Here is a 53,657-nt window from a genome sequence, read left to right as displayed (position 1 = left end):
CGGTGCAACCGGGTCAGGTGCTGGCAGAAATGGACCCGGTGGACCTGGACCAGCGGCTGGCGGCACTGGACGCCTCGCTGGCCCGTGCGCAGAGCGTGCAGCGAGCCGCCGATGCGCAGCTTGGCGATGCGCAGGCGCGGCGCACGCTGGCGATGGCGAACCTGAAGCGCAACGAGGAACTGGCGCGGCAAGCCTTCATCAGCCCCGGGGCGCTGGAGGCACGCACACAAGAGGTGGCGTCGGCCCATGCGGGCGTGGCCGCCGCACAGGCCAACCTCGGTGGCAGCACACAGGACATCGCGCGGCTGCGCGCCGAGCGCGCAGCCCTGGCACAGCAGCGCAGCAACCTGAGGCTGCTGGCCCCCGGTGCGGCGGTGGTCACGGCGCGCGAGGCCGAAGCCGGCACCACAGTCGTGGCGGGCCAGGCCGTGCTGCGGCTGATGGACCCGGCCAGCCTGTGGGTGAAGCTGCGGGTGGATCAGGGCCGAAGCGCCGGACTGGCGCCAGGACTGGTGGCGAGCATCGCCCTGCGCTCGCGCCCGGGCGAGACACTGATCGGCAAAGTGGCCCGGGTGGAGTCGCTGGCCGATGCCGTGACGGAGGAACGGCTGGCGATGGTGGCATTTGACAGCCTGCCCGCCGGCGTGTCGGTGGGCGAGATGGCGGAAGTGACGGTGCAGCTGCCCGCTGCCCCCGAGCGCCTGCTGCTGCCCAATGCGGCCGTGGTGCAGCACGAGGGAAAAACCGGGGTGTGGCGGCTCACGGATGGCGTTCCCGCCTTCTCGCCGGTGGTGCTGGGGGCGCAGGGTCTGGACGGCCAGGTGCAGGTGCTCGGAGGCCTGAACGAAGGCGACACGGTGGTGCTGTACAGCCAGAGCGCCCTGAAGCCGGGGGCACGCATCGCAGTGGTGGACAGGCTGGTTCCGTCGGGAGCAGCAAGGTGATCAGCCTGGCGGGCCGCGACATCCTGCACGGCTGGAGCAAGTACGTGCTGACCGGGCTGGGCCTGGGGCTGCTGATCGGCGTGACGCTGACGATGGCGGGCGTGTACCGAGGCATGGTGGACGACGCACACGCGCTGCTGGCCAACAGCCGCGCCGACCTCTGGGTGGTGCAGAAGGACACGCAGGGCCCGTACGCGGAATCGTCGAGCATCAAGGACGACGTGGTGCGCAGCATGCGCGGCATGCCGGGGGTGGCCGTGGCGGCCAATGTGGCCTATCTGACGATGCAGGTGCAGAGGAATGGCCGAGACCAGCGCGTGATGGTGGTGGGCATGGAGCCGGGCATGCCCGGCGCGCCGGGCTACCTGGTGGCGGGACGGCACATCACGCGCAACCACTACGAGGCGGTGGCCGATGTGAAGACAGGGTTCGCGCTGGGCGATGTGGTGCGCATCCGCCGCCACGACTACACCGTGGTGGGACTGACGCGGCGCATGGTGTCCTCGGGCGGCGACCCGATGCTGTTCGTGCCGATGAAGGACGCGCAGGAAACGCAGTTCCTGAAAGACAACGACGCCATCGTCAACGACCGCGCGCGCACCGCCGCCAATCCGGCCTTCAACCGCCCGGGCAGCCCCGGCCTGCTGGAGGCGGTGCAAAGCCTGCAGACCAGCAGCCGCAGCGTGAACGCGGTGCTCGTGCAGATCGCTCCGGGCTTCACACCCGAGCAAGTGGCCGGGCCGATCCGGCGCTGGAAGCACCTGAGCGTGCACACCCGCGACCAGATGGAAGACATCCTGATCGTCAAGCTGATCGCCAATTCGGCCAAACAGATCGGCATGTTCCTGGTGATCCTGGCCATCGTGAGCGCCGCCATCGTGGCCTTCATCATCTACACCATGACCATGGGCAAGCTGCGCGAGATCGCGGTGCTCAAGCTCATCGGTACACGCGACCGCACCATCGCCGGCATGATCCTGCAGCAGGCCCTGGGCCTTGGCCTGATCGGCTTCGCCGTGGGCAAGGTGGCGGCCACGGTGTGGGGACCCGCGTTCCCGAAATACGTGCTGCTGCTGCCGGGCGACGCGGTGGCCGGCCTGGTGGCCACGCTGCTGATGTGCGCGCTGGCCAGCACGCTGGCGATTCGCGTGGCGCTCAAGGTCGACCCCGGCGCAGCGATCGGATGAAGCCATGAACGACACCCCCCTGGGCGGCATCCGTATCGAAGGCCTGCGCAAGGTCTATGGTCACGGCGACACGGCCGTGGAAGCGCTGAGGCACGTGAACATGCAGGTAGCGCCCGGCGAGGTGGTGGGCCTGGTCGGCCCCTCGGGTTCGGGCAAGAGCACACTGCTCAAATGCCTGGGCGCCATCATCGAACCCACCAGCGGCAGGATGACGCTGGGCAACGAAGTCATCTACGACAACGGCTGGAAAGTCAAAGACCTGCGCGCGCTGCGGCGCGACCGCATCGGCTTCGTGTTCCAGGCGCCGTATCTGATTCCGTTCCTGGACGTGACCGACAACGTGGCGCTGCTGCCGATGCTGGCGGGCCTGTCCAATGCGAATGCGCGCAAACGCGCGCTGGAACTGCTGACCGCGCTGGACGTGCAGCACCGCGCCAGCGCCGAGACATCGCAGCTCTCCGGTGGTGAGCAGCAGCGCGTGTCCATCGCCCGCGCGCTGGCCAACAAGCCTCCGGTCATATTGGCCGACGAACCCACCGCGCCCCTGGACAGCGAGCGCGCGCTGGGTGTGATGCGCATCCTCAACCAGATGGCGCGGCGGGCCCACACCGCGATCATCGTCGTCACACACGACGAAAAGATCATCCCGACTTTCAAACGGATCTACCACATCCGCGACGGCCAGACAGTGGAAGAAGCCGGCGAAGGCCTCGCCCTGGATGACCACGGGAACGACACCCCCTCTTGAACGGGAGAACCGCCATGACTTCCCACCGCCCCCTGAAAGTTCTCGCCGCCGTGGCCGTGGTGTTCGGCGCGCTCACGGTGTTCAGCGGCGGGCAGGGCCTGTTCGGCCCGGCCCACACCCGCGCGGCCCTGGGCCACACGGTGGGCTTCGTGCTGTGGTTCAACTTCCTGGCCGGCTTCGTCTATGTGGTGGCCGGGCTGGGCCTGTGGCTCGGCCGGCGCTGGGGCCTTTGGCTGGCCACCGCGCTGGCGCTGGGCACGGCGCTGGTGGCGGTGGCCTTCGGTCTTCATGTGCTGGACGGCGGCGCCTACGAAATGCGCACTGTGGGGGCGCTGGCACTGCGCCTGGGCTTCTGGGCCGTGGTGGCGGCCGTGGGCTGGCGCCGGGCCGCCGGGGCCTGAAGCTCAGGCCAGGCCCTGGCTGGTCGCGAACACCGCCGCCTGCACGCGCGAGCTCAGGCCGAGCTTGCGCAGGATGTGCTGCACGTGGATCTTCACCGTGGTCTCGGCGATGTCCAGTTCGCGCGCGATCAGCTTGTTGGAATCGCCACGCGCGATCAGCAGCAGGATCTCGCGCTCGCGCGGCGACAGCAGGTCGGCGCCGGAGGCGGCCTCGCGCGGCGCCTCCAGCGGCACCGGCGCACTGACTGGAGCCGCCGCGGGCGGGGCGGCGTTTGCGACCGACGGCCGCGAGCGGAACACCGCCACCAGCTTGGTCATCATCTCGGGGCTGATGACCGACTCGCCGTCCATGACCTTGATGATGGTCTCGCAGAGCTGGTCGGACTCCACCGTCTTGAGCAGGTAGCCGTCGGCCCCCGCCTGCAGCGCGGCGGCCAGGTCGTTCTCGTTCTCGCTCACGGTGAGCATCAGCACGCGCGCCCCGGGCGCGGCCTCCTTGAGCGCGGGGATGGCGTCCACCCCGCGCACCCCGGGCAGGTGGTTGTCCAGCAGGATCACCTGCGGCGGCCGGCGCTGCAGGCAGCGCAGGGCCTCGCCCACGTCGCCGGCCTCGGCGGTGACGGTGAAGCGCTCGTCCTGCTCCAGCAGCGCCTTGAGGCCGCGGCGGAACAGGGTGTGGTCGTCGACCAGCAGCAGCTCGATGGAAGGGGTCATGGGGTGGTCAGTACGGATTCGGAGAGGTCCAGGCCCGCCGTGCCCGTCCCGACGGCGGTCACCGGGTTCCTGGGCAGCGTGAGCGTGACGGAGGTGCCCTGGCCGCTGCGGGATTCGATCTGCACGGTGGCGCCGATGCGGTCGGCCCGCTCGCGCATGATTTTCGTGCCGACATGGGTCTCGCCGCGCTGCTGCGCGGTGTCGAAACCGCTGCCGTTGTCGCGCACCACGAAGCGCCACTGTTCGCCCTTGTGCACGTCCAGGCTCACGTGGCTGGCGCCGGCGTGCTTGCGCACGTTGGACAGCGCTTCCTGCACCACGTGCAGCACCTGCACCTGCACGTCGGCCGGCAGCGGCAGGCCCTCGCCGTCGAGATGCAGCCGCGTGGGCAGGCCGGTCTGGTGCTGGAACTTCTGCAGCGTCTCTTGCAGCGCGGCCTCGATGTCCCCGGTGTTGGTGCGGGTGCGGAAGTGCACCAGCAGCTCGCGCACGTCGCTGATGCTTTCCTTGAGACCGGTGTCGAGCTCGTCCAGCGTGGACCGCACCTTCTCGGGCTGCTGCTTCTGCACTGCGCTGCGCAGCAGCTGCGCCTGGATCTTGAGGAAGGCCAGCGACTGGGCAATGGAGTCGTGCAGCTCGCGCGCCAGCAGCGCACGCTCCTCGCCCACCGCGGCCTCGCGCTCCAGCGCCGCCGCGCGCAGGCCTTCGAGCGCGCTGGCCAGGTGGCTGGCCAGTGCGTCGAGCAGCTCGGTCTCGTCGGCATTGAGTGCCACTTCGCTGCGGAAGAACAGGTCGATCTCGCCGATCACCCGCTGCTGCAGGCGCACCGGCACGCTCACCAGGTTCTGGTAGCCCACGCGCGCGCAGTGGCGCATGGGCGCGGCCTCGTGGCTGTGGATGGGGATGACGCGGATGCGCGCATCGGGCTGCAGGTTGCCGCAGGCGCACGCGCCCGCGATCAGGCTGCGCTCCTCGGCCTGCATTTCCTGCGGAAAGCAGTCGGAGGCGAGCATCAGGTAGCGCTGGTTGGCCTCGTCGGACCAGCGCACCGCCACGGCATCGGCCTTCATGACCGCGCGCACGCGCTGCGAGAAGCCCCTGGACAGTTCCTCGATGGTGTTGGCCTTGGCCAGAAAGGCGCTGACCTCGTAGAGCGCTTCCAGCCGCGCGCGCTGCGCCTCGATGCGCTGCGTCTTGGCCTGCACCTTGGCCTCCAGTCCCTGGTAGAGCGACTGCAGCGTGGCGGCCATGCGGTTGAAGCCCGCCGCCACCTGCCCGAACTCGTCCTGCGTGTCCACGTCGATGCGGGCACCGAACTGACCGCCCTCCACCTGCGCCAGACCCCGCCGCAGGTGTGCCAGCGGGTTGATCACATAGAGATAGCCGGTGTAGAGCATGACCACCGCCCCGGCGATGGCCAGCGCCATCATGGCGAACTGGAACAGGTTGAGCAGCGCGGTGAAACCCGCGAGCTGGTGCTCGATGGACAACACCAGCCGGTCGATGGCCATGACAAATTCGTCGGCCGAGCGCAGCAGCACCGGGTCGCCCGGCTGCAGCGGCGAGGTCCAGAGGGCGCGCTGGGCCTGCCAGAGCTGTTCCACCGCGGCGAACTCGCGCGCCACGTCCGGGTCCCAGGGCACGAACAGGGGGCGCGACGGATCGCCCTCGCGCAGCACTCCCAGGCTCTGGTCGAACTGCTGCACCAGCGCCTGCACCTCCGCCGCCGGCCGCTGGGCCTGCACCGCGCTGGTCAGGCGCCAGGTCTGCATGCGCATGCGGCCGGCCTCGTTGACCGCGGCCGCACCGCCCTCCAGCTGCCAGGTCACCCACAGCGTGAGCCCGATGGACGCGAGCGCCAGCACCAGCAGCGCCGCCCCGATGCGGATCAGTTTGGTGGAGAGCGAGGCACTGGGGCGCATGGAACGGCACTGTACCCGTTCGATCAGCGGGAGCAACAGGGTCTTTGCACGGCAGACATTAAGATTCATGTACTCTGCATCTTTTAGGTGGCACCGGCCATTCCCATGAGCATCCCTTCCCCCGCCGCGAATGCGCAGCCCGGCGGCTCGCTGTACGAGAGCCGCATCAAGATCTACCCACGTTCGGTCACCGGCGTGTTCGCGCGCTGGCGCTGGGTCATGGTCTGGGTGACGCAGCTGTTCTTCTACGGCATGCCCTGGCTGCAGTGGAACGGGCGCCAGGCCCTGCTGTTCGATCTGGAGCAGCGCCGCTTCTACGTGCTGGGCCTGGTGCTGCAGCCACAGGACTTCATCTACCTCGCCGCCCTGCTGGTGATCAGCGCGCTGGCGCTGTTCTTCTTCACCGCCATCGCCGGGCGCCTGTGGTGCGGCTACAGCTGCCCGCAGACGGTCTACACCGAGATGTTCCTGTGGATCGAGCGCAAGACCGAGGGCGATCGCTCGGCGCGCATGCGCCTGGACGCCCAGCCCTGGTCGCTGAACAAGCTCTCGCGCAAGGGCGCCAAGCAGGCCGGCTGGATCTCTCTGGCGCTGCTCACCGGCTTCACCTTCGTCGGCTACTTCCACCCCATCCGCGAACTGGCCCCGGCCCTGCTGAACCCGGCGCAGTCGCCCTGGCTGTGGTTCTGGGTGCTGTTCTACGCCGCGGCGACCTACGGCAACGCCGGCTACCTGCGCGAGCAGATGTGCAAGTACATGTGCCCGTACGCCCGCTTCCAGAGCGCGCTGATCGACATGGACTCGCTGGTCATCGCCTACGACAGCGCGCGCGGTGAAAACCGCGGTCCGCGCTCGCGCAAGGCCGAGGAGCGCCCCGCCGGCCTGGGCGACTGTGTGGACTGCACGCTGTGCGTGCAGGTCTGCCCCACCGGCATCGACATCCGCAACGGACTGCAGAACGAGTGCATCGCCTGCGCCGCCTGCATCGACGTCTGCGACGACGTGATGGACAAGATGGGCTACCCCCAGGGCCTGATCCGCTACACCACCGGCAATGCCGTGGCGAAGGGCTGGAGCGCGCGCCAGATGCTGCGCCGGGTCTGGCGCCCGCGCGTGCTGATCTACGGCACCCTGCTCGCCGGCCTCACCGGTGCCTGGCTCTGGAGCCTGGGACACCGCAGCGACGTCGATGCCGTGCTGATCAAGGACCGCGGGGCGCTGGCGCGCATGGTCGACCGCGGTGCGATCGAGAACACCTACCGGCTGCAGGTGACCAACAGCCAGGAGACGGCGCGCCGCTTCCGCCTGGCGGTGGACGGCGTGCCCGGCCTGCGCATCGACTCGGCCACCACACTGTCGGTGGAGGCCGCCGGCAGCGCCTCGGTGCCCCTGCGCCTGGTGCTGCCGGCCGAGGCGGCCCAGCCACACGCCGGCCAGACCCTGCGCGCCACGGTGTCGGTGACCCCCGAGGGGGCGGAGGACGGGAACGAACGGGCGGTGCGCATCGACGCCGCCTTCATCGTTCCCCGCTGAGGCCTGCGCCGGGCTCGTTCTTCCGGAAGCCCGGACTCGTCCAAAGGAAATATGCATCTTCGATGCGTTTTATGGCTCAATACATGCATCAGAGATGAATATTTAAAGGACGCCCATGAACACCCCCACCACCGAACGCCCCATCGAGCAGCAGGCCATCGGCCAGATCGCCGTCGACCTGCCCGGCGCCACCGCCATCTTCCGGCGCCTCAAGCTGGACTTCTGCTGCGGCGGCCAGGTCAGCCTGGGCGAGGCCTGCGAACGCAAGGGGCTGGACACCGCCCGCGTGGTGGCCGAACTGGCCGCGCTGCGCCGCGACGACGCCGCGCCGGAAACGCCGGACGCCAACGCGCTGATCGACCACATCCTCACCCGCTACCACGCGGTGCACCGCGAGCAGTTGCCCGAGCTGGTGCGCATGGCGCGCCGTGTCGAGGCGGTGCACAGCGACCACCCGGACGCACCGCACGGCCTGGCCGAGCACCTGGAGATCATGGAGGTCGAGTTGCTGGAGCACATGGAGAAGGAAGAGCAGGTGCTGTTCCCGGCCATCGAAGGCGGCAGCTCCGGTCTGGCGGGCCCGATCACCGTGATGCGCGACGAGCACATCGGCCACGGTGAACATCTGGAGCGGCTGGCGGCGCTGACCCACGACCACACCCCGCCGCAGGGCGCCTGCAACACCTGGCGCGCGCTCTATGCCGGCACGGCGCAGCTGACCAACGACCTGATCAGCCACATCCACCTGGAGAACAACGTGCTGTTCGCGCGCTTCGGCGCCTGAGGTCCGGCACCGCCGGAAAGAAAAAGGCCGTTGGGGCCACTGCGCGCTTCAGAGCGCCCGTCTCTCCATCCGCCCCGGGCGCGGTGAATAGCGCGTCAGCGCATCCAGGGCTTCTACGTCGACCTGCGCGCGCCGGCTGCCGTAGACCTCGGCCTTGAGCCAGACCAGCTCTTCGGCCAGCGCCGCTTCGCTGCCCAGGCTGCAGAACCAGACCTTGGCGTCGCCATCCCAGCGGTAGCCGCGGGCCTTGAGCTGGTCCTTGCTCTCGAAGGGCGAGCCGGTGGCGCGCAGCTTGTAGCTGGGCTGGGCGGCCGCGGCCATCAGGCGGGCCAGGCCCGTGGTGCCGCCATCGGCCTGCGGGCTGGCGAGCACCTGCAGCAGCGCATGGCAGTCGACCTGTGCCCGGTGCGCGTCGTAGAACCAGCCCTGGTCCTGCGCCAGAGCGCCGAGCTTGGCCGACTCGGCGCCCTGCGCTTTCCAGTCGATGTCGGCGAACGAGCAGGCCCAGCGCTTGTGGGCAAAGCCGGGAAACCGGGCCTCGACAAAGGGCCGGTCGAATCCGGCGTTGTGCGCCACCACCAGATCGGCGCGATCGATCAGGGCCTGCACGCGCGCATCGTCCAGCCGCTGACCGCGAACCATATCGTCGTCGATGCCCGTGACCTGTTTCGCCACCTCCGGAATGGGCATGCCCGGATCTTCAAAACCTTCGAAGGTGTCGACCGGGCCGAAAGGCCGGCCCGTGACCGGGTCCACCTGCACCAGCAGCAGGGCCAGCTCGATGATGCGGTCGCTGGCATGGGACAGGCCGGTGGTTTCGGTGTCGAGGATGAGCACGCGCACAGCGGCCTGCGGCTGGCCGTCGGTGCCCACTGGAACCAGCGGTCCGTAGTCCAGCACCGGCACCAGACGGCGCAGCACCTTGAAGTCGGGGTGCTGATCCAGCAGCCGGGCCATGTCTTCGGGTGTGAGCGGCTGGGCGGCGTCGGCCACAGCGGGCGGGGCGTTGCGCCCCTGCGGCGGCTCGAATTCGAAGCTGAGTTGGCTCATGAAGAAAGGCCACTCATCGGGCCGCGGGCCATGAAAAACCCACGCAAGTCATTGAGGTGGCGCGGCTGGCGGGGATCGAACCCACGACCCTTGGCTTCGGAGGCCAATACTCTATCCACTGAGCTACAGCCGCGCATGCTTGGAAAGCCCGCCATTGTCTCACATGCGCCCGGCGGCACCGGCTCACCGCCTCCGCGCCGCGCCACCGGCACAAGACCCGCATGCGAGGCCCGATTGCCTGTATTTTTTGTATCTTTATTACTGTGCAAACCATTGCACCAGTCGGGTTTTCCCGAGGCGGATATTTGTTGTTTTTAAGCAGTTACGTAACAGTTACGGGGCATTTCTTCAGGGTTTCTACCGAATGCAACCGTTTGCATCAATGGTCGAATTCGGTGGCTTTCCCGACCGGTGTTGTACGTTCAAACATGAAACATCGGTACAGGAGAGAGTGGTTCACAACATTCACACTCCGGAGTACCTCATGCAACAGAGCTTCAAACTTGCGGCCGCCGCCGCCCTTTGCGCCACCGCTTTCGCCGCCCATGCCGACATGACCATGGACGCCAACCTGGAACTGGACACCACCTACCAGAACAAGGTGGAAGACGCTTCCAACGCCCGCGACAGCGACCTGAACATGGGCGGCCGCGTGGAGTTCAACGTGGGCGGCAAGGCCACCAACGGCGACGCCTTCGTGCAAGCCCGTGCCAGCCTGCTGATCAAGAAGGACGGCGACACCGCCACCGATGACATGTGGGTCCAGTTCGGCAACGCCGCCGGCGACGTGAAGATGGGCCGCTTCGAAGCCATGGACCTGTTCCCCCTGGGCAAGGACACCCTGGTCGAGAACAGCGGCTACGGCGGCTACCGCGCCAACCGCCTGCGCGGCCGTTTCGGCAAGGACACGGTGCACATCGCCCCCGGCTTCAACGCCGGCCCGGCACGCATCGAAGTCGGCCTGGTCTACAGCAAGGAAGCCGGTGAGGCCCGCGGTGTCCGCCCGGCCGTGAGCTTCGGCTCCGGCCCGGTGACCGTGCGTGTGGGTGTCGAGTCCGTCAAGGTGGTCGGCGGCACCGAGAGCACCAACGGCGCCGGCGTGTCCCTGGGCTACGCCCTGTCTTCGGACAGCAGCATGAACGTGAACTTCGCCAAGATGGAAGACGACAAGTCCGTCGGCCTGAACGGCACCTTCGGTCCGGCCGGTTTCGGCCTGATCCTGGACAAGGGCGCCAACGGCGCGAAGAACAACACCTTCTACGCCGCCTATTCGCTGCCGCTGTTCGGCGTCAAGGGCGCGACCATCACGCCGGCCCTGAGCTTTGCCAAGGGCGGCTCCGGCACCAAGGGCCAGACCGCGGCCCGCGTACGCATCAATTACGCGTTTTGATCGGGGGTTCCCGATCTTTCCGGGGTGAGAGATCCTGAAAGGGTGATCGATCCCATTTCCTCTCGGCAATCAGAGTTGGCCCGGGCGTCGCAAGGCTCCCGGGCTTTTTTTCCGCTTCACCCGCCCGATCGTTATCGGGTGAAATAATCTGCCGATGCCTCGCAAGCCAGCCGCCCCCGCCCCCGACGATTCCGCGCCCTCTGCACAGGCACCCGCCCGGGGCCGCAAGCGCATGCAGATGGCCGACATCGCCCGCCTGGCCGGTGTGTCGGCGTCCACCGTCTCGCGAGCCCTCAGCGGCAGCCCGCTGATTCCGCAGGCCACCCGCGAGCGCATCACCGAACTGGCCAATTCCCTGGGCTACCGCGTCAACGTCGGCGCGGCCAACCTGCGCAAGCGCGGGGTACAGACCATCGGCGTCGTCATCCTGGGCGACAGCATGCAGATGATCTCGGACCCGTTCCTGCTGAGCATCCTCGGCTCGGTGGCCGACACCCTGGACGAACGGGGCATGAGCCTGCTGCTGACGCGCCTGAAGGCCGACCGGCAGCACGTGCTGTCGGACCTGGTCGAGAGCGGCCAGGTCGGCGGCCTGATCGTCATCGGCCAGCTGACGCTGCACGACTACCTCAACGAACTGACGCGCAACGGCTTCCCGATGGTGGTCTGGGGCGCGCCCCTGCCCGATGCGCTGTACCCGGTGGTCGGCGGCGACAACGCCATGGGCGGCTACCTGGCCACGCGCCACCTGATCGAAAAGGGTTGCCGCCGGATCGCCTTCTTCGGCGACATCACCCACCCCGAGGCCGGCCAGCGGTACCTGGGTTACACCCGCGCACTGGACGAGGCCGGCATCGCCATGGACCCCCGCCTGCTGCAGTCCTTCCTGTTCGGTGACTCGCGCATCCGCGAGGTGATCGACGGCTGGCTCAACCAGGCCACACCCTTCGACGCCATCTTTGCCTCCAGCGACGTCACGGCCATCTCGCTCATGGGATCGCTCAACGAGCGCGGCATCACCGTGCCGGCCGACGTCAAGCTCGTCGGGTACGACGACATCGCGCTGGCCGAGCATGTGCACCCGACCCTGACCACCATCCGCCAGCCCACCGGACAGGCCGGCCGCGCGCTGGTGGACCTGCTGTTCGAGGCCCTGGCCGGCCAGCCTCGGCGTTCCATCGTCCTGCCCGCCTCGCTCATCGTGCGCGAAAGCAGCGCCTGAAGAGGTGTATGGCCCCCACGCTCCGCCGCTGACGCGGGTCGCTGCCCCCCGAGGGGGCTGATCCGGCTGGGGACGGCCCGGCGCCGGATCGCTCGTGCACCCACGCTCCGCCGCTGCGCGGCTGTTTTCGTAACCCACTTGTTCCTGGGACATAGGGCAAACCCCATAATGCAATCGATTGCATTGATGATGTAATTTTGTGACGGTCAGGCGTGCTGACCGGTTCCGGCCCGTCGCTTCATGACGGCCGATACGAAAGGTTTCTACCCATGGCGCAGTCCGGCTTGCGTTTGCGAGGCATCAAAAAAAGTTACGGGCGCGTGGACGTCATCCACGGTGTCGACCTGGACATCCAGCCCGGGGAATTCGCGGTATTCGTCGGCCCTTCGGGCTGTGGCAAGACCACGCTGCTGCGCATGATCGCCGGCCTGGAGGACATCTCCGGCGGGGAGCTGTCCATCGGCGAGCAGGTCGTCAACGACCTGCCGCCCAGCGAACGCGGTGTCGCGATGGTGTTCCAGAGTTACGCGCTCTACCCCCACAAGACGGTCTACGACAACATGGCCTTCGGCCTGAAGATCGCCAGGCTGCCCAAGGGCGAGATCGACCGCCGGGTGCGCGAGGCGGCCGGCATCCTGCAGCTCACCGACTACCTGCAGCGCCTGCCCAAGGCGCTCTCGGGCGGCCAGCGCCAGCGCGTGGCCATCGGCCGCGCCATCGTGCGCAATCCCAAGGTGTTCCTGTTCGACGAACCGCTGTCCAACCTGGACGCCGCCCTGCGCACCAAGATGCGCGTGGAACTGGCCACCCTGCACCGCCGCCTGGGCGCGACCATGGTCTACGTGACGCACGATCAGGTCGAGGCCATGACCCTGGCCGACAAGATCGTGGTGCTCAACAAGGGCCGCATCGAACAGGTGGGCGCGCCGCTGGAGCTCTACCACCGCCCGGCCACGCGCTTCGTGGCCGGCTTCATCGGCTCGCCGCAGATGAACTTCATCGAAGGCGCCTACGCCCAGGCGCAGGGCGCGCACTGCGTGGGCGTGCGGCCTGAGCACCTGCACCTGGCGGCCGACGGCCCCATCGAAGGCACGCTGCGCCACGCCGAGCAGCTGGGCAACGAGACCTTCGCCTACATCGACGCCGGTGCGCTGGGCGAGCTCACGGCGCGCGTCGACGGCTCGGTGGCGGTGCGGCCGGGCGAGACGCTGCGCCTGGGCCACCGCAGCGAGCACCTGTACCGCTTCGACGCCGCCGGCCTGCGGCTCTGACCTCACCCCCGTTTTCACCCCGCTTTGCGGATGGGCCGCGAAGCTTCACTCTGGAGACAAGCACGATGTTCAAAACCACCACGATCGCCGGTGCCGCCGCGCTGGCGCTGGGCACACTGGGCGCCACCGCCCAGGCCGCCGACTACAAGGGCCCCGACCTCAAGGGCGAGACGATCACCGTCACCTGCCCCTGGACGGGCGCGGAGGAAGGCTTCTTCAAGAAGGTGGTCGCGAACTTCGAGAAGGCCACCGGTGCGACGGTGAAGCACTCGTGCTCGCAGAGCTCCGAGCAGCAGATCGTGATCGACATCAAGGCCGGTTCGCCGTCCAACATCTCGGTGTTCCCGCAGCCGGGCCTGGCCGCCAACATGGCCGCCATCGGTGGCCTGGTGCCGCTGGGCGACAAGGCGCGCGACTGGGTCAAGACCAACTACGCCGCGGGCAGCTCCTGGGCCGACCTGGGCACCTACAAGGGCAAGGACGGCAAGAGCAACTTCTACGGCCTGTTCTTCAACGTCAACGTCAAGAGCCTGGTCTGGTACATCCCCGAGAACTTCAAGGAGAAGGGCTACAAGGTGCCCAAGTCCATGGAGGAGCTGCAGGACCTGACCAAGAAGATCGCCGCCGACGGTGGCAAGCCCTGGTGCATCGGCCTGGGTTCGGACGCCGCCACCGGCTGGCCCGCCACCGACTGGGTCGAGGACATGATGCTGCGCACCCAGAGCCCGCAGGTCTACGACGACTGGACCAGCAACAAGATGAAGTTCAACGACAAGCGCGTCGTCGAGGCCATCGAAGCCTACGGCTGGTTCGCCCGCAACGACGCCTACGTGGACGGCGGCGCCAAGGCCGTGGCCACGGTGAGCTTCAAGGACAGCCCCAAGGGCATGTTCGGCTCGCCGCCCAAGTGCTACATGCACCGCCAGGCCTCGTTCATCCCGGCCTTCTTCCCCGAGGGCAAGGCGGCCGACGCCGACTTCTTCTACTTCCCGGCCTACAAGTCCAAAAACCTGGGCAACCCGGTGCTGGGCGGCGGCACGATCATGACGATCACCAAGGACAGCAAGGGCGCCCGCGCCTTCATGGAGTACCTGCAGCACCCCCAGGCCCACGAGATCTGGATGGCCGAGGACGGCTTCCTGACCCCGCACAAGGGCACGGACCTGGCCAAGTACAAGACCAAGGCGCAGCGCAAGCAGGGCGAGATCCTGCTGAACGCGACCACCTTCCGCTTTGACGGCTCCGACCTGATGCCCGGCGCCGTCGGTGCCGGCAGCTTCTGGAAGGGCATGGTCGACTACTCGGGCGGCAAGTCGGCCCAGGCCGTGGCCGACGACATCCAGAAGAGCTGGGACGCGTTGAAGTGACCCCCTGAGCAGAACAGACACGGACGGACCACCATGACCGACTCCATCTTCCAGACCTTGTTGGCCGTGACGGTCAGCGTCGGTGTCTGCCTGCTGTACTTCGCGGGCAGCAACTGGCTGCTCGACAACGTGCTGGCGCGGCCGTCCATGCCGCGCCAGCGCCGCGAACGGCTGCGCGCGGGCGTGCGGCCCTGGCTGTTCATCGCGCCGGCCTTGCTGCTGCTGGGCGTGTACCTGGTCTACCCGTTCTTCGAGACCCTGCGCCTGAGCTTCATGGACGCCACCGGCGAGGGCTTCGTCGGCCTGTCCAACTACGCCTGGGTGTTCACCGACGAGAACTTCCTCATCACCATCCGCAACAACTTCCTGTGGCTGCTGGTGGTGCCGGCCGCGGCCACCGCGCTGGGCCTGATCGTCGCCGTGCTGGCCGACCGCGTCTGGTGGGGCAACGCGGCCAAGACCCTGGTCTTCATGCCGATGGCGATCAGCTTCGTCGGCGCCAGCGTGATCTGGAAATTCGTCTACGACTTCCGCGGCCCCGAGAACGACCAGATCGGCATCCTGAACGCCATCGTGCAGGGCATGGGCCTGGAACCCCAGGCCTGGGTGACGCTGCCGTTCTGGAACAACTTCTTCCTGATGGCGATCCTGATCTGGATCCAGACCGGCTTCGCCATGGTGATCCTCTCCGCCGCACTGCGCGGTGTGCCCAATGACACCATCGAGGCCGCGCGCATCGATGGCGCCACCGAGCTGCAGATCTTCTTTGAAATCATGATTCCGCAGGTGATGTCCACCATCCTGGTGGTCTGGACCACCATCACCATCACCGTGCTCAAGGTGTTCGACATCGTCATGGCCATGACCGGTGGCCAATGGGACACCTCGGTGCTGGCCAACCTGATGTACGACTGGATGTTCCGCGGCGGCGGTGACTACGGCCGCAGCTCCACCCTGGCCATGGTGCTGATGCTCGCCGTGATCCCGGTGATGGCCTTCAACATCCGCCGCTTCCGTGCCGAGGAGGCCCAGCGATGAAACTCAAACTCTCTCCCACCGCGCTGGCGGCCCACGCGCTGCTGCTGGTCATCGTGCTGGCCTGGGTGCTGCCCACCTTCGGCCTGCTGGTCTCCAGCTTCCGCGACCGCGAACAGATCGTCAGCAGCGGCTGGTGGACCGCGCTGTCCACCCAGACCCGCCCCGACATGCGGCGCACCGCCGGCGAGCAGAGCGTGGTGAAGGACGGCGACAAATTTGTCATCGCCGGGCGCCTGTTCCCCGAAGGCAACGCCACGCGGCTGCAGCGTTTCTCGATGAAGTCGTCCAACCCGGGCGAACACCCGGTGGGCCAGACCATCGAGCTGGGCGACGCGCAGATCTTCGACGAGGAAGACGGACAACCCGACGGCACGGTCACCGTGGCCGCCGACGGCCAGTACAAACTGGTGCTCAACCAGCCGTATGAGAGCGAGCGCGGCGTGCGCATCTTCTACGTGGCCGAGATGCCGCCGAGCTTCACCGCCACCAACTACCAGAAGGTGGTCGACTCCGAGGGCGTGGGCAACGCCTTCCTCAACACCTTCAAGGTCACGATTCCCGCCACCTTCATCCCGATCCTGATCGCGGCCTTCGCGGCCTACGCCTTCAGCTGGATGGAGTTCCCCGGCCGGCGCTGGCTGTTCGTGGTGGTGGTGGGCCTGCTGGTGGTGCCGCTGCAGATGTCGCTGATCCCGCTGCTGCGGCTCTACAACGATGTGGGCGAGAGCATGGGTGTGGCGTCCAAGTCCTACCTGGGCGTGTGGCTGGCGCACTCGGCCTTCGGCCTGCCGCTGGCGATCTACCTGCTGCGCAACTACATCGCCTCGCTGCCGCGCGACATCATCGAGAGCGCACGCATGGACGGCGCCACGCACTTCCAGATCTTCACCAGCATCGTGCTGCCGCTGTCGGTGCCGGCGCTGGCGAGCTTCGCGATCTTCCAGTTCCTCTGGGTCTGGAACGACTTCCTCGTGGCCCTGGTGTTCCTGGGCAAGTCGCCCGACCAGGTGGTGCTGACCATCAAGCTCAACGACCTGCTGGGTTCGCGCGGCGAGAGCTGGGAAATCCTGACCGCCAGTGCCTTCGTCTCCATCGCGGTGCCCGTGGCCGTGTTCTTCTCGCTGCAACGCTTCTTCGTGCGCGGCCTGCTCTCAGGCTCCGTCAAATAACCCATGACCGATTTCCCCATCTTTCCCCCTTCGTTCGAATGGGGCTGTGCCACCGCTGCCTTCCAGATCGAGGGAGGCGCCCTCGAAGGCGGCAAGCTCCCCAGCATCTGGGACGACTTCTGCGCCCAGACCGGCCGCATCAAGGATGCCAGCGACGGCCTGGTGGCCTGCGATCACTTCCACCGTTTCCGCGAGGACGTGGCGCTGATGGCCGATCTCGGGTTCCGGCACTACCGCTTCTCCATCGCCTGGACCCGCGTGGTGCGCGAGGACGGCAGCGCCAACCCCGAGGGGCTGGACTTCTACCGCCGCCTGCTCGACGCGCTGCACGACAAGGGCATCACGCCCAACGCCACACTGTTCCACTGGGATCTGCCGGCGCAGCTGCAGCGCGCGCACGGCGGCTGGCTGCACCGCGACACCGCCCAGCGTTTCGCCGACTACGCGCAGCTGGTCGCGCGCGAACTGGGCGACCAACTGCCGCGCGTGGCCACGCTCAACGAACCCTGGTGCAGCGCCTTCCTGGGCCACGACATCGGCGTGTTCGCGCCCGGCGTGCAGGACCGGTCCTCGTCGCTGCTGGTGGCGCACCACCTCATGCTGGCGCACGGCCTGGGCCTGCAGGCCTGGCGCAGCGTGCGCAGCGACACGCAGCTGGGCATCGTGCTCAACCCCGAGCTGTGCGACCCGGCCAGCGATGCACCTGCCGATGTGGCCGCAGCGCGGCTGGCGGAGCTGGAGCGCAACGACGTATTCCTCAACCCGCTGTTCGGCCGCGAATGGCCGGCCGAGATGATCGAACAGATCGGCGCATTCGCCGAGCAGCGCCGTCCCGGCGACCTGGCCATCTGCGCCCAGCCGCTGGACTTCATCGGCCTGAACTACTACACGCGCTCCATCGCGCAGGCGCCGCAAAGCGCCGCCGAGCAGCGCCGCGGCTACCGCTTCGTGCCGCCCGACCCGCAGCGCCCCGACCTCACCCACATCGGCTGGGAGATCTACCCGCAGGGGCTGGAACGGGTGACGCGCAATCTGCTCGCAAAGTGGCCGCTGCCTCCTATCTGGATCACCGAAAACGGCGCGGCCGACAACACGCCGGTGGAGGCCGGCGGTTGCGACGACCGCCTGCGCCTGAGCTACCTGCAATCGCACCTGACCCAGCTCGCGCAGATGGTGGCCAGCGGCCTGGACATCCGCGGTTACTACGTCTGGAGCCTGCTCGACAACTTCGAGTGGGCGCACGGCTACACCCAGCGCTTCGGCGTCGTACACGTCGACTACTCCACCCAGCAGCGCACGGCCAAGGCCAGCGCGCGCTGGCTCCAGCAACTGATTTCTTCTCCGCAAACATGAGCAACAAGGCACCCAACAACGGCTGGTGGCGCGGCGGCGTCATCTACCAGATCTACCCGCGCAGCTTCCAGGACTCCAACGGCGACGGCATCGGCGACCTGCCGGGCATCACGCAGCGGCTGGACCACATCGCGGCGCTGGGCGCCGACGGCATCTGGATCTCGCCCTTCTTCAAGAGCCCGATGAAGGACTTCGGCTACGACGTCAGCGACTACAACGACGTCGACCCGATGTTCGGCACGCTGGACGACTTCCGCGCCCTGGTGGCACGCGCCCACGTGCTCGGCCTGAAGGTCATGATCGACCAGGTGCTCTCGCACTGCAGCGACCAGCACCCCTGGTTCGTGGAAAGCCGCAGCAGCCGCGACAACCCCAAGGCCGACTGGTTCGTCTGGGCCGACCCCAGGGACGACGGCAACCCGCCCAACAACTGGCTCTCGATCTTCGGCGGCAGCGCCTGGCAGTGGGACACGCGCCGCTGCCAGTACTACCTGCACAACTTCCTGACCAGCCAGCCCGACCTGAACTTCCACCACCCCGCCGTGCAGGACGCGCTGCTGGACACAGTGAAGTTCTGGCTCGACCTGGGCGTGGATGGCTACCGGCTGGACACGGTCAACTTCTTCTTCCACGACGCCCAGCTGCGCGACAACCCCGGCCGCGGCGCACCGGACCGCAGCAACCCCGACCCGGCGGTCAACCCCTTCAACCCCTACGGCTGGCAGCGCCACGTCTACGACAAGAGCCGGCCGGAGAACCTGCCCTTCCTGCAGCGCCTGCGCGCCCTGCTCGACCAGTACCCCGACACCACCATGGTGGGCGAGATCGGCGACGACGACGGCCTGGCCCGCGTGGCCGAGTACACCGCCGGCGGCGACAAGCTGCACATGGCCTACTGCTTCGACCTGCTGGGCGAGGCGCACGACGCGCCCTTCCTGCACGGCTTCCTGACCCGCTTCAACACCATCGTGGGCGACGGCTGGCCCTGCTGGGCGCTGTCCAACCACGACGTGGTGCGCTCGGCCACGCGCTGGGGCGGACCGAACCCCGACCCGCGCCTGCTGCGCCTGGCCGCCGCCTTCCAGGCCAGCCTGCGCGGCACGGTCTGCCTCTACCAGGGTGAAGAGTTGGGCCTGCCAGAGGCCGAGCTGCGCTACGAGGACCTGCAGGACCCCTACGGCATCACCATGTGGCCCGAGTTCAAGGGCCGCGACGGCTGCCGCACGCCCATGCCGTGGTCCGGCGACGCGCCGCATGCCGGCTTCACCACCGGCGACAGGCCCTGGCTGCCCGTGGCCGAGGCGCATCGCGCGCTGGCGGTGGACCGCCAGGCCGGCGCGCCGGACTCGATGCTCTCGTTCTTCACCCACCTGCTGCACTGGCGCCGCCAGCAGGTCGCCCTGCGCGAAGGCCGCCTCACCCTGCTGCCCGCGCATCCGCAGGTGCTGGCCTTCATCCGCGAGCACGAGCAGCAGACGCTGCTGTGCGTCTTCAACTTCAGCGATCAGGTGGCCGAGCTGGCGCTGCCCGAGGACTGGCGCAACGCCACGGTGCTCGACGGCAGCGGCCTGCCGGGCGCCCGGCTGGAAGGCGACTGCGTGCACTGCGAACCCTACGGGGGCCTGTTCCTGCACCGCACCTGACCCGCGGGACAGGCTCCCGAGTTGGGCGACACTGGCGGCTGTGGCCGGCCATCACCGGCCGGAACGCCATTGCCATCCCCTCAGGAGCCCCCATGAGCATCCAGACTGTCGCCACCACCCCGTTTGCCGGCCAGCTGCCGGGCACCTCCGGCCTGCGCAAGAAGGTCACCGTGTTCCAGCAGCCGCACTACCTGGAGAACTTCGTCCAGGCCCTGTTCGACGTGCTGCACGGCGACGCGCCGGCCGCAGGGCAGACGCTGGTGCTCGGCGGCGACGGGCGTTTCCACAACCGCGCCGCGGTGCAGACCATCCTGAAGATGGCCGCTGCGCGCGGCTACGGCCGGGTGCTGGTCGGCCAGGGCGGCATCCTGTCCACGCCCGCCACCAGCGCCGTCATCCGCCGCCGGGGCGCCAGCGGCGGCATCATCCTCTCGGCCAGCCACAACCCCGGCGGCCCCGACGGCGACTTCGGCATCAAATACAACGCCACCAACGGCGGCCCAGCGCCCGAGAAGCTGACCCAGGCGATCTACGAACGCACGCAGACGCTCGGCCAGTACCGCCTGAGCGACGCCCCCGACATCCCGCTCGACGCCCTGGGCACGCACATGATGGAAGGCATGGCGATCGAGGTGATCGACCCCGTCGCCGACTACGCCGCGGTGCAGCGCGAGCTGTTCGACTTCGCCGCCATTCGCCGCCTGTTCGCCAGCGGTTTCCGCCTGCGCTACGACGCCATGTGGGCGGTCGGCGGGCCGTATGCCAAGGCCATCATCGAGGGCGAGCTCGGCGCCCCGGCCGGCACCGTGGTCAACGCCGAACCGAAGGAGGATTTCGGCGGTCTGCACCCCGACCCCAACCCGGCCTACGCCGACGACCTGATCGCCCACCTGATGGCGCCCGACGCGCCCGACATGGGGGCGGCCTCCGACGGCGACGCCGACCGCAACATGATCCTCGGGCGCGGCTTCATCGTCTCGCCTTCCGACAGCCTGGCCGTGCTCACCGCGCACGCCACCAAGGTGCCGGGCTACGCGAGCGGCCTGGCCGGCGTGGCACGCTCCATGCCCACCTCCACCGCCGCCGACCGCGTGGCGAAGGCGCTGGGCATCGCCTGCTACGAAACGCCCACGGGCTGGAAGTTCTTCGGCAACCTGCTGGACGCCGACAAGATCACGCTTTGCGGCGAAGAGAGCTACGGCACCGGCTCCAACCACGTGCGCGAGAAGGACGGCCTCTGGGCCGTGCTGTTCTGGCTCAACCTGGTGGCGACCACCGGCCAGTCGGTCGAGCAGCTGGTGCGCGGGCTGTGGACCGAACACGGCCGCTGCGTCTACTCGCGGCACGACTACGACGGCATCCCCACCGAACAGGCCAACGCTCTGATGGCCGAACTGCGCGCGCAGCTGCCGACGCTGGCCGGCCAGACCTTCGATGGGCATCGTCTGTCGCCGGGCCGCCCCAAGACAGACGGCGCCCCCTCGGGGGGCAGCGAACCTCGCGAAGCGGAGAGCGTGGGGGTGACCATTTCGTGGGCCGACGACTTCGCCTACACCGACCCGGTGGACGGCTCGGTCAGCCAGAAACAGGGCGTGCGCGTGGTGCTGGAAGACTCCTCGCGCGTCGTGTTCCGCCTCTCGGGCACCGGCACCGAAGGCGCGACGCTGCGCGTCTACCTGGAACGCCACGAACCCGACGCCTCGCGCCACGACGTGCCCGCGCAGGAGGCGCTGGCGCCGCTGGTCGCACTCGCCCGCACCCTGGCCCGCATCGAACACCACACCGGCATGGCGCAACCCACCGTCATGACCTGATCCCCTGCCCCAGCGGGGCCGCCAGGCAGCGGGCCGTCAGGGTCGGCTGGCTATAATTCGCGGCTATTTGCCCTGTGCAGGGGCCCCACCCCCAACAGACCGACTCGCCATCCGAGGAACCCATGAGCGACCACGCGCACGACTCCCACACCGGCCCGATCAAAACCCCCGCCCAGTTGCTCTGGACGTCGTTCTTTTTCTTCGTGGCACCCGTTTTCGTCATCATCGGCCTGGTGTACTACGTCACCTCGGACACCAAGCCGGCCGCCGGCGCGGTCGACCCCGAGCTGGCCACGGCCATGCGCATCCAGAAGATCGGCTCGGTCGAGCTGCGCGACGCCAACCGTCCGCTGGCCACTGGCGAAGCGGTCTACACCGCCCAGTGCTCGGCCTGCCATGCCACCGGCGCCGCCGGTGCTCCCAAGTTCGGCGACGCCGCCGCCTGGGCCCCCCGCATCGCCACCGGTTATGAGGCCCTGCTGAACTCGGCCCTCAAGGGCAAGAACGCCATGGGGGCCCAGGGTGGTGGCGCGTTCAGCGACGTCGAGATCGGTCGCGCCGTGGTCCACCTGGCGAATGCCGCCGGCGGCAAGTTCGCCGAGCCGCAGGCCCCGGCAGCAGCCGACGCCGCGGCTGCTCCGGCCGCTGAAGCCGCTCCCACGGCTGCGCCCGCTGCCGCCCCGGTGGCCGCCGCGCCCGCTGCTGCGGCCGTGCCCGTCGCCGGCGCTGGTGAGGCTCTGTACAAGCAGGCTTGCTCGGTCTGCCACGCCGCCGGTGTGGCCGGTGCGCCCAAGTTCGGCGACAAGGCCGCCTGGTCGGCGCGCGTCGGCCTGGGTCTGGACGGCCTGACCGCCAGCGCCATCAAGGGCAAGAACGCCATGCCGCCCAAGGGCGGTTCCACCGCCTCCGACGCCGACATCAAGGCCGCCGTCGAGTACATGCTGACCGCTGTCAAGTAAGGCGCAGCGCCCCACTAAAAAGCCGGTCACTTGACCGGCTTTTTTTGTTGCCCGCGCCGGGCTCAGGCCCAGGGGCCCGGCCCCAGGGCGCGCTGAGGGCTCCGCACGAACGCCCAGCGCTGCGGCAGGCTGTCCGCCGCCACCGGCTCGGGCTGCCAGGCGCCCTGCTCCACCTGGTCGGCCGCCTGCGCCATGTCGCTGGTGTGCACCAGCCCCAGGCCCAAAGCGGTCACGAGGTACAGGCGCCCGGCCTCGTCCAGCAGGGCGCGCTCCACGGCGCCGGCCGGCGCACCGGTGTGGGCCAGCACCGAGCCGTCGGGCTGCAGGCGCCAGATCCAGGGTGTGGCTTCGAGTTCCACATAGACCCGCTGCGGTCCGTTCTGGAAAAACCACCGGCCCTGTTCGTCGGGCATGTAGTTGCGGCCGATGAAGGCGATCAGCTTGTCGTGCAGCAGGCGCGAGCCCTTGACCGGCGCCACGCCTTCGCTTGGTTCAGCGGCGAAGGGGCCGGAGCGCTGGCAGCGGTCGTCGCGCATGTACCAGTCACCACGCGCGTCCAGCCCCAGCCAGCCATGGCAGTCGGGCACGTTGGGCCATTTGGCGAGCGCGGCCTTGACGATGTCGTCCACGGGGTGTCCTCAGCGGTGGGCCAGCAGCCAGTGACCGACCGCCGCCGGCATGGCCATCACGTGGCCGGGCAGGCCCAGGGGCGGCAGGGACACGGGAAATCCCACGTGCCCGCCCTGCGCCGGCTGCCAGAGCGTGACCTGGGGACCGGCCTGGCGCGGTGTGGGCAGAGAGTCGGCGGGTACAAAGGGGTCATTGAGCGCATTGAGCGCCAGCGCCGGCACGCGGATGTCGCTGAGCACCGGCTTGGCCGACGCGCGGGCCCAGTAGTCGTCGGTGTCGCGAAAGCCGTGCAGCGGCGCAGTGAAGAGGTTGTCGAACTGGTAGAGGTCGTTCGCGGCCAGCAGCGCCTCGCGGTCGAACAGGCCCGGGTGCTGCTCCAGCTTCTTCAGCGCCTTGGGCACCATGGTGGAGAGGAACATGCGGGTGTAGACCAGCCGGTTGAAGCCGCGCCCGATGGCGTGACCGCCCGCGGCCAGATCCAGCGGCGAACAGACGGCGGCCACCGCCCGCACCGTGCGCCCGGCCTCGGTGCCCATCTCGCCGGCCCAGCGCAGCAGAGCGTTGCCCCCCAGGGACACCCCGGCCGCCAGCAGCGGGCGCCCCGGGTGTGTGGTGGCGAAGCGGCGGAGCATCCAGTCGATTTCCTGGAAATCGCCCGAGTGGTAGGCGCGCGGTGCCAGGTTCAGCTCGCCCGAGCAGCCCCGGAAGTGCGGCACGGCCAGCACCAGGCCTTCGCGGGCTGCGAAGTCGGCAAAGGCCACCGCGTACTGGCTGGCCGAGGAGCCCTCCAGCCCGTGGAACAGCACCAGCAGAGGCGCATCCGGCGACGCCGCGTGGGTGGTGGTGTCCACGTCGACGAAGTCTCCGTCGGGGGTCTGCCAGCGTTCCCGCCGCCATTGCGGGGCGGCACCCGCATGGCGCCGCGCAAACAGCGCTGCCCACAGGGTCTGGGCGTTGCCACCCGGCAGCCACCAGGGAGCCGTGTAGTCGAAAGCTGGGGCCGCCATGTTCAGTGCAGCACCGGCGGCGTGCTCAGCGCATCCGCCGGCTCGTTGCGGCTGCCCGGGCTCGCGTGGTGGGCCACCATGCGCCAGCCGTGCACGGTCTTGGCATACACGTTGGTGGCCAGCACCCAGGCGTGGGCCGGTCCGTCGTCGCTCATCACCTCGATGCGTTCGATCACGCTGTGCACGCTGCAGCCACCGGCGTCGATGCGGCGCGCCCGCTCGGGTTGCACGCGCACGCCGCCATTGGCCAGCAGGGCCTCGAACGCGGCCCGGACGGCAGAGTGGCCGACCAGGCGCTGTCCGCCCGGGTGCACGCAGACGATGTCCTCTTCATCGGCCCAGCAGGCCATCAGGCGCTCCAAGTCGCCCTGGTGCAGGGCCTCGTAGAAAGCGGCTTCGGTGTCGTCCGCGGTGCCGGGGGAGAACTTGGGGCGGGGCATGGAGGGTGCAGGGACGTGGTCAGAGACTCAAATGCGGGCACTATGATAGGTCTTTGCCCCGCAGGAGTGACCATGAAGCGCCGTCTGTCCCTCGCCTCCCTCGTGCTCGCCGGCACCCTCGCACTGTCTGGCTGTGGCTACAACGAATTCCAGAGCCTGGACGAACAGAGCAAGTCGGCCTGGGCCGAGGTGCTCAACCAGTACCAGCGCCGCGCCGATCTCATTCCCAACATCGTCGCCACCGTCAAGGGCGAAGCGAACTTCGAGCAGGAAACACTGTCCAAGGTGGTCGAGGCGCGCGCCAAGGCCACGTCGATCCAGGTCACGCCCGAGATGCTCAGCGACCCCGAGGCCATGGCGAAGTTCCAGGCCGCGCAGGGCGAGCTGGGCAGCGCACTCAGCCGTCTGATGGTAGTGGTCGAGCAGTACCCCAACCTCAAGGCCAACCAGGGCTTCTCCGACCTGCGCGTGCAGCTCGAAGGCACGGAGAACCGCATCACCGTGGCCCGCAACCGCTACATCGAAGCGGTCCAGTCCTACAACGTGCTGACGCGCAGCTTCCCGACCAACCTCACCGCCATGGTCTTTGGCTACAAGACCAAGGAGGGCTTCCAGGTCGAGAACGAGGCCGCCATCAGCGCGCCGCCCAAGGTGGATTTCAGTAAGCCATGACGCCGCGCCGGGTCCGCGCGCTCGGCGTGGGCATGCTCTGGTTGGTGTGGGTGGCGCTGGCCTGGGCACAGGCCGTGCTGCCCGTGCCGGAGCTGCGCAGCCGCGTGATCGACCAGACCGGTACGCTGGACCCCGCCCAGCAGACCGCGCTTGAGTCCCGGCTGGCCACTTTCGAGACCCAGCGCGGCACCCAGATCGTGGTGGTGCTGGTGCCCACCACGCAGCCCGAAGACATCGCCGACTACACCCAGCGGCTGGGCGATGCCTGGAAGCTCGGGCGACAGGACGTGGGCGGCGGCGTACTGTTCGTGGTGGCCAAGAACGACCGGCGGGTGCGCATCGCCACCAGCAAGACGCTGGAGGGGGCGATTCCCGACCTGGTGGCCCGCCGCATCATCGACCAGGCGGTCACGCCGGCCTTCCGCCGCAACGACTTCGCGGGCGGCATCGAAGCCGGCATCGACCAGATCATGGCCCGCGTGTCCGGCGAGAACCTGCCCCTGCCCGAGGCCGGGGGTGGCGCTGAAGAGGCGGGCTTCGCGCCCATGGACCTGCTGATTTTCCTGGTCTTTGCAGTGCCGATGTTCTCGGCTGTGCTGCGCAGCCTGTTCGGCAACAAGCTGGGCACCCTGCTGACCGGCGCGAGTGCGGGCGCGATCGCCTGGGTGCTCACCGCGGTGGTCTGGATCGCTGTGGGCGCCGGCCTGCTCGCCATGATCGCCGCGCTGTTCCTCCAGATGCTTCCGTCGATGCCATCGTCCGGGCGCGGGCGCCGCGGCGGCGACTGGGGCGGCGGCGGTTTCGGTGGTGGCAGTGGTGGCGGATGGAGCGGCGGCGGTGGCTTCAGCTCGGGCGGTGGTGGCAACTTCGGCGGCGGCGGCGCCTCCGGAAGCTGGTGACACCCATGAACAAGCTGTTTCGGATCCTCCGGCACCGCTGGCTGGACAGCCGCGATTCGCGCCGACTGATTCCCGACGACATGGCGCATCGGCTGTCCCGACGCATCACCGCCAGCGAGGCGCGCCACAGTGGCGAGATCCGCCTGTGCGTCGAGGCCGCCCTGCCGCTGTCCTACCTCTGGCGGCTCGGGAACGAGACCTCCGTCCGCGTGCTGGCGCGGGAACGGGCCGTGAGCTGGTTCGGCCGGCTGGGCGTCTGGGACACGCAGGACAACAACGGCGTGCTGATCTACCTGCTGCTGGCCGAACGGTCGATCGAACTGGTGGCCGACCGCGGTCTGAGTGCACGGGTCGACCAGGTGCGCTGGCAGGCCATGGTGGACCGGCTGGCCGGTCGGCTGCACCAGGGGGCCTTCGAAGACGGCCTGACCCAGGCCCTGGAGGAAGTGTCCGCGCTGCTGGTGGAGTTTTTTCCGGCCCAGGCCGGCGGGCCCAACCCCAACGAACTGCCCGATCTGGTGGTTCGGGCCTGAGACTCAGCCTTCCCCGGAACTGCGGCCGCCGCGGCCGGTGCGGCTGTTCATCACCACCTGCAGCTCCTGCTGCAGGGCCTTGTTCATCTGAGCGAAGGTGCGCAGCTTGCGCGTGGTCTCGCGCAGGCGGTCGGCCATGCGTTTGGAGATCGCGAGCAAGAGGCGGGCCCCGACCGCCGGGTCGGCCTTGAGCAGGCGCCGCAATGCAGCCCGGGACAGCACGGCGGCCGCCACATCGGTGATGGCTGCGCAGGTGGCCGACCGCGGCGAGCCGTCCAGCACCCCCATTTCACCGATCAGATGCCCCGGACCGATCACGTTGACCACCATGCTGCCATCGGCGCCGGGCATCTCGCTCTCGACCGAAATATCGCCTTCCAGGATCAGCATCATGTAGTCGTTGCCGCGCAGCTCCCCCTCGTGGATGAAGACCGTACCCGCGGAAATCAGCTGCGGTTTCATGTAACCCACCACCCGCTTTGCATCGGCCAGCTTCAGGTCATCCAGGGCCGAAGGCGTGACGAGCAGGCGGGCGGCCACCTCTTGAGGCGGCAGGTCCGGTCGTTCGGAAATCGAGGGCATGGGCATGGGTGTCCGGAGGTCAGAGTGGAGATGATTTCACCAGCATCCCCGACAGGCCACAGGGCGGCAAAAAAAAACCGGCTGATGCCGGTTTTCTTCATGAGGCGTCCGCGGGGCAGATCACTTTTTCTGACGGTACTTGCGCAGCGCCGCGATCTGCGCCGCCATGACCGCCAGCTCCGAGGTGGCTTTGGCCAGATCAATGTCGCTCTTGGCGTTCTTGACAGCCTCTTCGGCGGCCTTGCGGGCCTCGCTCGCCTTGGCCTCGTCCAGGTCGTGGCCGCGGATGGCGGTGTCCGACAGCACGGTCACGCAGTTGGGCTGAACTTCCAGAATGCCGCCGGCCACGAACACGAACTCTTCGCCGCCGTCGGCTTTTTCGATGCGCACGGCACCGGGCTTGATGCGCGTGATCAGCGGAATGTGGCCGGGCAGGATGCCCAGTTCACCCGCCTCACCCGGCAGGGCCACGAACTTGGCCTCGCCGGAGAAGATGGACTCTTCGGCGCTGACCACATCGACGTGGATGGTGCTCATATTGACTCCTGTGAAAAGGGAAAAGGTGGCTCGGTGGACGGGCGCCGGCGAACGGCGCCCTGCTCCATCAGGCGACCTTCTTCGCCTTCTCGAAGGCCTCGTCGATGGTGCCGACCATGTAGAAGGCCTGCTCGGGCAGGTGGTCGCACTCACCGGCGGTGATCATCTTGAAGCCGCGGATGGTTTCGGACAGCGGCACGTACTTGCCGGGCGAGCCGGTGAACACCTCAGCGACGTGGAACGGCTGCGACAGGAAACGCTGGATCTTGCGGGCGCGGGCCACGGCCAGCTTGTCTTCCGGCGCCAGTTCGTCCATGCCCAGAATGGCGATGATGTCGCGCAGTTCCTTGTAGCGCTGCAGCGTGCCCTGCACGGCGCGGGCGGTTTCATAGTGGTCCTGACCCACGACCAGCGGGTCCAGCTGACGGCTGGTGGAGTCCAGCGGGTCCACGGCGGGGTAGATACCCAGCGCAGCGATGTCACGGGACAGCACCACAGTGGAATCCAGGTGGGCGAAGGTCGTGGCGGGCGACGGGTCGGTCAAGTCATCGGCCGGCACGTACACGGCCTGGATGGAGGTGATCGAGCCGACCTTGGTGGAAGTGATCCGCTCTTGCAGGCGGCCCATTTCTTCGGCCAGCGTCGGCTGGTAGCCCACGGCGGACGGCATGCGACCCAGCAGGGCGGACACTTCGGTACCGGCCAGGGTGTAGCGGTAGATGTTGTCCACGAAGAACAGCACGTCACGGCCTTCGTCACGGAAGGACTCGGCGATGGTCAGACCGGTCAGGGCCACGCGCAGACGGTTGCCCGGGGGCTCGTTCATCTGGCCGTAGACCATGGCCACTTTCGATTCAGCCAGGTTCTCGAGGTTCACGACGCCGGAGTCGGCCATCTCGTGATAGAAGTCGTTGCCCTCACGGGTGCGCTCACCCACGCCAGCGAACACGGACAGACCGCTGTGCGCCTTGGCGATGTTGTTGATGAGCTCCATCATGTTCACGGTCTTGCCCACACCGGCACCACCGAACAGACCCACCTTGCCACCCTTGGCGAACGGGCAGACCAAGTCGATCACCTTGATGCCGGTTTCCAGCAGCTCTTGCGAGGGGGACAGTTCGTCGTAGGCCGGGGCCTTGCGGTGGATGGGGGCGGTCAGGCTCTGGTCGACCGGGCCACGCTCGTCGATGGGCTGGCCCAGCACGTCCATGATGCGGCCCAGGGTGGCCTTGCCCACCGGCACGGTGATGTTGGCGTTGGTGTTGGTGACCACCATGCCGCGGCGCAGGCCGTCGGACGAACCCAGTGCAATCGTGCGGACCACGCCGTCACCGAGCTGCTGCTGGACTTCCAGCGTCAGTGCGGAACCTTCCATCTTCAGGGCGTCGTAAACGCGCGGCATCTGGTCGCGGGGGAATTCCACGTCCACGACGGCGCCGATGCACTGAACAATCTTGCCTTGTGCTTGAGACATGATGTGTACCTTTGAGTTTCTCTAGATTTCAGTTGAGCGCCGGGGTCAGACCGCCGCAGCGCCGGCCACGATTTCCGACAGCTCTTTCGTGATGCCGGCCTGGCGGGTCTTGTTGTAGACCAGCTTGAGTTCGCTGATGACGTTACCGGCGTTGTCAGTGGCAGCCTTCATGGCCACCATGCGGGCCGACTGCTCGGACGCCATGTTTTCCGCCACAGCCTGGTAGACTTGGGCTTCGATGTAGCGCAACAGCAGCTCGTCGATGACGGTGGCCGCGTCGGGTTCGTAGACGTAGTCCCAGTCACGACCCTTGTTGCCTTCCTGCAGGTCAGCGGCCGACAGAGGCAGCAGCTGCTCGATCACGGCTTCCTGCTTCATCGTGTTGATGAAGCGGGTGTAGCACACGTGAACCGAGTTGATGCGACCTTCGGTGTACGCGTCCAGCAGCACCTTCACCGGGCCGATCAGCTTGTCCAGGTGGGGGGTATCGCCCAGGCCGACGGCGCTGGAGACCACTTTCGCACCGATGCGGTTGAGGAAACCCAGGCCCTTGTTGCCGATGGCCACGGCTTCCGCGCCAACGCCCCGACCCTGGAAGTCCTTGAGCTGGTTGGTCAGCGCGCGAAGCACGTTGGTGTTCATGCCACCGCACAGGCCCTTGTCGGTGGTCACGACGACAAAACCGGCGGTCTTGGCGTCGTTGGTCTCCATGAAGGGGTGCGTGTACTCGGGGTTGGCCTTGCTCAGGTTGCCAGCGATCTGGCGCACCTTTTCGGCGTAAGGCCGGGCCGCACGCATGCGGTCCTGCGCCTTGCGCATCTTGGAAGCGGCCACCATTTCCATGGCTTTGGTGATCTTCTTGGTGTTTTCCACCGATTTGATCTTGCCGCGAATTTCCTTGCCTGCTGCCATTGCTGCTCCTTAGCTCGTCAATGGACGGTTCAGTAGGTACCGGTCTTCTTGAAATCGGCGATGGCGGCGAGCAGCTGGGCTTCAGCGTCCTTGTCCATGGCCTTGTCGTTGTCGAGCTTGGCCACCAGCGCAGCGTGCTTGTCTTTCAGGAAAGCGTGCAGACCGCCTTCGAAGGCCAGCACCTTCTTGACATCGATGTCGTCCATGAAGCCCTTGTTCACCGCGAACAGCGAAGCGGCCATCAGGCTGATGGGCAGCGGGCTGTACTGGGCCTGCTTGAGCAGTTCGGTCACGCGGGCGCCGCGGTCCAGCTGCTTGCGGGTGGCTTCGTCCAGGTCGGAAGCGAACTGCGCAAACGCAGCCAGCTCGCGGTACTGGGCCAGGTCGGTACGGATACCGCCGGACAGCGACTTGATCAGCTTGGTCTGGGCTGCACCACCGACGCGCGACACCGAGATACCGGCGTTGATGGCGGGACGGATACCGGCGTTGAACAGGTTGGTTTCCAGGAAGATCTGGCCGTCGGTGATCGAGATCACGTTGGTCGGCACGAAAGCGGACACGTCGCCGGCCTGCGTTTCGATGATCGGCAGTGCGGTCAGCGAACCCGTCTTGCCCTTGACTTCACCCTTGGTGAAAGCTTCGACGTAGTCGGCGTTCACGCGGGCGGCGCGCTCCAGCAGGCGGCTGTGCAGGTAGAACACGTCGCCGGGGTAGGCTTCGCGGCCCGGCGGACGGCGCAGCAGCAGCGAGACCTGGCGATAGGCCACGGCCTGCTTGGACAGGTCGTCGTACACGATCAGGGCGTCCTGGCCGCGGTCGCGGAAGTACTCGCCCATGGTGCAGCCGGAGTAGGCCGACAGGTACTGCATGGCGGCGGACTCGGAAGCCGAGGCGGCGACCACGATGGTGTACTCCATGGCGCCGGCCTGTTCCAGGGCGCGCACCACGTTCTTGATGGACGACGCCTTCTGGCCGATGGCGACGTACACACAGGTCATGTTCTGACCTTTTTGGTTGATGATCGCATCGATCGCCACAGCGGTCTTGCCGGTCTGGCGGTCGCCAATGATCAGCTCGCGCTGGCCACGGCCGACGGGCACCATCGAGTCGATCGACTTCAGACCGGTCTGCACCGGCTGGTCCACCGACTTACGGGCGATCACGCCAGGAGCGACCTTCTCGATCACGTCCGTCATCTTGGCGTTGATCGGGCCCTTGCCGTCGATCGGCTGACCCAGGGCGTTGACCACGCGACCCACCAGCTCGGGACCGACCGGCACTTCCAGAATGCGGCCCGTGCACTTGACGGTGTCGCCTTCGGAGATGTGCTCGTACTCACCCAGAATCACGGCGCCGACGGAGTCGCGCTCGAGGTTCAGGGCCAGACCGAAGGAAGGTACGCCGTCCTTGTTGGCCGGGAATTCCAGCATTTCGCCCTGCATCACGTCCGACAGGCCGTGGATGCGAACGATACCGTCGGTGACGGACACCACGGTGCCCTGGTTGCGCACATCGCTGGACGCGCCCAGACCCTGGATGCGGGATTTGATCAGTTCAGAAATTTCGGCGGGATTGAGCTGCATGACTCTTTCCTTCTTTCGTTAATTGGGATGAGGTCGCGTCCGAGCGGCGGGGCAGACGGCTTCAAGCCGTCAGCGCTACTTTCATTTGTTCCAGGCGGGCCTTGATGGAGGTGTCCAGCACTTCGTCACCCACCACCACACGCACGCCACCGATGAGCTCGGGCTGCAATTGGACTTGCAGGTTGAGCTGGCGCCCGAAGCGCTTCTCCAGCACACCCGACAACTCGGCCAGAGCAGACGGTTCGATGTCGAAGGCGCTGTAGACCACGGCATCAAAGCGGCCCTGCTGGGCGTTCTTGAGCACGCGGAACTGGGCAGCGATTTCAGGCAGCGCCGCGACGCGACCATTCTCGATCACCGTGCGCAGGAAGTTCTGGCCCATCTCCGGCAGCGCGTTCTTGAGCACGCCGGTGATGACGTCGAACACCTGGGTCGGCGAAGACTGAGGCGCTTCGGCGAACTGGCGCAGCTGCTCGTTACCAGCAACAGCAGCCAACTCGTCGAGCCAAGAGGCAACGCCCGCAGCATCGGCGCCAGCGGCCTTGAACAGGGCGTCAGCGTAGGGACGGGCAATGGTGGCGATTTCGGCCATGTTCTACCTTCGTATGCCGGGGTTCAATCGGAACGTGGGCCTGGGGTCAGAGCTCGGTCTTCAGGCGACCCAGCAACTCGGCGTGAACACCGGCGTTGACTTCGCGCTTGAGAATCTGCTCGGCACCCTTGACGGCCAGCGCGGCGACTTCCTCGCGCAGGGCTTCACGGGCCTTGACGACCTGCTGCTCGGCTTCCTGACGGGCGGCGGCGACGATCTTGGCAGCCTCTTCCGTCGCACGGGCCTTGGCTTCCTCGATCACAGTCTGTGCACGGCGCTCGGCGTCGGCCAGACGGGTGGCTGCCTCGTTGCGGGACTGGCTCAACTCAGCCTCGACACGCTTGTTGGCCACGGCCAGTTCGGACTTGGCCTTCTCGGAAGCGGCCAGACCTTCGGAAATCTTCAACGCACGCTCATCGAGAGCCTTGGCAATCGGGGGCCACACGAACTTCATCGTGAACCACACCAGGATCGCAAAGACGATGGCCTGCGCAAAGAGGGTTGCATTGATGTTCATCGCAACGCCTTTCTGTGTGTGAACGGGAGTGGAGACGCAATTGCTGCGGCACCGACGACATCCGGAAGGAGGGGACGATGTTCATCGCCCCACCGCATGCCGCCGCGCACGGCAGCAAGACCCATTAAGCAGCCAGCTGGAAGGGGTTGGCGAAGGCGAACAGCAGAGCGATGGCCACGCCGATCAGGAAGGCGGCGTCGATCAGACCGGCCAGAATGAACATCTTGGTCTGCAGGTCGTTCATCAGCTCGGGTTGGCGAGCGGAGGATTCCAGGAACTTGCCACCCATCAGGGCGATACCGATAGAGGCGCCAATGGCACCCAGGCCGACGATGAGACCGCAAGCCAGAGCAACCAGACCCAGAACGTTTTCCATGATGACTCCTTAAGAGATTGAGAGTTGAAAAGAAAGGAAGGAACCGAAAGAACTAGAGAGCGAGGTGAAACCGCGCAACTTAGTGAGCGTCATGCGCTTGACCCAGATAAATCAGGGCCAGCATCATGAAAATGAACGCCTGCAAGGTGATGACCAGAATGTGGAACAAGGTCCACACCGTGCCTGCGATCAAGTGTCCGACGAAGAAAAGTCCACCCGAGAGCGAGAAGGCGGCGAAACCACCCAGCAGCGCAATCAGCATGAACACCAGTTCACCCGCGAACATGTTGCCAAACAACCGCATGCCGTGCGAAACCGTCTTCGCCACGAACTCGATCATTTGCATCAGGAAGTTGGTCACGCCCAGCAGCAGTGCCCAAACAGGATTTTTGGAAGTACCAAAGGGAGCCGTCACCAACTCGTGCGCCCAGCCACCCAGGCCCTTGATCTTGATGTTGTAGAACAGGCACATCAGCAGCACAGAGACGGACAGACCCAGCGTGGTCGACAGATCGGCGGTCGGCACTACCCGAAGGTAGGCGTGATGAGGATCGTGGCCGGTCGCTGCGTAGTACTCGGTCCACAGGCGGGGCAGCAAGTCCACCGGCAGCATGTCCATGAAGTTCATCATGAAGATCCAGCAGAACACAGTCAGCGCCAGCGGGGCGACCAGCTTGCGGCTGTTGGCGTTGTGGATCACACCCTTGGCCTGGCTGTCGACCATCTCGACCAGCATCTCCACTGCGGCCTGAAAGCGCCCCGGCACGCCCGCATGCGCCTTGCGCGCCGCCAGCCACAGCATGAAGCAGACAAAGGCGCCCAGCACCGAACTGAAAACCACGGAGTCGATGTTGATCACCGAGAAGTCAACGATGAACCCTTGCTTGTGGTTCGTCAGATGGGTCAGGTGGTGGCGGATGTACTCGCCAGGGGTAGGACCGATACCTTCAGCAGCCATGTTCGTTGCACCAATCAACGGAAATTAATGTGGGCGCCTGGTTTGGAACCACAGCCCAAACCAGTACACCTTCAGCGTCAAAACCAACCCGGCCAGCAAACCCAGCCAACTGAGATCAGGGACCAGCGCCGGCGCCGACCACAGCATGGCCACCACCAGCAACACCTTGACCCCTTCCCACAACAGGAAGCCAGCGAACGTGGCCCGCGAATGTCCCGGCATCAGACGGGACAACGCACTGGAGGTCAGACCGTAGGCCATCAATGCCGTCGGAATGAACACCGAAGCCGCGCCGTAGAGCACCGACAGAGCCAGCGACATCTGGCGCGAAAACAGCCAGACCAGCAACCCCGACACCGCCCCCACCAGCACCTGCACCCCCACCAGACGCCAGACAGATAGTTCCGGCTGACCAGCGCGCCACTGATGCGCCTGTTCACGCGTCAGTGGCTTGAATTCGGGTTCTTGCTCCCCATCTTCCCATCCGTGCCCCGATTTGGCCTCTGTCTGATCGGCCGGCAATGGCTGCCCGTCTTTGTCGGGCCCGGGCATTGTCGGCATGGCAGATTACAAACGGTTTACAGGTGTGCGAAGGTTCGCAAAGCCTCTCATTATACGTAGAAACCCCAAACCAACGTCAATCGTTCTGCGCTGACCAAGGACTTGACGCGCGCGACCATAATGGTGCGCGTCCCTCGGGCAGACCTCTGCTGGCCCCGTGCCCGCCAGCACATGCGCCGAAGGACGATCTGAAAAATTCTCACTTTGATGCAGCCAGGGCCGAGCCCGTGCTGCGCACGCCCCATGGACCTGCCACGAGACATTCCGCCAGAACAGTCGCTCATCAAGTACCCCTGCCGATTTCCTATCAAGGTGATGGGGGCCAACGTCGAGGGCTATGTCTCGGCCATGGTTGCGGTGGCGCAAGCCTTCGACCCCGGCTTCGACGAGGCCACGATCGAACACCGTCCGAGCAAGGCCGGCAACTACCTGGGCCTGACGCTCACGGTGTACGTCACCAGCCGGGAGCAGCTGGACGAGGTGTACCGCACCCTGACCACCCACCCCATGGTCAAGGTCGTCCTCTGATCCGCTCATGATCGTCCGACCGCTGGGGCGCGTGGACTACGCGCCCACCTTCGACGCCATGGTGGCCTTCACCGAATCGCGGTCGGCACAGACACCCGACGAGTTGTGGATCTGCGAGCACCCACCCGTGTTCACGCAAGGCCTGGCGGGCAGGGATGACCACCTGCTGGCGCCGGGCGACATTCCGGTCGTCAAGACCAACCGCGGTGGCCAGGTGACCTACCACGGCCCTGGCCAGGTCGTCGCCTATCCGCTGATCGATCTGCAGCGCGCGGGCTACTTCGTGAAGGAGTACGTCTACCGCATCGAAGAGGCGGTGATCCGCACGCTGGCCCACTTCGGTGTGACTGGCCACCGTGTTGCGGGCGCCCCCGGCATCTACGTGCGGCTGGGCGACCCAACCGGCCACGCTCCTTTGCCGCAGCGGCCGCAGAAACGCACGCAAGGTTCACCAGCCCCAGAACCCGATTTCACCGGCCTGGGCAAGATTGCGGCGCTGGGCATCAAGGTCAGCCGGCACTGCACCTACCACGGTGTCGCGCTGAACGTGACCATGGACCTGCAGCCCTTCTGGCGCATCAACCCATGTGGTTATGCAGGCCTGCAGACGGTCGACCTTTCTACAATAGGGGCTGCCGTTTCATGGGATGAAGCGGCCAGGGTGCTGAGCAACCAGCTCGGCGCCCTTCTCGGCCCCTGACCACCAACGCGCGCCGACCGCGCCCCTGCCATGACCCGCCCCGACACCCCCGAGGCCGACGCCCACACCGTCCGCGAAGCCCAGCCCGCCGCCCAGTACGACGCGACCGCCAAGCAGAAGAGCCAGGCGAAGACGGCGCGCATCCCGATCAAGATCGTGCCGGCCGAGGTGCTCAAGAAGCCGGAGTGGATCCGCGTCAAGGCCGGCTCGCCGACCACGCGCTTCTATGAAATCAAGGACATCCTGCGCAGCAACAAGTTGGTCACGGTGTGCGAAGAAGCGAGCTGCCCGAACATCGGCGAGTGCTTCGGCAAGGGCACGGCGACCTTCATGATCATGGGCGACAAGTGCACGCGCCGCTGCCCGTTCTGCGATGTCGGCCATGGACGCCCCGATCCACTGGACGTGGACGAGCCGGAGAACCTGGCCAAAACCATCGCCCAGCTCAAGCTCAAGTACGTGGTGATCACCAGTGTGGACCGCGACGACCTGCGCGATGGCGGTGCGGGCCACTACGTGGCCTGCATCCAGCGCACCCGCGAGCTCTCTCCCGGCACACAGATCGAGGTGCTGGTGCCCGACTTCCGCGGCCGCGACGAAAAGGCGCTGGACATCATGGCGGCCGGCCTGCCCGACGTGCTCAACCACAACCTGGAGACCGTGCCGCGCCTGTACAAGGAAGCGCGCCCGGGCTCGGACTACCAGTTCAGCCTGAACCTGCTCAAGAAATTCAAGCAGCGTTTCCCCGGCATCCCGACCAAGAGCGGCCTGATGGTCGGACTGGGCGAGACCGACGAAGAGATCCTGGACGTCATGCGCGACATGCGCGCGCACGACATCGACATGCTCACCATCGGCCAGTACCTGGCGCCCAGCGGGCACCACCTGCCGGTGCGCCGCTACGTGCACCCCGACACCTTCAAGATGTTCGAGGAAAAGGCCTACGAGATGGGCTTCACCCACGCCGCCGTCGGCGCCATGGTTCGGTCCAGCTACCACGCCGACCAGCAGGCGCACGACGTGCTGAACAACCCCAGGACCTGACATGGCCGGCGCGCACGACGCTCTGTCGGTGCGCCACTACGGCGCCTCGCCGGGTAGCCATGCGCACGACCACTTCCAGATCCTGCTGGGTCTGGAGGGCTGGCTGGAGCTGGAGGTCGACGGCCGCGGGCGACGTGTCGGCACTGGCGACGGGGTGGTGATTGCGCCAGGCCTGCGGCACGACTTTGAATCGACCCGGGGCGCCCGCTGCCTGGTGCTGGACTCTTCCAACATGGGCTGGACCCGGCTGGACCGCAGCGCCCCCCTGCCGGACACCTTGCCGCTGGCTCGCTACCTGGCGTCGGCCTGCGCATCGGGTCTGGTTCGGGCCCGCCAGCTGGGGCCGGCATTGCTGCTGGAAGCCTGGGCGCCGCCCGCGCTGCCCAGACGCTCCCGGCGCGCCATCGACTGGCAGAGTCTTCAGGCCTGGGCGCTGAAGGCAGTTGACGAGCGGCTGTCGGTGGCCGATCTGGCCACGCGCACCCATCTCAGCCCGGCCCAGTTCACCGAACGCTGCCAGCAGGAACTCGGCCAGAGCCCCATGGCCTGGTTGCGCAGCCTGCGGATGGACCGCGCGCGGCACCTGCGCGCGCAAGGACTGCCCGTGGCCGAGGTCGCCCGGCGCTGCGGCTACCGCTCCCCGTCCGCCCTCACCGCGGCGCTGCGGAAGCAAGACGATCCGACGCCCTTGAACGGCGACGATTGACCCGCGCCGCGCGACGACGGCCTGACTAAACTCTCGCGTGCAGGTCCTGAGGCGCCATCTTCTCCCAGGCGGCGATGGCCTCGGCCGCATACATCAGCGCCGGACCGCCGCCCATGTAGACGCAGACGGACAGCATCTCTTCCAGTTCGGCGCGCGTGCAACCCAGCTGCACCAGCGCCTTGACGTGAAAGCCGATGCAGCCCGAACAGCGCTGGGTGACGGCGATCGCCAGCGCCACCAGCTCCTTGTGTTTGGCACTGAGCGCGCCGTCGGTGATGGCCGCCTTGGCCAGCTGTCCGAAGCCGGCCATTGCGTTGCCCTGGGTCTTGCGGAACGGCGCCAGACTGGCATTGATGTCGCGCATCAGGTCGTTGTGATTGAAAGTGCTCACGTGCAGGTCCTGTGAAAAATACCCCACGTAGTATCAAAGAAGTTCCGTGCCCATGACTTTGTCCCTGATCAAGCAACCAGTCGGAAAGGCGTGAAGAAATGAGTGCCAACCTGCTCGCGCTGGGCGCCGTCGCCCTCTGGGGCTCTCTGGCCGCACTGGGCGTGGCGCTGTCCCACGTCCCGCCCTTCCTGCTGACCGGCCTGTCGCTGCTGATCGGCAGCCTGATCGCCCTGCCGCTTTCGCGCTTCGACTGGCGGCGCTGGCGGGTGCCGCCGGCGACGCTGGCCCTGGGCGTGTACGGCCTGTTCTGCTACCACTTCCTGCTCTTCATTGCGCTGCGCCACGCCCCCCCGGTGCAGGCCAACCTGGTGAACTACCTGTGGCCGCTGGGCATCGTCGTGATGGCACCCCTGCTTCTGCCCGGCACCACGCTCACCGCGCGCCACATCCTGGCCGCCCTGCTGGGTTTCGCAGGCGCCGCCCTGGCCATCCTCGGGCGCAGCGGCCCGGCCGAGGCGGTCTGGGCGTGGGGCTACCTGCCCGCCGCCGGCGCGGCCTTCATCTGGGCCAGCTACTCACTGCTGACCAAGCGCGTGGCGCCATTCCCGACCGCCGCCATCGGCAGCTTCGCCCTGGTGTCCGGCCTGTTGTCGCTGCTGTGCCACGCATTCATGGAACCAGCGGTGTCGCTGACCGCGCAGGACTGGGCGCTCATCGCGCTGCTCGGTCTCGGGCCGCTGGGCGGTGCCTTTTTCCTGTGGGACGCGGCGCTCAAGCGCGGCGACGCGCGCCAGATCGGTGTGCTCAGTTTTCTCACCCCGCTGCTGTCGACGCTGACCCTGCTGTGGGTGCGCGGCGAGGCACCGAGTCTGTCGGTCGGGATGGCCGCGGCCCTGATCATTGGCGCAGCGGTGCTGGCCACGCGGCGGCCGGCGGCCTGAGGGGTCAGTCGGCCATCAGCGCGGCCGGATCTTCGGCCGCCAGCACGCTCTGCGCCCATGCCGCCAGCTTGCCGGTGTCGCATCGCAGAATCTGCTGTTTGACGGCCAGGATCTGCGTGGGGTGCATCGAAAAACTGCGCAAGCCCAGCCCGAGCAGCAGGCGCGTCATGCCGACATCGCCCGCCATCTCGCCGCACACACTCACGCCCTTGCCCTGCGCGCGGGCCTGCGCGATGGTGCTGGCCACCAGGTGCAGCACCGCCGGGTGCACCGGGTCGTAGAGGTGGGCCACCGCCTCGTCGGCACGATCGATCGCCAGCGTGTACTGGATCAGGTCGTTGGTGCCGATGGAGAGAAAATCGAAGTGGCGCAGGAACAGCGGGATCGTCAGCGCCGCGGCAGGCACCTCAATCATGGCGCCCAGCCGCACCGGGCCGTGAACCACCCCCAGGGCGTCGAGCTGTGCCCGCGCTTTGTCGACCAGCGCCAGCGTCTGGCGGATCTCGCTGGCGTGGGCCAGCATGGGCACCAGCAAATTGATCGGGCCGAGCGCCGCCGCTCGCAGGATGGCGCGCAGCTGCGCCAGGAACATCGCCGGGTCGGCCAGGCTCCAGCGGATCGCGCGCAAGCCCAGCGCGGGGTTGAGGTGGTCCTCGCCGGCGCGCACCGGGGTGCGGTCCAGCGGCTTGTCGGCACCGACGTCGACCGTGCGAATCGTGACCGGCAGCCCCTGCATGCCCTCGACGGCCCGGCGGTAGGCGGCGTACTGTTCTTCCTCGTCGGGCAGCTTGCCGTTGCGGCCCATGAACAGGAACTCGGTTCGGAACAGTCCCACGCCCACGGCGCCAGCCTTGAGCGCCGCGGCGGCGTCCTCGGGCTGCTCGATGTTGGCCAGCAACTCGATCTTCTGGCCATCCAGCGTCACGGCCGGGGTGTTCTTCAGACGCGAGAGCCGCTCGCGCTCGACCTCACCCTGGCGCTGCTTGAAGCCGTACTCGGCCATCAGGATGGGCGACGGGTCGACGATCACCACACCGGCGTCGCCATCAATGATGACCCAGTCGTCCTGGTTGATCAGGTGACTGGCCGAGCGCGCCCCGACCACCGCGGGGATGTCCATGCTGCGCGCGACGATGGCGGTGTGGCTGGTCTTGCCGCCCACGTCGGTGACGAAGCCGGCGAACACGCTCTGCTTGAACTGCAGCATGTCGGCCGGCGACAGGTCGTGCGCGATCAGCACCAGGGGCACGTCGACCGAGGGATCGAAGAGGGTACCGTTGGGCTCGCCCTCGTCCGCGGGAGGCAGTGGCGCGGCGACGGGCGAAGCCACACCGCGCATCATGCGCAGCATGCGTTCGACCACCTGCTCCAGGTCGGCCTTGCGCTCGCGCAGATAAGGGTCCTCCATCTCGTCGAACTGGCGCGCAATCACCTCCAGCTGGGTGGTCAGCGCCCACTCGGCGTTGTAGTGGCGCTCGGTGATCCAGTGCTTGACACCACTCGTGAGCTGCTCGTCCTGCAGCAGCATCAGGTGCACATCCAGCAGCGCGCTCAGCTCCGGGTGCGCGTCTTGTGAACCCAGCTCATCCAGGCTGGCCTGGACCTTCTCGATCTCCTCGACCACACCGTTGCGGGCCCGCCGCAGGCGCTGGATCTCGGCCTCGACCTGATCAGGCTTGACGAAGTAGTGGGCGACGTCGATGCGGCTGGACGCCACGATCACCGCCCGCCCGATGGCAATGCCCCGGGAGACCGCCAGACCGTGGACGGTGAAGCTCACTCGCCTTCCCCGAACTTGTCGTTGATCAGCGCCACGATGGCATCCATCGCGGCCTGCTCGTCCGGGCCGCTGGTCTCGATTTCGACCTGGCTGCCCACCCCGGCGGCCAGCATCATGACGCCCATGATGCTCTTGGCGTTGATGCGGCGGTCCCCCTTGGACATCCACACCTCGCACTGGTGGCTGCCGGCCAGCTTGGTGAGCTTGGCCGAAGCGCGGGCGTGCAGGCCCAGCTTATTGCTGATGGTCGCGGTGGTCTTGATCATGTGTGGTTCTTCTCGCCTGATTCTGTGGTGCCGTCACGGCCACCTGGATCACACCCTGCGTGGCCCCCACCATGGCGCGCGAGACCAGCGCGTCCAGCGACTCGTGCCGGTACGACACGGTGCGCAGCAGCATCGGCAGATTCACGCCGGCGATCAGCTTGGAGCGCACACCGTCGACCAGCTTGTGCGCCACGTTGCAGGGCGTGGCACCGAACACGTCGGTCAGCACCAGCGTCTGCGGCGTGTCCAGCTGTCGCATGAGGATGCGCGCCTGGGCCAGCGACTCCTCCGGGGGGGCATTGGGCATGACATCCAGGGCCGACACCGCATTCGCGCTGTCGGGAAACACGTGCAGCACGCAGGCCCGCAGGGCCGAAGCCAGCGGCGCGTGCGCAACGATGAGGATGCCGTTCATCGTTCGGAGTTTATCCCCCGGGGGCTGCGCGCTGGCGCCGGTATCCGAACAGGAAAACCCCATAGGCCGACACGCAGCACAGCCCGAACACCGCGATCGCGCCCCGAAAGCGCGCCACAATGTCCCAGCCCAGCAGCGCGAAGGCGTCCACCAGTCCGCCGATCGCCCACTGCACCAGGAACACGCCGGCAAAGATCACCAGGTTGTAGGCCGACAGCGCGCGCCCGGCCGCCGCCGCAGGCAGCGCCAGCGCCACGGCGGGCTGCGACAGAGAAACGAAGGTGCTGCCCACACAGAACGCTGCCCACAAGGGCCAGCCGGCACGGGGCCCGAGCACCACAATGGCCGCCAGCACCACGAAGCTCAGGGGGAGACCCCAGGCGATCAGCCGCTCGGCTGGGATGCCCCGCCGCGACAGATGGGGGTTGACCATGCCCCACAGCCAGAAGCTCAGCAGCATGCACAGGTTGATCCCGAACAGCCCGACGGCCGCGCGCTGCGGCGTGTAGCCGGCCACCTGCACCATCCAGGGACCCGCCCACAGGGTCTGCACCGCCACCATGCCGCCGTAGTTGATGAAGCCGATGGGCGCCATCTGCCGGAAGTACGGGTGGCGCCAGATCGCACCGTAGCCCGACGCTTCGGGCGCAGCCACCACGGATGAGGGCTCCTTGCGCCAGCGCGGCACCAGCGCCGCCAGCACCAGCATGGACAGCAGCACCAGCGCTGCCAGCGACCAGAACAGCCCACGCCATCCCAGCATCGGCATCAGCCACTGCACCGGCAGGGTGGACGCCACCATGCCCATGGACCCGGTCATCAGCATCCAGGAGTTGGCACGCAGTTGCGTGGCCGGCTGCAGCCAGCGGCGGTAGCCGGTGAGTGGCGCCATGAGGCAGGCGCTCACGCCCATGCCGGTGAGCACGCGGGCGGCCAGCAAACCTGAAAAGCTGGTGGCCATGGCAAAGGCCGCACAGCCCGCCACCGCCACCCCCAGGAAGGCCAGGATCACCTGCCGCGGGCCGAATCGGTCCAGCCACGAGCCCAGGGGCAGCTGGGTCAGGGCGAAGCCGAAGAAGTACCCACCGGCCAGCAACCCGAGGTCGCTCGCCTGCAGCGACAGTTCGGCACCGAGCACCGGCGACAGCGTGGCGGTGACCGCACGGATCAGCGCCGACAGGAAGTACGTCAGCGCGAAGGCCAGAAACACCGAAACCGCCACCAGTGGCGGCAAGAGGTGGTTACCCGACTCGGTCCCGGTGCTTCTCATGGCTGCGCGAGGCTCAGCCCGGCGAAAAAGGCTTCGCGAGCCCCTTCATCCAGCCGGGCGCCATAGACCGCGGCCTGGAACACCTGTGTGCCGCGGGCGAAATACGCGGCCTGCATGACCACCGGCTGCCCCTGGGGATCGGTGCCCCGGGCCTGCACGCCCTGTGCCTGCGGCGCGCCCTTGACCCCGACCGACCAGGCCAGACCTGGATCGTCCGGCGAAGCCGCAGGCACCCGGAGCGTCTGGAGGCTCGCCACACGCCAGGCCGCCAGCGCGGCGGGCACCTGGTCGGCCCTGCCCACGTCGGCCCAGGCCAGGGCGAACCGCATGCCACCGGTCTCGCAGGCCTGCATGTGCAGTTCCACCGGCGTCCCCAGCATCGGCACCGGCCGGCTCGCACTCTCCGGCTTGCAGGGCATCAGCGCACGCAAGGGCGTGCCAGCGACCGGCCACTCACGCCAGTTGAACGTGGGACTGCAGGCCCCAAGGGCCAGCAGCGCCGCCAGGCCAGCGGCGCGCAAAGGGTGCAACAAAGGAGTCTCCGGAAGGCGCGGCAGAGTGATGCCACCATGGAGGGCTCAAGGCCCTGGGAAAGCCCCGGATGGTATCTGCATCCGCAAACGGCCCGGTGCATCCGACACGGTTGGAGGAATGCCGCAATCGCGGTATCTTCCGAGGCGCGCCAACATACTCCCCTGAGTTTTCCATGAACACCCCCGGCCATTCATCCGCCCTCCCCACCCCGACTTCGCTGCGAGGCAGCGCCCTGGCGGCGGTGGCGCGTGGCGAACCGCTGGTCGTGATGACCACCCTCGCCGGCTGTCCGTACTGCGACCTGGTGCGCAACCACCACCTGCTGCCCATGCTGAGGCAGGGGCAGTTGCATGCCGTCCAGCTCGACGTCCGCGACCGCACCAGCAACCTGCAGGGATTCGACGGCTCGATGACCACGCCCGCCGAACAGGCCAAGGCCTGGAAAGCCCGTTTCGCGCCCACCGTGCTGTTCCTGGGCGCCAAGGGAGAAGACCTGGCGGAGCGGCTGGTCGGCGTGGCGGTTCCGGATTTTTACGGGGAGTACCTCGATGCCCGCCTGCAGCAGGCTCGCGCCCGTTTGCGCTGAAACGGTTGCGGGATCGGAATGAACTCCGGGACAATTGGACGATCAGACCTCGGCCAATCCGAAATTCCCCCTGCGCCCATGATCTCCACTTTGTTCTCCCGCCGCCGCTCGCTCGCCGCCCTTCTGGTTGCCGGTGCGCTTGGCCTGTCCGGCTGCGCCTCCGGTGACGAGGCGCCTGCCTCCAGTTTCGTGCTGCTGGACGGCAGCACCACCACCACCGCGGACCTAAAGGGCAAGGTGACCCTGGTCAACTTCTGGGCCACCACCTGCGTCACCTGTGTCAAGGAGATGCCCTCGCTGGTCAGCACCCACCAGAAATACAAGGACAAAGGGTACGAAACCATCGCCGTCGCCATGAGCTACGACCAGCCGGCCTGGGTGGCCAACTACGCCCAGTCGCGCCAGCTACCGTTCAAGGTGGCGCTGGACAACACCGGCGAACTCGCCAAGAACTGGGGCGACGTGAAGCTGACCCCGACCACCTACCTGGTCGACAAGCAGGGGCGCATCGTCAAGCGCTTCGTCGGCGAACCCGACTTTGCCGCGCTGCACAACCTGATCGAGGACCTGCTCGCCAAGAGCTGACCAAGCGAGACCCGAGCCATCAACGAAATGGGCGGACACCTTCACGGGTGCCCGCCCATTTCTGTTATTGAGGTGCCAATGAAGTGCTCGCTCACTCCTTGCGGAATGCGTCGTGGCACGCCTTGCAAGTCTTGGCAGATTCGCCGAACGCTTTCTTCAGGTTGTCCAGATTGCCCGTCTTGGCAGCCGCATTGAGCTGGGCGACCGACGCCATCATGTCTTCCGACGCCTTCTTGAACTTGGCCCCGTCGGTCCAAATTTCCGGCTTGGCTCGGGTTTCCCCCTTCTCGGAGCCGGCCACGAACCCGGCCCAGGGCAGCTTGCTCATGGTCTCCACAATCGCCGCGTTCTCTGCCGCCACCTTGGCGTCGAACGGTGCCTTGTCGCTGGCCATGGCACCGAGGCGTCCGAAGTGAGCGGCCATCACCGTGAGCGCTGCCTTGCGGTACTTGACGGCGTCTTCCGGCTTCTGGAACTGGGCCATCGCAGGCACCGACAGTGTGGACACCACGGCGGCCAGCGTGAGTGAAGCAAGCAATTTCATGAGGACTCCTGCGCAGGGTTGACTTGATGGATGAAGGTGCAGCCGCTGGGGCTACCCGAGCCGGGAGCTTCCCGCACGGGGAAAAGTTCCGCAGGAACCTGTCAGGGTTTATCTTCTCTACCTGTTCCTCGCGTCAACACTTGGCCCTCACCATGCACACCATCCGCGTCTGGGATCTGCCAACCCGTCTGTTCCACTGGGCGCTGGCCCTCTGCGTCATCGGTCTGGTCATCACCGCCAATGTGGGAGGCAACTGGATGACCTGGCACGGGCGCCTGGGCTACGTGGTTCTGAGCCTGCTGCTGTTTCGCATCGCCTGGGGTTTTGTCGGCGGACACTGGTCCCGGTTCAGCAGCTTCCTCTACAGCCCTGCAAACGTGTTGGCCTACCTCCGGGGCAACGACCGGCCGGAGCACCGCGTCGGTCACACCCCCCTGGGCATGTTATCGGTGTTCGCATTGATCGCGGTGCTGCTGCTGCAGGTGAGCACCGGCCTGGTCGCCGACGACGAAATTGCGTTCACCGGCCCGTTGGTCAGCCTGGTGTCTGGCGACACGGTGACCCAGGCCACCCGGTATCACAAGTCCATCGGCAAGCTCCTGCTCATCGCGCTGGTCGCGCTGCACGTGCTGGCCATCCTGTTCTACAAATGGGTCAAAAAGGACAACCTGGTACGACCGATGGTGCTGGGCGACAAGCAAGTCGAGGCACCGCTGCCCAGCGCACCGGACAGCACGGCATCGCGGCTGCTCGCGTTGGTGATCTGGGCGGTCTGTGGCGCTGCGGTGTACTGGCTTGTCGGCCTAGGTCAGACCAGCTGGGGATGAGACCCCGCGTGGCCGACGCCCGTCACTGTCGTATAGTGCCCGCTCGCCTGCACCGCTCGATCCTGCCGCCGATGTCCGACCCCCGTCACACCTCCCAGCTGTCTCTCATGCACGCCCGCTCGGCCGTAGAACTGGCGGCGGTCCGCTCGCTGTTCCTGGACTACCAGGCAGGACTCGGCATCGATCTCTGTTTCCAGGGATTTGAAGAAGAACTGCGGACCTTGCCTGGCGACTATGCCGAACCGTCCGGTGGACTGTTCCTCGCACAGGTCGATGGCGCACCGGCCGGTTGCTGCGCCTTCAGGCCTCTGGCCAACAGCGACCATCTCAATGCGTGTGAGATGAAGCGCCTGTTCGTTCGTCCGGCTTTCCGCGGGCTTGGTCTGGGCCGGCAACTGGTGGATGCCGTGATTACTGCTGCCCAGCAAGCCGGCTACACGACCATGCTGCTGGACACCCTGACCGACATGGAGGCAGCACGCGCGCTCTACCAGGAAGTGGGCTTTGTCGAGACTGAGCCCTATTACCACAACCCCCTGGCGGGCGCGCACTACCTCAAGCTGGATCTGCGCACCCTGACCTTGGGCGGCGCCTGAACTTCAGCCGCGGGCCTGTGCCAGCAGCGTCGCTGCGTCGCTGACCTCAAACTTGCCCGGGCCTTCCACATTCAGTGTCTTGACGACGCCGTCCTTGACGAGCATCGAGTACCGGTTGCTGCGCAAGCCCATGCCCCGGGCGGTCAGATCCAGCGTCAGGCCGGTCGCCTTGGCGAAATCGGCGCTGCCGTCTGCAAGCATGCGCACCTTGGTGCCTGATTTCTGGTCGCGTGCCCACGCGCCCATCACGAAGGCATCGTTGACGCTCACGCACCAGATTTCGTCCACACCGGCCGCCTTCAGTGCGTCGTGCTGCTCCACGTAACCCGGCACATGTTTGGCCGAGCAGGTGGGCGTGAACGCGCCAGGCAGGGCGAACAGTGCAATGGTCTTGCCGGCGCTGGCAGTGGCCGTGTCCACCGGGTTAGGGCCGATGCTGCAGCCGTTGCCCTCGACTTCGCTGTATTCCATCAGCGTGACGGCCGGAATCTTGTCGCCTACCTGAATCATGGTGTGTTCTCCTCGTCTGTGGTGACCCGTGGGCCGGAAATGAAAAAAGCGACCGAGATTCTCGGTCGCTTTCCGGGCTTGCGCAGGAATCGGCGCAAACAGGCTTACACCACGGCGGCCTTTTGAACCAGGCGGGTAGCCACCCAGTTCTTGGTCTTGGACAGCGGGCGGCTTTCGGTGATCTCGATCACGTCGCCGAGCTTGTACTCACCCTTTTCGTCGTGGGCGTGGTACTTGCTCGACTTGGCGACGATCTTGTCGTAGAGCTCGTGCTTCACACGGCGCTCGACCAGAACCGTCACGGTCTTGGCGCGCTTGTCGCTGACCACCTTGCCGATCAGGGTGCGCTTGAGGGATGTTTTGGCTTCCGTCATTTCGTCACTCCTTACTTGGCGGCGGCGCGTTGCTTCTCGGCCAGGATGGTCTTGGCGCGAGCGATGGAACGGCGGGTGTCGCCCAGCGTGGCGGTGTTGTTGAGTTGTTGCGTGGCCTTCTGCATGCGCAGGCCGAAATGGGCCTTCTGCAGAGACTTCACTTCGGCTTCCAGGCCGGCCACATCCTTCTGGCGCAGTTCAGCAGCTTTCATCTATGTTCTCCTGAATCACTGACCCAGCATGCGCGCCACGAAGGTGGTGCGCAGGGGAAGTTTGGCGGCGGCCAGGGCAAAGGCTTCGCGAGCGAGTTGCTCGGGCACGCCCACGATTTCATACAGCACCTTGCCGGGCTGGATTTCGGCCACGTAGTACTCCACGGAACCCTTGCCGTTGCCCATACGGACTTCGGCAGGCTTCTGGGAGATCGGCTTGTCCGGGAACACGCGGATCCAGATCCGGCCGCCACGCTTGACGTGACGGGAAATCGCACGGCGTGCGGCTTCGATCTGGCGGGCCGTCAGGCGGCCGCGGTCGGTGGACTTCAGACCGAAATCACCGAAGGCCACGGTGGCGCCGCTGGTGGCGACGCCCGTGTTGCGGCCCTTCTGCTCTTTACGGTACTTGCGGCGAGCGGGTTGCAGCATGTTTATTCTCCTTTGCCGTCCGCAGGTGCCCCTGCGGGTGCGTCTTTGCGAACGCGCTTAACGGCGGGTTTGTCGGTGGCCTCGGCGGGCTTGTCGGAGCCATCGGTCGGGGCGGCGTTGCCACCACGGCGCACGGCGGCGCGGGCAGCCGGGCCGGCCGGGCGCTCACGGCGCGGACCGCGGGGACGGCGCTCCTCTTCCGGACGCGGGGTCTCCACCACAGGCGCGTCGTTGCGGCCCAGGGTGTCGCCCTTGTAGACCCAGACCTTGACGCCAATGACGCCGTAGGTGGTCTTGGCTTCCGAAGTGCCGTAATCGATGTCTGCGCGCAGGGTGTGCAGCGGCACACGGCCTTCGCGGTACCACTCGGTGCGGGCGATTTCAATGCCGTTCAGACGGCCGGCAGACATGATCTTGATGCCCAAGGCACCCAGACGCATAGCGTTCTGCATGGCGCGCTTCATGGCGCGGCGGAACATGATCCGCTTTTCGAGCTGCTGGGTGATCGAGTCGGCGATCAGCTTGGCATCGATTTCGGGCTTGCGCACCTCTTCGATGTTCACAGCGACCGGCACGCCCAGTTTGGCGGCCAGATCCTTCTTCAGCTTCTCGATGTCCTCACCCTTCTTGCCGATCACCACGCCCGGACGCGCCGAGTAGATGGTGATGCGGGCGTTCTTGGCGGGGCGCTCGATCACGACGCGCGAAACGGCGGCGTTCTTCAGCTTGCCCTTGAGGTACTCGCGGACCTTAATGTCTTCGGCCAGCATGCCGGCGAAGTCACGATTGGAGGCGTACCAGCGGCTGGCCCAGTTGCGGGAAACTGCAAGGCGGAAGCCGGTGGGGTTGATTTTCTGTCCCATATGTCCTCTAGCCTCTTCAGTTGCCAACCGTCACGTAGATGTGACACGTGGGTTTGCTGATGCGGTTGCCGCGGCCCTTGGCACGGGCAGCAAAACGCTTGAGCGTGGTGCCTTGCTCGACGTAGATCGACTTGACGAACAGTTCGTCGATGTCGGCGCCGTCGTTGTGCTCGGCATTGGCGATGGCGGAGTCAAGGGCTTTCTTGACGATGCCAGCGGCCTTCTTCTGCGTGAACGACAGGATGTTCAGGGCCTGATCGACCTTCTTGCCACGAATCAGGTCGGCCACGAGACGGCCTTTGTCCACCGACAGGCGCACGCCGCGAACGACGGAGCGGGTTTCTGTACTCATGGTTGGTCCTTACTTCTTGGCTTTCTTGTCGGCCGGATGGCCTTTGAACGTGCGCGTCAGCGAAAACTCGCCGAGCTTGTGTCCCACCATCTGGTCGGTGATGTACACGGGCACGTGCTGCTTGCCGTTGTGCACGGCGATCGTCAGACCGATGAACTCGGGCAGGATCATGGAGCGGCGCGACCAGGTCTTGACCGGCTTCTTGTCCTTGGTGGACACAGCCTTCTCGACCTTGGCCATCAGGTGGTGGTCAACGAAGGGACCTTTTTTGAGAGAACGAGTCATTTCGTCAACCCCTTACTTCTTGCGACGCGACACGATCATGTTCTGCGTGCGGCGGTTGTTGCGGGTGCGGTAACCCTTGGTCAGGTTGCCCCACGGATCCACCGGTGCACGACCTTCGCCGGTCTTGCCTTCACCACCACCGTGCGGGTGGTCGATCGGGTTCATGGCGGTACCACGCACGGTCGGGCGGATGCCCATGTGGCGCTTGATACCGGCCTTGCCGATTTGGCGCAGGCTGTGTTCCGTGTTGGAGACTTCACCGATGGTGGCGCGGCAATCCACGTGGATCTTGCGCACTTCGCCCGAACGCATGCGAACCTGGGCGTAGATGCCTTCGCGGGCCAGCAGCACGGCGGAAGCACCGGCGGAACGGGCGATCTGGGCACCTTTGCCGACTTGCAGCTCGATGCAGTGGATCGTCGAACCGACCGGAATGTTGCGGATCGGCAGGGTGTTGCCCACGCGGATCGGCGACTCGGAACCGGACAGCAGCGTGGCACCGACTTCAACGCCACGCGGGGCGATGATGTAGCGGCGCTCGCCATCGGCGTAGCACAGCAGCGCGATGTGCGCCGTGCGGTTCGGGTCGTATTCGATGCGCTCGACCTTGGCCGGGATGTTGTCCTTGTTGCGACGGAAGTCGACCACGCGGTAGTGGTGCTTGGCACCACCGCCCTTGTGGCGAACCGTGATGTGGCCGTTGTTGTTGCGGCCGGACTTCTGGTGCTGGGGCTCCAGCAGCGGCGCGAAACCCGAACCCTTGTGCAGGTTCTCGCGCGTGACCTTCACCATGCCGCGACGGCCTGGCGAAGTCGGTTTCATCTTGATCACTGCCATGATTAGGCCTCCCCACCGAAGTTGAGTTCCTGACCCTCGGCCAGCGTGACATAGGCCTTGCGCACATGGTCACGGCGACCCACGGTCTTGCCGAAGCGCTTGGTCTTGCCCTTCTGGTTGAGCACGGACACGCCCTTGACCTGGACCTTGAACATCAGTTCAACGGCGGCCTTGATTTCGGGCTTGGTGGCGTCCTGCAGCACCTTGAACAGCACCGCATTGGACTGCTCGGCGGCTTGAGTGGCCTTTTCCGACACGATCGGTGCCACGAGCACCTGCATCAGACGACCTTCGTCGTATTTTTTGACGCTCATGCGAACATCTCCTTGAGCTGGTCGATGGCACCCTTGGTGACGATGACCTTCTTGTAGTGCACCAGCGACACCGGGTCGGCGTAACGCGGCTCGACCACGAGCACGTTGGCCAGGTTGCGCGAAGCCAGGTACAGGTTCTCGTCGACTTCTTCGGCGATGACCAGCACGTTGCTCAGGTTCATGGCCTTGAACTTGGCGGCGAGCTGCTTGGTCTTGGGCGAGTCCACCTTGATGGAGTCGACCACGGCCAGGCGGCCTTCACGCACCAGCTGCGAGAAGATGGAGGCCATACCGGCGCGGTACATCTTCTTGTTGAGCTTCTGGGTGAAGTTTTCGTCCGGGCTGTTCGGGAAGATGCGACCGCCCCCGCGCCACAGCGGCGAGGAAGTCATACCGGCACGGGCGTTGCCGGTGCCCTTCTGCTTGAACGGCTTCTTGGTCGAGTGCTTGACCTGCTCACGGTCCTTCTGGGCACGCGTACCTTGACGGGCGTTGGCCTGATACGCCACCACGAGCTGGTGAATCAGGGACTCGTTGTAATCACGGCCAAAGACGGTCTCGGGCACGTCCAGCTTGGACGCAGCCTGACCTTGGTCGTTCAGGAGTTCAACTTGCATCAGTTAGCTCCCTTCTTGGCCTTGACGGCGGGACGAACGGTCAGGAAACCGCCGTTGGCGCCAGGCACGGCACCGCGGATCATCAGCAGCTGACGGGCTTCGTCGACGCGGAAGATGTCCAGGTTCTGGATGGTCTTGGTCTGATCGCCCATGTGACCGGTCATCTTTTTGCCCGGGAACACGCGACCCGGATCCTGGGCCATGGAGATCGAGCCCGGCACGTTGTGCGAACGGCTGTTGCCGTGCGACGCGCGCTGCGAGCTGAAGTTGTGGCGCTTGATGGTGCCGGCGTAGCCCTTACCGATCGAAGTGCCCTGCACGTCGACCTTCTGGCCGGCGGCAAAGATGGCGTTGGCGGCCACGGTAGCGCCTGGCTGGTACTGGGCAGCCACATCGGCGGCAACGCGGAATTCCTGGATGATCTCACCCGCTTCGACACCAGCCTTGGCCAGGTGGCCCGCGATGGGCTTGGTAACGCGGGAGGCGCGACGCTGGCCAAAGGTGACCTGCAGCGCGTCGTAGCCATCGTTGGCTTGGGTTTTGACTTGCGTCACACGGTTGTTCGACACATCGACCACCGTGACAGGCACTGCGTCCCCGTCATCGGTGAACAGACGCATCATGCCCACCTTGCGACCCAACAACCCGAGGGAGTTGCTAAGACTCATTGTTTTCTCCGTTCCCGACTGCAATTGGCCGGGGCTGATGGTGCGCAGCCCACCGGTCGCATGACCGAAAGACGAACGCGGTTAAGGGCCAGAAGCCCGAAAAGCCCGCCAGTATAACCAGCGGGCTTTGTTTGTGCAAGCCCGACCATCGCCAGACCTGCGCGCAGCGTTTACTGCAGCTTGATTTCGACGTCCACGCCGGCCGGAAGGTCCAGCTTCATCAGGGCGTCTACCGTTTTGTCGGTCGGGTCGACGATGTCCATCAGACGCTGGTGGGTACGGATTTCCAGCTGGTCGCGCGAGGTCTTGTTGACGTGCGGCGAACGCAGGATGTCGAAGCGCTTCATGCGGGTCGGCAGGGGCACGGGACCCTTGACGATCGCGCCGGTGCGCTTGGCGGTGTCGACGATTTCGGCGGCCGAGGTGTCGATCAGCTTGTAATCAAACGCCTTCAGGCGGATGCGGATTTTTTGCTTGGTAGACATGCGGTTCTCCGGATCCGGTTAAGCAATGATCTTGGCCACGACGCCGGCGCCGACGGTACGACCGCCTTCACGGATGGCAAAGCGCAGACCTTCTTCCATGGCGATCGGGGCGATCAGCTTGACGGTGATCGACACGTTGTCGCCAGGCATCACCATTTCCTTGCCCTCAGGCAGCTCGATGGCACCGGTCACGTCCGTCGTGCGGAAGTAGAACTGCGGGCGGTAGTTGTTGAAGAACGGCGTGTGACGGCCACCTTCGTCCTTGGACAGCACGTACACCTCGCCGGTGAAGTGCGTGTGCGGCTTGATGGAGCCGGGCTTGCACAGCACCTGGCCGCGCTGCACTTCTTCGCGCTTGGTGCCGCGCAGCAGGATACCGACGTTGTCGCCAGCCTGACCCTGGTCCAGCAGCTTGCGGAACATCTCCACGCCGGTGCAGGTGGTCTTCTGGGTGGCGGCGATACCGACGATTTCGATTTCTTCGCCGACCTTGATGATGCCGCGCTCGATACGACCGGTCACCACGGTGCCGCGACCAGAGATGGAGAACACGTCTTCCACAGGCATCAGGAAGGCACCATCCACAGCACGCTCAGGCGTGGGGATGTAGCTGTCCAGCGCGTCGGCCAGGCGCATGATGGCCTGCTCGCCCAGATCGCCCTTGTCGCCTTCCAGCGCCAGTTTGGCCGAACCCTTGACAATGGGGGTGTCGTCGCCGGGGAAGTCGTACTTGGAGAGCAGCTCGCGCACTTCCATTTCAACCAGCTCCAGCAGCTCGGCATCGTCCACCATGTCGCACTTGTTCAGGAACACGATGATGTAGGGAACACCCACCTGGCGGGCCAGCAGGATGTGTTCGCGGGTCTGGGGCATCGGGCCGTCGGCGGCCGAGCACACCAGGATGGCGCCGTCCATCTGGGCAGCACCGGTGATCATGTTCTTGACGTAGTCGGCGTGACCGGGGCAGTCCACGTGGGCGTAGTGGCGGTTGGCCGTCTCGTATTCCACGTGTGCGGTGTTGATGGTGATGCCACGAGCCTTCTCTTCAGGAGCCGCGTCGATCTGGTCGTAGGCCTTGGCGGCGCCACCGAACTTGGCAGCCAGCACCGTGGTGATGGCAGCCGTCAGCGTCGTCTTGCCGTGGTCCACGTGACCAATCGTGCCCACGTTCACGTGCGGCTTGGTCCGCTCAAATTTCTCTTTTGCCATT

Annotated in this window: 64 protein-coding genes and 1 tRNA gene (1 of these 65 running past the window's edge); 28 read left to right on the top strand and 37 right to left on the bottom strand. The window is 66.6% G+C overall.

Annotated features, from left to right (window positions below; all coding sequences use genetic code 11):
- The 4 genes in view from BC358_RS00330 to BC358_RS00315 are tightly spaced (at most 14 nt apart) and all read left to right on the top strand, a layout consistent with a single transcriptional unit that may run on beyond the window.
- Positions 1–944: the 3' portion of an efflux RND transporter periplasmic adaptor subunit gene (locus BC358_RS00330; protein ID WP_079364239.1), read on the top strand. It extends 253 nt beyond the left edge of the window; only the last 944 of its 1,197 coding nucleotides appear in the window; its start codon lies off the left edge, out of view; it ends in the stop codon at positions 942–944.
- Positions 941–2,131: an ABC transporter permease gene (locus tag BC358_RS00325; RefSeq protein ID WP_079364238.1), complete on the top strand. Its 1,191-nt coding sequence runs from the start codon at positions 941–943 to the stop codon at positions 2,129–2,131. Before BC358_RS00330 ends, BC358_RS00325 begins: the two co-directional genes overlap by 4 nt.
- Before the next feature lie 4 nt (positions 2,132–2,135).
- On the top strand, positions 2,136–2,879 hold the full coding sequence (locus BC358_RS00320; protein ID WP_066157545.1) for an ABC transporter ATP-binding protein: 744 nt from the start codon (positions 2,136–2,138) through the stop codon (positions 2,877–2,879).
- Between the two features lie 14 nt (positions 2,880–2,893).
- On the top strand, positions 2,894–3,280 hold the full coding sequence (locus tag BC358_RS00315; RefSeq protein WP_079364237.1) for a hypothetical protein: 387 nt from the start codon (positions 2,894–2,896) through the stop codon (positions 3,278–3,280).
- Positions 3,281–3,283: 3 nt separating this feature from the next.
- Here BC358_RS00315 and BC358_RS00310 read toward each other — a convergent pair whose 3' ends face one another.
- Together BC358_RS00310 and BC358_RS00305 are read right to left on the bottom strand one after the other, a co-directional pair.
- Positions 3,284–3,994 carry a response regulator gene (locus tag BC358_RS00310; protein WP_079364236.1) on the bottom strand — a complete coding sequence of 237 codons (711 nt, stop codon included), beginning with the start codon at positions 3,992–3,994 and terminating at the stop codon, positions 3,284–3,286.
- Positions 3,991–5,916, bottom strand: a complete 1,926-nt coding sequence (locus BC358_RS00305; RefSeq protein ID WP_079364726.1) for a type IV pili methyl-accepting chemotaxis transducer N-terminal domain-containing protein — start codon at positions 5,914–5,916, stop codon at positions 3,991–3,993. Before BC358_RS00305 ends, BC358_RS00310 begins: the two co-directional genes overlap by 4 nt.
- A gap of 105 nt (positions 5,917–6,021) precedes the next feature.
- Between BC358_RS00305 and ccoG the strand changes: the two genes are divergently transcribed.
- Complete coding sequence (ccoG, locus tag BC358_RS00300; RefSeq protein WP_079364235.1) at positions 6,022–7,449, top strand: cytochrome c oxidase accessory protein CcoG; 1,428 nt, start codon at positions 6,022–6,024, stop codon at positions 7,447–7,449.
- A gap of 115 nt (positions 7,450–7,564) precedes the next feature.
- Complete coding sequence (gene ytfE / locus BC358_RS00295; protein WP_079364234.1) at positions 7,565–8,233, top strand: iron-sulfur cluster repair protein YtfE; 669 nt, start codon at positions 7,565–7,567, stop codon at positions 8,231–8,233.
- Positions 8,234–8,281: 48 nt separating this feature from the next.
- Here the strand turns inward: ytfE and BC358_RS00290 are convergent, their stop codons facing one another.
- On the bottom strand, positions 8,282–9,283 hold the full coding sequence (locus BC358_RS00290) for a 3'-5' exonuclease (RefSeq protein ID WP_079364233.1): 1,002 nt from the start codon (positions 9,281–9,283) through the stop codon (positions 8,282–8,284).
- Positions 9,284–9,340: 57 nt separating this feature from the next.
- A tRNA-Arg gene (locus tag BC358_RS00285) sits at positions 9,341–9,416 on the bottom strand.
- A gap of 351 nt (positions 9,417–9,767) precedes the next feature.
- Here BC358_RS00285 and BC358_RS00280 point away from each other — a divergent pair.
- From BC358_RS00280 to BC358_RS00235, 10 genes are all read left to right on the top strand, one after another.
- Entirely contained in the window at positions 9,768–10,673 is a 906-nt protein-coding gene (locus BC358_RS00280; RefSeq protein ID WP_066157567.1) for a carbohydrate porin, read from the top strand.
- A 154-nt stretch (positions 10,674–10,827) separates the two neighbouring features.
- Complete coding sequence (locus BC358_RS00275) at positions 10,828–11,895, top strand: LacI family DNA-binding transcriptional regulator (RefSeq protein ID WP_243721664.1); 1,068 nt, start codon at positions 10,828–10,830, stop codon at positions 11,893–11,895.
- A 269-nt stretch (positions 11,896–12,164) separates the two neighbouring features.
- Positions 12,165–13,166 (top strand): ABC transporter ATP-binding protein, encoded by a 1,002-nt coding sequence (locus tag BC358_RS00270; RefSeq protein ID WP_079364231.1) that lies wholly within the window; start codon positions 12,165–12,167, stop codon positions 13,164–13,166.
- A gap of 65 nt (positions 13,167–13,231) precedes the next feature.
- Positions 13,232–14,533 (top strand): ABC transporter substrate-binding protein, encoded by a 1,302-nt coding sequence (locus tag BC358_RS00265; RefSeq protein WP_079364230.1) that lies wholly within the window; start codon positions 13,232–13,234, stop codon positions 14,531–14,533.
- Between the two features lie 33 nt (positions 14,534–14,566).
- Complete coding sequence (locus tag BC358_RS00260; RefSeq protein ID WP_079364229.1) at positions 14,567–15,571, top strand: carbohydrate ABC transporter permease; 1,005 nt, start codon at positions 14,567–14,569, stop codon at positions 15,569–15,571.
- A complete protein-coding gene (locus BC358_RS00255; protein ID WP_079364228.1) occupies positions 15,568–16,740 on the top strand; it encodes a carbohydrate ABC transporter permease in 1,173 nt (390 codons plus the stop codon). Before BC358_RS00260 ends, BC358_RS00255 begins: the two co-directional genes overlap by 4 nt.
- Positions 16,741–16,743: 3 nt before the next feature.
- The gene (locus BC358_RS00250) at positions 16,744–18,093 is read left to right on the top strand and encodes a GH1 family beta-glucosidase (RefSeq protein ID WP_079364227.1); all 1,350 of its coding nucleotides are present in this window, start codon (positions 16,744–16,746) and stop codon (positions 18,091–18,093) included.
- Positions 18,090–19,736: an alpha-glucosidase family protein gene (locus BC358_RS00245; RefSeq protein WP_079364226.1), complete on the top strand. Its 1,647-nt coding sequence runs from the start codon at positions 18,090–18,092 to the stop codon at positions 19,734–19,736. Before BC358_RS00250 ends, BC358_RS00245 begins: the two co-directional genes overlap by 4 nt.
- Positions 19,737–19,828: 92 nt before the next feature.
- Positions 19,829–21,550, top strand: coding sequence for an alpha-D-glucose phosphate-specific phosphoglucomutase (locus BC358_RS00240; RefSeq protein WP_079364225.1), 1,722 nt, complete (start codon positions 19,829–19,831; stop codon positions 21,548–21,550).
- Between the two features lie 122 nt (positions 21,551–21,672).
- Entirely contained in the window at positions 21,673–22,509 is an 837-nt protein-coding gene (locus BC358_RS00235) for a cytochrome c5 family protein (protein ID WP_079364224.1), read from the top strand.
- A gap of 62 nt (positions 22,510–22,571) precedes the next feature.
- On the opposite strand, the gene BC358_RS00230 is transcribed toward BC358_RS00235, so the two are convergent.
- The 3 genes from BC358_RS00230 to BC358_RS00220 are packed head-to-tail and all read right to left on the bottom strand — an operon-like array spanning position 22,572 to position 24,586.
- Positions 22,572–23,138 carry a DUF2946 family protein gene (locus BC358_RS00230; RefSeq protein WP_079364223.1) on the bottom strand — a complete coding sequence of 189 codons (567 nt, stop codon included), beginning with the start codon at positions 23,136–23,138 and terminating at the stop codon, positions 22,572–22,574.
- A gap of 9 nt (positions 23,139–23,147) precedes the next feature.
- Positions 23,148–24,146 (bottom strand): YheT family hydrolase, encoded by a 999-nt coding sequence (locus BC358_RS00225; protein ID WP_079364222.1) that lies wholly within the window; start codon positions 24,144–24,146, stop codon positions 23,148–23,150.
- A 2-nt stretch (positions 24,147–24,148) separates the two neighbouring features.
- A complete protein-coding gene (locus tag BC358_RS00220; protein WP_066157599.1) occupies positions 24,149–24,586 on the bottom strand; it encodes a nuclear transport factor 2 family protein in 438 nt (145 codons plus the stop codon).
- A 72-nt stretch (positions 24,587–24,658) separates the two neighbouring features.
- Here BC358_RS00220 and BC358_RS00215 point away from each other — a divergent pair, with 72 nt between their 5' ends.
- Genes BC358_RS00215 through BC358_RS00205 form a run of 3 tightly spaced genes read left to right on the top strand, consistent with a single transcriptional unit; the run spans position 24,659 to position 26,690 of the window.
- A complete protein-coding gene (locus BC358_RS00215) occupies positions 24,659–25,258 on the top strand; it encodes a LemA family protein (protein ID WP_079364221.1) in 600 nt (199 codons plus the stop codon).
- Positions 25,255–26,157 (top strand): YgcG family protein, encoded by a 903-nt coding sequence (locus tag BC358_RS00210; RefSeq protein WP_079364220.1) that lies wholly within the window; start codon positions 25,255–25,257, stop codon positions 26,155–26,157. Before BC358_RS00215 ends, BC358_RS00210 begins: the two co-directional genes overlap by 4 nt.
- A gap of 5 nt (positions 26,158–26,162) precedes the next feature.
- Positions 26,163–26,690: a TPM domain-containing protein gene (locus BC358_RS00205; protein WP_079364219.1), complete on the top strand. Its 528-nt coding sequence runs from the start codon at positions 26,163–26,165 to the stop codon at positions 26,688–26,690.
- Between the two features lie 3 nt (positions 26,691–26,693).
- Here the strand turns inward: BC358_RS00205 and BC358_RS00200 are convergent, their stop codons facing one another.
- The 10 genes from BC358_RS00200 to BC358_RS00155 form a co-directional block, all read right to left on the bottom strand.
- Positions 26,694–27,272 carry a Crp/Fnr family transcriptional regulator gene (locus tag BC358_RS00200; protein ID WP_079364725.1) on the bottom strand — a complete coding sequence of 193 codons (579 nt, stop codon included), beginning with the start codon at positions 27,270–27,272 and terminating at the stop codon, positions 26,694–26,696.
- A 120-nt stretch (positions 27,273–27,392) separates the two neighbouring features.
- Positions 27,393–27,809, bottom strand: a complete 417-nt coding sequence (locus BC358_RS00195; protein WP_066157615.1) for a F0F1 ATP synthase subunit epsilon — start codon at positions 27,807–27,809, stop codon at positions 27,393–27,395.
- Positions 27,810–27,876: 67 nt separating this feature from the next.
- Positions 27,877–29,283: a F0F1 ATP synthase subunit beta gene (atpD, locus tag BC358_RS00190; protein ID WP_066157619.1), complete on the bottom strand. Its 1,407-nt coding sequence runs from the start codon at positions 29,281–29,283 to the stop codon at positions 27,877–27,879.
- A 45-nt stretch (positions 29,284–29,328) separates the two neighbouring features.
- The gene (atpG, locus tag BC358_RS00185; protein ID WP_066157621.1) at positions 29,329–30,195 is read right to left on the bottom strand and encodes a F0F1 ATP synthase subunit gamma; all 867 of its coding nucleotides are present in this window, start codon (positions 30,193–30,195) and stop codon (positions 29,329–29,331) included.
- Positions 30,196–30,224: 29 nt separating this feature from the next.
- Entirely contained in the window at positions 30,225–31,781 is a 1,557-nt protein-coding gene (atpA, locus tag BC358_RS00180; RefSeq protein ID WP_066157623.1) for a F0F1 ATP synthase subunit alpha, read from the bottom strand.
- A 61-nt stretch (positions 31,782–31,842) separates the two neighbouring features.
- Entirely contained in the window at positions 31,843–32,373 is a 531-nt protein-coding gene (locus BC358_RS00175; protein ID WP_066157626.1) for a F0F1 ATP synthase subunit delta, read from the bottom strand.
- A gap of 46 nt (positions 32,374–32,419) precedes the next feature.
- The gene (locus BC358_RS00170) at positions 32,420–32,890 is read right to left on the bottom strand and encodes a F0F1 ATP synthase subunit B (RefSeq protein WP_066157630.1); all 471 of its coding nucleotides are present in this window, start codon (positions 32,888–32,890) and stop codon (positions 32,420–32,422) included.
- Between the two features lie 124 nt (positions 32,891–33,014).
- Entirely contained in the window at positions 33,015–33,266 is a 252-nt protein-coding gene (gene atpE, locus BC358_RS00165; protein WP_066157632.1) for a F0F1 ATP synthase subunit C, read from the bottom strand.
- A gap of 79 nt (positions 33,267–33,345) precedes the next feature.
- A complete protein-coding gene (gene atpB / locus BC358_RS00160) occupies positions 33,346–34,224 on the bottom strand; it encodes a F0F1 ATP synthase subunit A (protein WP_066157634.1) in 879 nt (292 codons plus the stop codon).
- Positions 34,225–34,248: 24 nt separating this feature from the next.
- Entirely contained in the window at positions 34,249–34,785 is a 537-nt protein-coding gene (locus tag BC358_RS00155) for an ATP synthase subunit I (protein ID WP_256861393.1), read from the bottom strand.
- Positions 34,786–35,028: 243 nt separating this feature from the next.
- Here BC358_RS00155 and BC358_RS00145 point away from each other — a divergent pair, with 243 nt between their 5' ends.
- The 4 genes from BC358_RS00145 to BC358_RS00130 are packed head-to-tail and all read left to right on the top strand — an operon-like array spanning position 35,029 to position 37,763.
- Positions 35,029–35,313, top strand: coding sequence for a DUF493 family protein (locus BC358_RS00145; RefSeq protein ID WP_079364218.1), 285 nt, complete (start codon positions 35,029–35,031; stop codon positions 35,311–35,313).
- A gap of 7 nt (positions 35,314–35,320) precedes the next feature.
- The gene (gene lipB / locus BC358_RS00140; protein ID WP_079364217.1) at positions 35,321–36,013 is read left to right on the top strand and encodes a lipoyl(octanoyl) transferase LipB; all 693 of its coding nucleotides are present in this window, start codon (positions 35,321–35,323) and stop codon (positions 36,011–36,013) included.
- Between the two features lie 30 nt (positions 36,014–36,043).
- Entirely contained in the window at positions 36,044–37,057 is a 1,014-nt protein-coding gene (gene lipA / locus BC358_RS00135) for a lipoyl synthase (RefSeq protein WP_079364216.1), read from the top strand.
- A gap of 1 nt (position 37,058) precedes the next feature.
- Positions 37,059–37,763 (top strand): AraC family transcriptional regulator, encoded by a 705-nt coding sequence (locus BC358_RS00130; RefSeq protein WP_079364215.1) that lies wholly within the window; start codon positions 37,059–37,061, stop codon positions 37,761–37,763.
- A 25-nt stretch (positions 37,764–37,788) separates the two neighbouring features.
- Here the strand turns inward: BC358_RS00130 and BC358_RS00125 are convergent, their stop codons facing one another.
- A complete protein-coding gene (locus BC358_RS00125; RefSeq protein WP_079364214.1) occupies positions 37,789–38,154 on the bottom strand; it encodes a carboxymuconolactone decarboxylase family protein in 366 nt (121 codons plus the stop codon).
- A gap of 98 nt (positions 38,155–38,252) precedes the next feature.
- On the opposite strand from BC358_RS00125, the gene BC358_RS00120 reads away from it, so the two are divergent.
- On the top strand, positions 38,253–39,095 hold the full coding sequence (locus tag BC358_RS00120) for a DMT family transporter (protein ID WP_079364213.1): 843 nt from the start codon (positions 38,253–38,255) through the stop codon (positions 39,093–39,095).
- A gap of 4 nt (positions 39,096–39,099) precedes the next feature.
- Here BC358_RS00120 and ptsP read toward each other — a convergent pair whose 3' ends face one another.
- The 5 genes from ptsP to BC358_RS00095 are packed head-to-tail and all read right to left on the bottom strand — an operon-like array spanning position 39,100 to position 43,359.
- Positions 39,100–40,875: a phosphoenolpyruvate--protein phosphotransferase gene (gene ptsP, locus BC358_RS00115; RefSeq protein WP_079364212.1), complete on the bottom strand. Its 1,776-nt coding sequence runs from the start codon at positions 40,873–40,875 to the stop codon at positions 39,100–39,102.
- Entirely contained in the window at positions 40,872–41,141 is a 270-nt protein-coding gene (locus tag BC358_RS00110) for an HPr family phosphocarrier protein (protein ID WP_066157661.1), read from the bottom strand. Before BC358_RS00110 ends, ptsP begins: the two co-directional genes overlap by 4 nt.
- Positions 41,110–41,556 (bottom strand): PTS sugar transporter subunit IIA, encoded by a 447-nt coding sequence (locus tag BC358_RS00105; RefSeq protein WP_066157664.1) that lies wholly within the window; start codon positions 41,554–41,556, stop codon positions 41,110–41,112. Before BC358_RS00105 ends, BC358_RS00110 begins: the two co-directional genes overlap by 32 nt.
- Positions 41,557–41,566: 10 nt before the next feature.
- Positions 41,567–42,826 carry an MFS transporter gene (locus tag BC358_RS00100; protein WP_079364211.1) on the bottom strand — a complete coding sequence of 420 codons (1,260 nt, stop codon included), beginning with the start codon at positions 42,824–42,826 and terminating at the stop codon, positions 41,567–41,569.
- Entirely contained in the window at positions 42,823–43,359 is a 537-nt protein-coding gene (locus BC358_RS00095) for a hypothetical protein (protein WP_127806510.1), read from the bottom strand. The genes BC358_RS00100 and BC358_RS00095 overlap by 4 nt, the downstream gene beginning before the upstream one ends.
- 173 nt (positions 43,360–43,532) lie before the next feature.
- Between BC358_RS00095 and BC358_RS00090 the strand changes: the two genes are divergently transcribed.
- Together BC358_RS00090 and BC358_RS00085 are read left to right on the top strand one after the other, a co-directional pair.
- Positions 43,533–43,946 carry a thioredoxin fold domain-containing protein gene (locus tag BC358_RS00090; protein ID WP_066157673.1) on the top strand — a complete coding sequence of 138 codons (414 nt, stop codon included), beginning with the start codon at positions 43,533–43,535 and terminating at the stop codon, positions 43,944–43,946.
- A 78-nt stretch (positions 43,947–44,024) separates the two neighbouring features.
- On the top strand, positions 44,025–44,531 hold the full coding sequence (locus tag BC358_RS00085; protein WP_066157676.1) for a TlpA disulfide reductase family protein: 507 nt from the start codon (positions 44,025–44,027) through the stop codon (positions 44,529–44,531).
- A gap of 91 nt (positions 44,532–44,622) precedes the next feature.
- Here BC358_RS00085 and BC358_RS00080 read toward each other — a convergent pair whose 3' ends face one another.
- The gene (locus BC358_RS00080) at positions 44,623–45,075 is read right to left on the bottom strand and encodes a cytochrome c (RefSeq protein WP_066157677.1); all 453 of its coding nucleotides are present in this window, start codon (positions 45,073–45,075) and stop codon (positions 44,623–44,625) included.
- 152 nt (positions 45,076–45,227) lie between these two features.
- Here BC358_RS00080 and BC358_RS00075 point away from each other — a divergent pair, with 152 nt between their 5' ends.
- Positions 45,228–45,902, top strand: coding sequence for a cytochrome b/b6 domain-containing protein (locus tag BC358_RS00075; protein WP_079364210.1), 675 nt, complete (start codon positions 45,228–45,230; stop codon positions 45,900–45,902).
- Positions 45,903–46,009: 107 nt separating this feature from the next.
- Complete coding sequence (locus tag BC358_RS00070) at positions 46,010–46,498, top strand: GNAT family N-acetyltransferase (protein ID WP_255284221.1); 489 nt, start codon at positions 46,010–46,012, stop codon at positions 46,496–46,498.
- Between the two features lie 3 nt (positions 46,499–46,501).
- Here BC358_RS00070 and BC358_RS00065 read toward each other — a convergent pair whose 3' ends face one another.
- The 13 genes from BC358_RS00065 to tuf form a co-directional block, all read right to left on the bottom strand.
- Complete coding sequence (locus tag BC358_RS00065; RefSeq protein ID WP_066157683.1) at positions 46,502–47,008, bottom strand: peroxiredoxin; 507 nt, start codon at positions 47,006–47,008, stop codon at positions 46,502–46,504.
- A gap of 104 nt (positions 47,009–47,112) precedes the next feature.
- A complete protein-coding gene (gene rpsQ / locus BC358_RS00060; protein WP_066157687.1) occupies positions 47,113–47,382 on the bottom strand; it encodes a 30S ribosomal protein S17 in 270 nt (89 codons plus the stop codon).
- An 11-nt stretch (positions 47,383–47,393) separates the two neighbouring features.
- Positions 47,394–47,594 carry a 50S ribosomal protein L29 gene (rpmC, locus tag BC358_RS00055; RefSeq protein WP_066157692.1) on the bottom strand — a complete coding sequence of 67 codons (201 nt, stop codon included), beginning with the start codon at positions 47,592–47,594 and terminating at the stop codon, positions 47,394–47,396.
- A gap of 15 nt (positions 47,595–47,609) precedes the next feature.
- On the bottom strand, positions 47,610–48,026 hold the full coding sequence (gene rplP, locus BC358_RS00050) for a 50S ribosomal protein L16 (protein ID WP_066157696.1): 417 nt from the start codon (positions 48,024–48,026) through the stop codon (positions 47,610–47,612).
- A gap of 2 nt (positions 48,027–48,028) precedes the next feature.
- Positions 48,029–48,889, bottom strand: coding sequence for a 30S ribosomal protein S3 (rpsC, locus tag BC358_RS00045; RefSeq protein ID WP_066157699.1), 861 nt, complete (start codon positions 48,887–48,889; stop codon positions 48,029–48,031).
- Positions 48,890–48,905: 16 nt separating this feature from the next.
- Positions 48,906–49,241: a 50S ribosomal protein L22 gene (gene rplV / locus BC358_RS00040; RefSeq protein WP_066157701.1), complete on the bottom strand. Its 336-nt coding sequence runs from the start codon at positions 49,239–49,241 to the stop codon at positions 48,906–48,908.
- A gap of 9 nt (positions 49,242–49,250) precedes the next feature.
- Positions 49,251–49,526: a 30S ribosomal protein S19 gene (gene rpsS, locus BC358_RS00035; protein WP_066157704.1), complete on the bottom strand. Its 276-nt coding sequence runs from the start codon at positions 49,524–49,526 to the stop codon at positions 49,251–49,253.
- 12 nt (positions 49,527–49,538) lie between these two features.
- Positions 49,539–50,363, bottom strand: a complete 825-nt coding sequence (gene rplB, locus BC358_RS00030) for a 50S ribosomal protein L2 (RefSeq protein WP_066157707.1) — start codon at positions 50,361–50,363, stop codon at positions 49,539–49,541.
- 2 nt (positions 50,364–50,365) lie between these two features.
- Entirely contained in the window at positions 50,366–50,677 is a 312-nt protein-coding gene (rplW, locus tag BC358_RS00025; RefSeq protein WP_079364209.1) for a 50S ribosomal protein L23, read from the bottom strand.
- Positions 50,674–51,294, bottom strand: a complete 621-nt coding sequence (gene rplD, locus BC358_RS00020) for a 50S ribosomal protein L4 (RefSeq protein WP_066157712.1) — start codon at positions 51,292–51,294, stop codon at positions 50,674–50,676. Before rplD ends, rplW begins: the two co-directional genes overlap by 4 nt.
- On the bottom strand, positions 51,294–51,962 hold the full coding sequence (rplC, locus tag BC358_RS00015) for a 50S ribosomal protein L3 (RefSeq protein WP_066157714.1): 669 nt from the start codon (positions 51,960–51,962) through the stop codon (positions 51,294–51,296). Before rplC ends, rplD begins: the two co-directional genes overlap by 1 nt.
- A 170-nt stretch (positions 51,963–52,132) precedes the next feature.
- Entirely contained in the window at positions 52,133–52,447 is a 315-nt protein-coding gene (gene rpsJ / locus BC358_RS00010) for a 30S ribosomal protein S10 (protein ID WP_066157716.1), read from the bottom strand.
- 18 nt (positions 52,448–52,465) lie between these two features.
- Positions 52,466–53,656 (bottom strand): elongation factor Tu, encoded by a 1,191-nt coding sequence (gene tuf, locus BC358_RS00005; RefSeq protein WP_079364208.1) that lies wholly within the window; start codon positions 53,654–53,656, stop codon positions 52,466–52,468.
- Position 53,657: the final 1 nt, after the last annotated feature.

The organism is Hydrogenophaga sp. H7 (assembly GCF_002025745.1).
In the GTDB taxonomy this organism is placed as follows: Bacteria; Pseudomonadota; Gammaproteobacteria; order Burkholderiales; family Burkholderiaceae_C; genus Hydrogenophaga; species Hydrogenophaga pseudoflava.
Note: the sequence above shows the minus strand (reverse complement) of the source record. Positions and strands in the feature narration are given on the sequence as shown.

Bases quoted from the DNA above. Each gene is read 5' to 3' on its own strand.
- BC358_RS00320 (WP_066157545.1), top strand. From the start codon at position 2,136: ATGAACGACACCCCCCTGGGCGGCATCCGTATCGAAGGCCTGCGCAAG.
- BC358_RS00315 (WP_079364237.1), top strand. From the start codon at position 2,894: ATGACTTCCCACCGCCCCCTGAAAGTTCTCGCCGCCGTGGCCGTGGTG.
- BC358_RS00310 (WP_079364236.1), bottom strand. From the start codon at position 3,994: ATGACCCCTTCCATCGAGCTGCTGCTGGTCGACGACCACACCCTGTTC.
- BC358_RS00305 (WP_079364726.1), bottom strand. From the start codon at position 5,916: ATGCGCCCCAGTGCCTCGCTCTCCACCAAACTGATCCGCATCGGGGCG.
- ccoG (WP_079364235.1), top strand. From the start codon at position 6,022: ATGAGCATCCCTTCCCCCGCCGCGAATGCGCAGCCCGGCGGCTCGCTG.
- ytfE (WP_079364234.1), top strand. From the start codon at position 7,565: ATGAACACCCCCACCACCGAACGCCCCATCGAGCAGCAGGCCATCGGC.
- BC358_RS00290 (WP_079364233.1), bottom strand. From the start codon at position 9,283: ATGAGCCAACTCAGCTTCGAATTCGAGCCGCCGCAGGGGCGCAACGCC.
- BC358_RS00280 (WP_066157567.1), top strand. From the start codon at position 9,768: ATGCAACAGAGCTTCAAACTTGCGGCCGCCGCCGCCCTTTGCGCCACC.
- BC358_RS00275 (WP_243721664.1), top strand. From the start codon at position 10,828: ATGCCTCGCAAGCCAGCCGCCCCCGCCCCCGACGATTCCGCGCCCTCT.
- BC358_RS00270 (WP_079364231.1), top strand. From the start codon at position 12,165: ATGGCGCAGTCCGGCTTGCGTTTGCGAGGCATCAAAAAAAGTTACGGG.
- BC358_RS00265 (WP_079364230.1), top strand. From the start codon at position 13,232: ATGTTCAAAACCACCACGATCGCCGGTGCCGCCGCGCTGGCGCTGGGC.
- BC358_RS00260 (WP_079364229.1), top strand. From the start codon at position 14,567: ATGACCGACTCCATCTTCCAGACCTTGTTGGCCGTGACGGTCAGCGTC.
- BC358_RS00255 (WP_079364228.1), top strand. From the start codon at position 15,568: ATGAAACTCAAACTCTCTCCCACCGCGCTGGCGGCCCACGCGCTGCTG.
- BC358_RS00250 (WP_079364227.1), top strand. From the start codon at position 16,744: ATGACCGATTTCCCCATCTTTCCCCCTTCGTTCGAATGGGGCTGTGCC.
- BC358_RS00245 (WP_079364226.1), top strand. From the start codon at position 18,090: ATGAGCAACAAGGCACCCAACAACGGCTGGTGGCGCGGCGGCGTCATC.
- BC358_RS00240 (WP_079364225.1), top strand. From the start codon at position 19,829: ATGAGCATCCAGACTGTCGCCACCACCCCGTTTGCCGGCCAGCTGCCG.
- BC358_RS00235 (WP_079364224.1), top strand. From the start codon at position 21,673: ATGAGCGACCACGCGCACGACTCCCACACCGGCCCGATCAAAACCCCC.
- BC358_RS00225 (WP_079364222.1), bottom strand. From the start codon at position 24,146: ATGGCGGCCCCAGCTTTCGACTACACGGCTCCCTGGTGGCTGCCGGGT.
- BC358_RS00220 (WP_066157599.1), bottom strand. From the start codon at position 24,586: ATGCCCCGCCCCAAGTTCTCCCCCGGCACCGCGGACGACACCGAAGCC.
- BC358_RS00215 (WP_079364221.1), top strand. From the start codon at position 24,659: ATGAAGCGCCGTCTGTCCCTCGCCTCCCTCGTGCTCGCCGGCACCCTC.
- BC358_RS00210 (WP_079364220.1), top strand. From the start codon at position 25,255: ATGACGCCGCGCCGGGTCCGCGCGCTCGGCGTGGGCATGCTCTGGTTG.
- BC358_RS00205 (WP_079364219.1), top strand. From the start codon at position 26,163: ATGAACAAGCTGTTTCGGATCCTCCGGCACCGCTGGCTGGACAGCCGC.
- BC358_RS00200 (WP_079364725.1), bottom strand. From the start codon at position 27,272: ATGCCCTCGATTTCCGAACGACCGGACCTGCCGCCTCAAGAGGTGGCC.
- BC358_RS00195 (WP_066157615.1), bottom strand. From the start codon at position 27,809: ATGAGCACCATCCACGTCGATGTGGTCAGCGCCGAAGAGTCCATCTTC.
- atpD (WP_066157619.1), bottom strand. From the start codon at position 29,283: ATGTCTCAAGCACAAGGCAAGATTGTTCAGTGCATCGGCGCCGTCGTG.
- atpG (WP_066157621.1), bottom strand. From the start codon at position 30,195: ATGGCAGCAGGCAAGGAAATTCGCGGCAAGATCAAATCGGTGGAAAAC.
- atpA (WP_066157623.1), bottom strand. From the start codon at position 31,781: ATGCAGCTCAATCCCGCCGAAATTTCTGAACTGATCAAATCCCGCATC.
- BC358_RS00175 (WP_066157626.1), bottom strand. From the start codon at position 32,373: ATGGCCGAAATCGCCACCATTGCCCGTCCCTACGCTGACGCCCTGTTC.
- BC358_RS00170 (WP_066157630.1), bottom strand. From the start codon at position 32,890: ATGAACATCAATGCAACCCTCTTTGCGCAGGCCATCGTCTTTGCGATC.
- atpE (WP_066157632.1), bottom strand. From the start codon at position 33,266: ATGGAAAACGTTCTGGGTCTGGTTGCTCTGGCTTGCGGTCTCATCGTC.
- atpB (WP_066157634.1), bottom strand. From the start codon at position 34,224: ATGGCTGCTGAAGGTATCGGTCCTACCCCTGGCGAGTACATCCGCCAC.
- BC358_RS00155 (WP_256861393.1), bottom strand. From the start codon at position 34,785: ATGCCGACAATGCCCGGGCCCGACAAAGACGGGCAGCCATTGCCGGCC.
- BC358_RS00145 (WP_079364218.1), top strand. From the start codon at position 35,029: ATGGACCTGCCACGAGACATTCCGCCAGAACAGTCGCTCATCAAGTAC.
- lipB (WP_079364217.1), top strand. From the start codon at position 35,321: ATGATCGTCCGACCGCTGGGGCGCGTGGACTACGCGCCCACCTTCGAC.
- lipA (WP_079364216.1), top strand. From the start codon at position 36,044: ATGACCCGCCCCGACACCCCCGAGGCCGACGCCCACACCGTCCGCGAA.
- BC358_RS00130 (WP_079364215.1), top strand. From the start codon at position 37,059: ATGGCCGGCGCGCACGACGCTCTGTCGGTGCGCCACTACGGCGCCTCG.
- BC358_RS00120 (WP_079364213.1), top strand. From the start codon at position 38,253: ATGAGTGCCAACCTGCTCGCGCTGGGCGCCGTCGCCCTCTGGGGCTCT.
- BC358_RS00110 (WP_066157661.1), bottom strand. From the start codon at position 41,141: ATGATCAAGACCACCGCGACCATCAGCAATAAGCTGGGCCTGCACGCC.
- BC358_RS00105 (WP_066157664.1), bottom strand. From the start codon at position 41,556: ATGAACGGCATCCTCATCGTTGCGCACGCGCCGCTGGCTTCGGCCCTG.
- BC358_RS00100 (WP_079364211.1), bottom strand. From the start codon at position 42,826: ATGAGAAGCACCGGGACCGAGTCGGGTAACCACCTCTTGCCGCCACTG.
- BC358_RS00090 (WP_066157673.1), top strand. From the start codon at position 43,533: ATGAACACCCCCGGCCATTCATCCGCCCTCCCCACCCCGACTTCGCTG.
- BC358_RS00085 (WP_066157676.1), top strand. From the start codon at position 44,025: ATGATCTCCACTTTGTTCTCCCGCCGCCGCTCGCTCGCCGCCCTTCTG.
- BC358_RS00080 (WP_066157677.1), bottom strand. From the start codon at position 45,075: ATGAAATTGCTTGCTTCACTCACGCTGGCCGCCGTGGTGTCCACACTG.
- BC358_RS00075 (WP_079364210.1), top strand. From the start codon at position 45,228: ATGCACACCATCCGCGTCTGGGATCTGCCAACCCGTCTGTTCCACTGG.
- BC358_RS00070 (WP_255284221.1), top strand. From the start codon at position 46,010: ATGCACGCCCGCTCGGCCGTAGAACTGGCGGCGGTCCGCTCGCTGTTC.
- BC358_RS00065 (WP_066157683.1), bottom strand. From the start codon at position 47,008: ATGATTCAGGTAGGCGACAAGATTCCGGCCGTCACGCTGATGGAATAC.
- rpsQ (WP_066157687.1), bottom strand. From the start codon at position 47,382: ATGACGGAAGCCAAAACATCCCTCAAGCGCACCCTGATCGGCAAGGTG.
- rpmC (WP_066157692.1), bottom strand. From the start codon at position 47,594: ATGAAAGCTGCTGAACTGCGCCAGAAGGATGTGGCCGGCCTGGAAGCC.
- rplP (WP_066157696.1), bottom strand. From the start codon at position 48,026: ATGCTGCAACCCGCTCGCCGCAAGTACCGTAAAGAGCAGAAGGGCCGC.
- rpsC (WP_066157699.1), bottom strand. From the start codon at position 48,889: ATGGGACAGAAAATCAACCCCACCGGCTTCCGCCTTGCAGTTTCCCGC.
- rplV (WP_066157701.1), bottom strand. From the start codon at position 49,241: ATGAGTACAGAAACCCGCTCCGTCGTTCGCGGCGTGCGCCTGTCGGTG.
- rpsS (WP_066157704.1), bottom strand. From the start codon at position 49,526: ATGACTCGTTCTCTCAAAAAAGGTCCCTTCGTTGACCACCACCTGATG.
- rplB (WP_066157707.1), bottom strand. From the start codon at position 50,363: ATGGCAGTGATCAAGATGAAACCGACTTCGCCAGGCCGTCGCGGCATG.
- rplW (WP_079364209.1), bottom strand. From the start codon at position 50,677: ATGAGCGTCAAAAAATACGACGAAGGTCGTCTGATGCAGGTGCTCGTG.
- rplD (WP_066157712.1), bottom strand. From the start codon at position 51,294: ATGCAAGTTGAACTCCTGAACGACCAAGGTCAGGCTGCGTCCAAGCTG.
- rplC (WP_066157714.1), bottom strand. From the start codon at position 51,962: ATGAGTCTTAGCAACTCCCTCGGGTTGTTGGGTCGCAAGGTGGGCATG.
- rpsJ (WP_066157716.1), bottom strand. From the start codon at position 52,447: ATGTCTACCAAGCAAAAAATCCGCATCCGCCTGAAGGCGTTTGATTAC.
- tuf (WP_079364208.1), bottom strand. From the start codon at position 53,656: ATGGCAAAAGAGAAATTTGAGCGGACCAAGCCGCACGTGAACGTGGGC.